Annotated in this window: 39 protein-coding genes and 2 tRNA genes; 16 read left to right on the forward strand and 25 right to left on the reverse strand. The window is 63.1% G+C overall.

From position 1 onward, the window contains the following. Positions 1-65 precede the first annotated feature (65 nt). From TVC13_RS10230 to TVC13_RS10240, 3 genes are read right to left on the reverse strand one after another with little or no spacing between them, the layout of a single operon-like run. Entirely contained in the window at positions 66-710 is a 645-nt protein-coding gene (locus tag TVC13_RS10230; protein ID WP_422401108.1) for an aminodeoxychorismate/anthranilate synthase component II, read from the reverse strand. Next, positions 707-886 (reverse strand): hypothetical protein, encoded by a 180-nt coding sequence (locus tag TVC13_RS10235; RefSeq protein ID WP_422401109.1) that lies wholly within the window; start codon positions 884-886, stop codon positions 707-709. The genes TVC13_RS10230 and TVC13_RS10235 overlap by 4 nt, the downstream gene beginning before the upstream one ends. A gap of 1 nt (position 887) precedes the next feature. Next, entirely contained in the window at positions 888-1,727 is an 840-nt protein-coding gene (locus TVC13_RS10240) for a class E sortase (protein WP_422401110.1), read from the reverse strand. A gap of 197 nt (positions 1,728-1,924) precedes the next feature. On the opposite strand from TVC13_RS10240, the gene TVC13_RS10245 reads away from it, so the two are divergent. Beyond that, positions 1,925-2,182, forward strand: a complete 258-nt coding sequence (locus TVC13_RS10245) for a cell division protein CrgA (RefSeq protein ID WP_422401111.1) — start codon at positions 1,925-1,927, stop codon at positions 2,180-2,182. A 711-nt stretch (positions 2,183-2,893) separates the two neighbouring features. On the opposite strand, the gene TVC13_RS10250 is transcribed toward TVC13_RS10245, so the two are convergent. Beyond that, positions 2,894-3,586, reverse strand: coding sequence for a rhomboid family intramembrane serine protease (locus TVC13_RS10250; protein ID WP_422401112.1), 693 nt, complete (start codon positions 3,584-3,586; stop codon positions 2,894-2,896). A 225-nt stretch (positions 3,587-3,811) separates the two neighbouring features. Beyond that, complete coding sequence (locus tag TVC13_RS10255; protein ID WP_422401113.1) at positions 3,812-4,354, reverse strand: peptidylprolyl isomerase; 543 nt, start codon at positions 4,352-4,354, stop codon at positions 3,812-3,814. A gap of 152 nt (positions 4,355-4,506) precedes the next feature. Here TVC13_RS10255 and TVC13_RS10260 point away from each other — a divergent pair, with 152 nt between their 5' ends. Continuing rightward, entirely contained in the window at positions 4,507-5,442 is a 936-nt protein-coding gene (locus TVC13_RS10260) for a hypothetical protein (protein WP_422401114.1), read from the forward strand. A 74-nt stretch (positions 5,443-5,516) separates the two neighbouring features. Here the strand turns inward: TVC13_RS10260 and TVC13_RS10265 are convergent, their stop codons facing one another. The 12 genes from TVC13_RS10265 to dnaA form a co-directional block, all read right to left on the reverse strand. Continuing rightward, complete coding sequence (locus TVC13_RS10265) at positions 5,517-6,449, reverse strand: DMT family transporter (RefSeq protein WP_422401115.1); 933 nt, start codon at positions 6,447-6,449, stop codon at positions 5,517-5,519. Between the two features lie 148 nt (positions 6,450-6,597). Beyond that, positions 6,598-6,670, reverse strand: a tRNA-Ala gene (locus TVC13_RS10270). A gap of 67 nt (positions 6,671-6,737) precedes the next feature. Continuing rightward, a complete protein-coding gene (locus TVC13_RS10275; RefSeq protein WP_211372315.1) occupies positions 6,738-6,857 on the reverse strand; it encodes a DLW-39 family protein in 120 nt (39 codons plus the stop codon). 44 nt (positions 6,858-6,901) lie between these two features. Continuing rightward, positions 6,902-6,975, reverse strand: a tRNA-Ile gene (locus TVC13_RS10280). A gap of 155 nt (positions 6,976-7,130) precedes the next feature. Then, positions 7,131-7,637 (reverse strand): DUF3566 domain-containing protein, encoded by a 507-nt coding sequence (locus TVC13_RS10285; RefSeq protein ID WP_422401116.1) that lies wholly within the window; start codon positions 7,635-7,637, stop codon positions 7,131-7,133. Beyond that, positions 7,634-10,267 (reverse strand): DNA gyrase subunit A, encoded by a 2,634-nt coding sequence (gene gyrA / locus TVC13_RS10290; RefSeq protein ID WP_422401117.1) that lies wholly within the window; start codon positions 10,265-10,267, stop codon positions 7,634-7,636. Before gyrA ends, TVC13_RS10285 begins: the two co-directional genes overlap by 4 nt. Before the next feature lie 48 nt (positions 10,268-10,315). Next, the gene (gyrB, locus tag TVC13_RS10295; protein ID WP_422401141.1) at positions 10,316-12,352 is read right to left on the reverse strand and encodes a DNA topoisomerase (ATP-hydrolyzing) subunit B; all 2,037 of its coding nucleotides are present in this window, start codon (positions 12,350-12,352) and stop codon (positions 10,316-10,318) included. Between the two features lie 348 nt (positions 12,353-12,700). Further along, entirely contained in the window at positions 12,701-13,246 is a 546-nt protein-coding gene (locus TVC13_RS10300) for a DUF721 domain-containing protein (RefSeq protein WP_422401118.1), read from the reverse strand. Further along, positions 13,230-14,414: a DNA replication/repair protein RecF gene (gene recF, locus TVC13_RS10305; RefSeq protein WP_422401119.1), complete on the reverse strand. Its 1,185-nt coding sequence runs from the start codon at positions 14,412-14,414 to the stop codon at positions 13,230-13,232. The genes TVC13_RS10300 and recF overlap by 17 nt, the downstream gene beginning before the upstream one ends. A gap of 88 nt (positions 14,415-14,502) precedes the next feature. Continuing rightward, positions 14,503-15,465, reverse strand: coding sequence for a phosphogluconate dehydrogenase (NAD(+)-dependent, decarboxylating) (gnd, locus tag TVC13_RS10310; protein ID WP_422401120.1), 963 nt, complete (start codon positions 15,463-15,465; stop codon positions 14,503-14,505). A 67-nt stretch (positions 15,466-15,532) separates the two neighbouring features. Then, the gene (gene dnaN / locus TVC13_RS10315) at positions 15,533-16,657 is read right to left on the reverse strand and encodes a DNA polymerase III subunit beta (RefSeq protein WP_422401121.1); all 1,125 of its coding nucleotides are present in this window, start codon (positions 16,655-16,657) and stop codon (positions 15,533-15,535) included. Between the two features lie 559 nt (positions 16,658-17,216). Then, positions 17,217-18,635 carry a chromosomal replication initiator protein DnaA gene (gene dnaA / locus TVC13_RS10320; RefSeq protein WP_422401122.1) on the reverse strand — a complete coding sequence of 473 codons (1,419 nt, stop codon included), beginning with the start codon at positions 18,633-18,635 and terminating at the stop codon, positions 17,217-17,219. Between the two features lie 462 nt (positions 18,636-19,097). On the opposite strand from dnaA, the gene rpmH reads away from it, so the two are divergent. The 9 genes from rpmH to TVC13_RS10365 all read left to right on the forward strand — a co-directional run bounded on the left by rpmH (position 19,098) and on the right by TVC13_RS10365 (position 29,725). Further along, positions 19,098-19,235, forward strand: coding sequence for a 50S ribosomal protein L34 (gene rpmH / locus TVC13_RS10325; RefSeq protein ID WP_055854070.1), 138 nt, complete (start codon positions 19,098-19,100; stop codon positions 19,233-19,235). A 60-nt stretch (positions 19,236-19,295) separates the two neighbouring features. Further along, the gene (gene rnpA, locus TVC13_RS10330; protein WP_422401123.1) at positions 19,296-19,655 is read left to right on the forward strand and encodes a ribonuclease P protein component; all 360 of its coding nucleotides are present in this window, start codon (positions 19,296-19,298) and stop codon (positions 19,653-19,655) included. A 14-nt stretch (positions 19,656-19,669) separates the two neighbouring features. Further along, a complete protein-coding gene (gene yidD / locus TVC13_RS10335) occupies positions 19,670-20,056 on the forward strand; it encodes a membrane protein insertion efficiency factor YidD (RefSeq protein ID WP_422401124.1) in 387 nt (128 codons plus the stop codon). 9 nt (positions 20,057-20,065) lie between these two features. Then, positions 20,066-21,028, forward strand: a complete 963-nt coding sequence (gene yidC / locus TVC13_RS10340; RefSeq protein WP_152225176.1) for a membrane protein insertase YidC — start codon at positions 20,066-20,068, stop codon at positions 21,026-21,028. After that, complete coding sequence (locus TVC13_RS10345; protein ID WP_422401125.1) at positions 21,025-21,564, forward strand: protein jag; 540 nt, start codon at positions 21,025-21,027, stop codon at positions 21,562-21,564. Before yidC ends, TVC13_RS10345 begins: the two co-directional genes overlap by 4 nt. A 28-nt stretch (positions 21,565-21,592) precedes the next feature. Beyond that, positions 21,593-22,222, forward strand: coding sequence for a 16S rRNA (guanine(527)-N(7))-methyltransferase RsmG (rsmG, locus tag TVC13_RS10350; protein WP_422401126.1), 630 nt, complete (start codon positions 21,593-21,595; stop codon positions 22,220-22,222). A 114-nt stretch (positions 22,223-22,336) separates the two neighbouring features. After that, positions 22,337-23,476, forward strand: a complete 1,140-nt coding sequence (locus TVC13_RS10355) for a ParA family protein (RefSeq protein ID WP_422401127.1) — start codon at positions 22,337-22,339, stop codon at positions 23,474-23,476. A gap of 101 nt (positions 23,477-23,577) precedes the next feature. Further along, positions 23,578-24,954 (forward strand): ParB/RepB/Spo0J family partition protein, encoded by a 1,377-nt coding sequence (locus TVC13_RS10360; protein ID WP_422401128.1) that lies wholly within the window; start codon positions 23,578-23,580, stop codon positions 24,952-24,954. 3,877 nt (positions 24,955-28,831) lie between these two features. Further along, positions 28,832-29,725, forward strand: coding sequence for a hypothetical protein (locus tag TVC13_RS10365; protein WP_422401129.1), 894 nt, complete (start codon positions 28,832-28,834; stop codon positions 29,723-29,725). A 57-nt stretch (positions 29,726-29,782) separates the two neighbouring features. Here the strand turns inward: TVC13_RS10365 and TVC13_RS10370 are convergent, their stop codons facing one another. From TVC13_RS10370 to TVC13_RS10405, 8 genes are all read right to left on the reverse strand, one after another. Further along, the gene (locus TVC13_RS10370) at positions 29,783-30,082 is read right to left on the reverse strand and encodes a transcriptional regulator (RefSeq protein WP_422401130.1); all 300 of its coding nucleotides are present in this window, start codon (positions 30,080-30,082) and stop codon (positions 29,783-29,785) included. After that, complete coding sequence (locus tag TVC13_RS10375; RefSeq protein WP_422401131.1) at positions 30,079-30,507, reverse strand: hypothetical protein; 429 nt, start codon at positions 30,505-30,507, stop codon at positions 30,079-30,081. The genes TVC13_RS10370 and TVC13_RS10375 overlap by 4 nt, the downstream gene beginning before the upstream one ends. A 67-nt stretch (positions 30,508-30,574) precedes the next feature. Next, positions 30,575-31,762 (reverse strand): peptidoglycan-binding protein, encoded by a 1,188-nt coding sequence (locus TVC13_RS10380; protein WP_422401132.1) that lies wholly within the window; start codon positions 31,760-31,762, stop codon positions 30,575-30,577. Between the two features lie 8 nt (positions 31,763-31,770). Continuing rightward, positions 31,771-32,097: a thioredoxin gene (trxA, locus tag TVC13_RS10385; RefSeq protein WP_055242830.1), complete on the reverse strand. Its 327-nt coding sequence runs from the start codon at positions 32,095-32,097 to the stop codon at positions 31,771-31,773. 22 nt (positions 32,098-32,119) lie between these two features. Then, positions 32,120-33,109, reverse strand: a complete 990-nt coding sequence (gene trxB / locus TVC13_RS10390) for a thioredoxin-disulfide reductase (RefSeq protein ID WP_422401142.1) — start codon at positions 33,107-33,109, stop codon at positions 32,120-32,122. A gap of 238 nt (positions 33,110-33,347) precedes the next feature. Beyond that, positions 33,348-34,859, reverse strand: a complete 1,512-nt coding sequence (locus TVC13_RS10395; protein ID WP_422401133.1) for an ABC transporter substrate-binding protein — start codon at positions 34,857-34,859, stop codon at positions 33,348-33,350. Positions 34,860-35,026: 167 nt separating this feature from the next. Beyond that, complete coding sequence (gene murJ / locus TVC13_RS10400; protein ID WP_422401134.1) at positions 35,027-36,694, reverse strand: murein biosynthesis integral membrane protein MurJ; 1,668 nt, start codon at positions 36,692-36,694, stop codon at positions 35,027-35,029. A 66-nt stretch (positions 36,695-36,760) separates the two neighbouring features. Further along, complete coding sequence (locus TVC13_RS10405) at positions 36,761-37,291, reverse strand: NUDIX hydrolase (protein WP_422401135.1); 531 nt, start codon at positions 37,289-37,291, stop codon at positions 36,761-36,763. Positions 37,292-37,434: 143 nt separating this feature from the next. On the opposite strand from TVC13_RS10405, the gene TVC13_RS10410 reads away from it, so the two are divergent. The 5 genes from TVC13_RS10410 to TVC13_RS10430 all read left to right on the forward strand — a co-directional run bounded on the left by TVC13_RS10410 (position 37,435) and on the right by TVC13_RS10430 (position 43,544). Continuing rightward, the gene (locus TVC13_RS10410) at positions 37,435-38,877 is read left to right on the forward strand and encodes a CCA tRNA nucleotidyltransferase (RefSeq protein WP_422401136.1); all 1,443 of its coding nucleotides are present in this window, start codon (positions 37,435-37,437) and stop codon (positions 38,875-38,877) included. A 57-nt stretch (positions 38,878-38,934) separates the two neighbouring features. After that, positions 38,935-39,588, forward strand: coding sequence for a histidine phosphatase family protein (locus tag TVC13_RS10415; protein ID WP_422401137.1), 654 nt, complete (start codon positions 38,935-38,937; stop codon positions 39,586-39,588). Positions 39,589-40,184: 596 nt separating this feature from the next. Continuing rightward, on the forward strand, positions 40,185-40,460 hold the full coding sequence (locus tag TVC13_RS10420) for a hypothetical protein (protein ID WP_422401138.1): 276 nt from the start codon (positions 40,185-40,187) through the stop codon (positions 40,458-40,460). A 102-nt stretch (positions 40,461-40,562) separates the two neighbouring features. Continuing rightward, a complete protein-coding gene (mshA, locus tag TVC13_RS10425) occupies positions 40,563-41,807 on the forward strand; it encodes a D-inositol-3-phosphate glycosyltransferase (protein WP_422401139.1) in 1,245 nt (414 codons plus the stop codon). Between the two features lie 69 nt (positions 41,808-41,876). Further along, the gene (locus TVC13_RS10430) at positions 41,877-43,544 is read left to right on the forward strand and encodes a formate--tetrahydrofolate ligase (RefSeq protein ID WP_422401140.1); all 1,668 of its coding nucleotides are present in this window, start codon (positions 41,877-41,879) and stop codon (positions 43,542-43,544) included. Positions 43,545-43,615 lie beyond the last annotated feature (71 nt).

Below are 43,615 nucleotides of genomic sequence, written 5' to 3' on the forward strand. Positions count from 1 at the left end.
CCCCGCGCCCGCCGGCCCCCCCCCCCCCCCCCCCCCCGCGGCGATGACTGACTGCGGGCTCCCGCCTACGCCCTGGAACTGATGAGCGGGCTCAGCGTCGCGGCGGGGGCCGCGGCGCCGCTGAGCCCCAGGGTTTCCAGCCAGTTTCCGAGCATCTGGTAGCCGCCCTCTGTGAGCACGGATTCGGGATGGAACTGGACTCCGGACAGGGGAGCGGTACGGTGCCGCAGGCCCATGATGATGCCGCTGTGGGTCCTGGCCGTTACTTCCAGTTCTTCCGGCACCGTGTCTGCCACCGCCGCCAGGGAGTGGTACCGGGTGGCGGTCAGCGGGCTTGGCAGGCCGGTGAATACGTCTGTTGCCTCGTGCTCTACCTCTGAGGTCTTGCCGTGCATCAGTTCGGGAGCATGGGTGACGGTCCCGCCGAATGCCTCAGCCAGCGCCTGGTGCCCGAGGCAGATGCCCAGCATGGGTTTTCCGTTGTCCCGGCACCAGCGGATGAGATCGATGCAGATGCCTGCCTCTGCGGGTGCGCCCGGTCCCGGGGAGACAAGGACGCCGTCACGGGCTGCTGCCAGCTCCATGGCTTCTTCCACACTGACGTCGTCATTGCGGATGACCGTAGTCTCGGCCCCAAGTTCCTGGAGATAGCCGACCAGGGTGTAAACGAAGCTGTCGTAGTTGTCGACCACAAGGATGCGGGTGCTCATTGCGTTTCAGAACCGCCAATCGTTGAATCCGTGAGGGGTGCAAGGAAGCTGAATTCCGAGAACCACGGGAAGACGTAGGTCATCAGGACCAGGACCACGCCGGCTGCCAGCACCAGGGCAGTGATAATCCGAACCCAGAGTGGTCCCGGCAGATGCCGGAAGATCCAAGCGTACATTTTATCCCTGTCCTTGCGTGCGGGTTACGAGTGCGGCAATCTCTTCGGGCGGTCCGGCAGAGGCCGGCTGCCAGGAGTCGAGGACCGCATAGGAAATGAATCTCTCCTCCGAACCAAACCGCGGATTGCAGGTGGTCAGGGTCAGAATCCGCTCCTGGGGTTCCGCGCCCGGCTGGGTGGGGACCGGTGCCAGGACATCCACCCGGTCCGGGAGCACTATCTGGCTGTTGCGGTACACGTAGGTGTAATACCCCTGCGCGGTCTGCACGTAGATGCGGTCCCCGGGAACCAGGGTGTCGACGGCGTCGAGCACCTGGCCGTGTGTCTGCCGGTGGCCTGCAAGGGCGAAGTTCCCGACTTCTCCCGGCATAGCGGTCTCCGGATAGTGGCCCAGGCCCAGGCTGTCCAGCACTGCTGTGCCGACTCCCTGGGTGACAGGGCGGGCGTGCTCAGCTCCGAAGCGGGGGATGTAGATAGCGGCGAATGTGGTTCCCTCGGCCTCCGGAACGGGAAGCACCGCCGGGTCACCGTAGCCTCCCGGCTCTGCGCCGGCAGCGGGTGCCCCCGGTACCGGTTCGAATTCGGCGAAGAGCTGTTCCATGGCCGCTTCCTGCTTGCGGTCGGCCTCGATGTTTGTCCACCACAGCTCCCAGACCACAAAAAGGACCAGCACCAGTCCCAGGGTGATGAGCAGCTCTCCCATCACCTGGACGGCGAAGGCGCCTCTGCTTTGTTTCCGCTGCCGCTTGGGCCTGCGCTTCGCTGAGCGGGACGGCGCCGGCGCCGGACTGTCCCCCACTTCACTTGCCGTGCTTTCCACGCGGTCCCCGGTCCTCTCCATGGCTTGCTGACTATCCGGGAACACCCGGGCCCCTCATTCGCTACGATTGGATGAGAGGAGACCTTCCACAACCGCCCGGCCTACCGCAGATACCCCGTCAGGATATAGCCCGCGGACCGGCCGAGGCGAGCTGTGCAGTGATCCCGCAGACCATATCCGTGCCGGCATCCTGTGAGCCGGTTCCGCTAGGAGGATCCGTGCCCGAGTCAAAGTCCCGCAAGAAGCCCACGGCAGCACCCGAGACCGCTCCTGCCAAGAGCAAATCAGAGCCTAAGCCAAATCCTGTCTGGTACAAGCCCGTGATGTTTGGCCTGATGCTCATTGGCCTCATCTGGATCATCGTCTTCTACATCTCGGAAGGCGTCTACCCCGTTCCGGCCCTTGGCGCCGGAAACATCCTGGTGGGCTTCGGCGTCGCCATTGTGGGGTTCCTGATGACCACCCGCTGGCGGTAACCCGCCGCCGCGGCAGCCCGCTCTTTCAGGAACTCCCGGATGCCACAGCATCCGGGAGTTCCTTTTTTGTCTGCTCGAGGCGGGCACGGGATTGGCGCCCGTGGGTTTTAAACAGGGATACCCACAGTCGGGGCAGTTCTCCACACATAGTTATCCACAGGCGTGGATAACTATGTGTGCGATGCTTTGCTCACTGGCACCACACCATCCACATTGGTTTCATAGTTATCCACAGGTGGACGTGGATAAGCTGGGGATAACCTGGACCGGAAGCCTACATAGTTATACCCACCATGTGCAGATAGTTATCCACAACTGTGGGTAAAGTTGTGGCTACTCTGCAGTAGATCCTTGTAAACAAAGGCATCCAAGTTATCCACAGCTGTGGAATTACATGTGTGTAACTCAGGCGCGGCACTGGATAACTCTGGAGAATAGTTACCCACTGGCTGTGCACAACTCCTGTCGCAGGGTGTGGACAGGACTGAGTCCAGGAGCCCCTCACACCTGGCCGAGGCTGTGAGAGCTACCCCGGAGGGTGAGTTACATGCCTGTAAGTTATTAACAATGTGGGTATCTCTGTGGATAAGACCCCTGCGGGCTGTGGAAAGCCGGTGAGCGGTACCGGGAACAACACCGGCTGAATGAACCTGCCCGGCAAGAAAAAGGCCCCCGCCAGTGCGGCGGGGGCCTTGAAAAGTCAGTGCCGGGTCAGAAGCTGGGCGCCCAGAACATGCTCAGCGCAACCAGGACCAGCGTGACTGCTGCCAGCCCGCCGAACTGGACCAGGGAACGCCGGGGCCCCTGGGGCGCATACGCCAGGATGGCGCCGCAGGCGGCTCCGGTGAGCAGGCCGCCCAGATGGGCCTGCCAGGAGATGCTCGGGTATACGAAGCCCAGAACCAGGTTGATGGCTATCAGGATCAGCAGGGCCTTGACCTCGCCGCCGCGCTGCCGCTGGATGACAAAGAGTGCACCGAACAGACCGAAGATCGCTCCGGACGCACCTACAACCGCCTGGAAGGCGGGCGCAAACACCAGCACGCCAATCGATCCGCCCAGTGCGGAGATCAGATACAGCAGGGTAAAGCGCAGCCGTCCCAGCATCGGTTCCAATGACCTGCCCAGGAGCCACAGTGCGTAGAGATTGAAGGCGATGTGGAAGATAAACCCGGGGGAGTGCAGGAAGGCTGCGGTCAGCATGCGCCACGGTTCGGCCTGCGCGTAGACCGGGGCGAACCAGAGCAGTTCCATAAACCCGGGAACCAGCCACTGGAGGGCGTATGCGGCTCCGCAGAGCACCATCAGAGTGATGGTTACTACCGGCTTGCCGGCCCGGACAGCGCCGCCGTACTGCGTCCGGTATGCCGGCGACTGCCGGCGGCTTTCCCGGAAGCAATCCACGCACTGGATCCCCACCGGCGCGGTGTGCTGGCATTCCGGGCATGCCGCCCGGCCGCACCGCTGGCACCTTATGTAACTGACTCGGTCGGGATGACGCGGGCAGACAGGAACTTCGTGCGCCGGGGTTTCGGCAGGTACTCCATAGGACATGGTGTGTTTGCTCCAGGGAAGTTCTAGAGAGGCAGCCCCCCGGCGGGCGTAACGGCCGGGGGACCGGCGAAGCGGCTAGAGCTGTTCGACGGTGATGCTGTTGATGACAACATCTTCGGTCGGCTTGTCCCGCATATCGGTCTGAACTGCGTTGAGTGCGTCCACGACAGCCTTGGACTCGTCATCGGCAACTTCACCGAAGATGGTGTGCTTGCCCTGCAGCCAGGTGGTGGGGACGGACGTGATGAAGAACTGCGAGCCGTTGGTTCCGCGGCCCATCTGGATTCCGGCGTTGGCCATGGCCAGCTTGTACGGCTCCGTGAAGTCCAGGTCCGGGCTGATCTCGTCGTCGAACTGGTAGCCCGGTCCGCCGGTGCCGCGGCCCAGGGGATCGCCGCCCTGGATCATGAAGTCCTTGATGATGCGGTGGAAGATGGTTCCGTCGTAGAGCGGACGGCTGGTCTTCTCACCGGTGGCCGGGTCAGTCCATTCAATTTCTCCCGTTGCCAGGCCGACGAAGTTGCGGACAGTCTTCGGCGCGTGGTTGCCGAAGAGGTTGATCCGGATGTCGCCCTTGGTCGTGTGGACGGTTGCTTTTGCGGTAGGAATAGCAGTCATGATCCTCATTCTTCCACGGCGGCCTTACAGGCGGCTGGAAAAAGGCCTGTTCAGCGCACAGTGAAAATCCGGCGGCCAGCGGGGCTCTGATAGCACAGAACCGGCATTGCACGTAGGCTAAGGCTGAACCGTCACTATCCTGGGAGGTAGTTTTGAACAAGAAGGACCGCATTGCCCGTGACTTCGAAGCGAATGTCACCGCAGGCGTGGAAACGGCGCGTGACTGGGCAACCCCCAAAGTAGAGGCCGCCGTCGGGTGGGCAGTTCCCCGTATCGAAAAGGGAATTGAAACCGCTTCTCCGAAGATCCAGGACGGACTCAAGCGCGCAGCTGATGAGATCGCGCAGGGCGTTGCAGTCGTGACGCCGCGGCTTCAGGACGGTCTGCAGAAGGTCGGCCCCAGGATCAGCCAGGTTGTTGATGACGCGGCACCGAAGATCCAGACCACCCTAGACAAGGCAACTCCGGCCCTGACCCACGCCAAGGACAAGGTTGTGGACAGCTACATTCCCAGCCTGTCCACCCGCATCGGTGACGCGGCGGATTCCGTCTCCCGCGGACTGGGCACCGCCACTGTTCCGGTGCAGACTGCCGTTGCCAAGGCAACCGGCAACAAGAAGGCGCTGAAGCGTGCCCAGAAGGCTGCTGCCAAGGCCGCCAAGGAAGCCCGCAAGAGCAAGAGCGGCGGGAAGGGCTGGCTCGTGTTCGGCATCGTTGCCTCCGCTGTGGTGGCAGCCGTAGCCGCCTGGCGGGCCTCACGTCCGGTCGAGGATCCGTGGAAGACCCCGGCCCCCGCACAGACTCAGCCTTCCGTCCCGGTCCCCGCACCGGCACCGGCAGCTCCGGCAGCCGATGCCAAGCCTGCCGCGAAGGCAGCGGAAACCCCTGCAGAGCAGGCCAAGGACACGGCAGCCACTGCCGCGCAGAAGGCCAAGGACGCCGCACAGAACGTGAAGGAAGCTGCTGCTTCCAGCACCGCCAAGGCAGCCGACAAGGCTACTGAATCCGTGAAGAAGACGCAGGACGCAGCGGCAGCCAAGACCGGCGGCGCCCATGCAGACACCAAGGCTGAGAAGCCGCAGAAGTAACCTGCTCCGGCTCATCGCCGGGCAAGCACCATAAGGGCCGGATGCCGTGTGCATCCGGCCCTTATGGCGTTAAATCAGCGTTCCACGTCTCCGCCCAGCGCCGGGGGCGCCGGCGGAAGCGGGTCTTCATCAGACGACGGCGGCAGGGACTCCTTCTTCCTCGCCTGGCCCAGCAGTACGACGGCGAGCCCTCCCAGGATGACCGCGAGCCCGATGTATGTGCCGCCCGGCAGTTCCTCGCCCAGGAAGATCGCCGCCAGGATTGCCGCGCCGGGGATTTCCAGCAGGATGATCATTGAGACCACCAGCGGGCTGATGACAGCCAGCAGATGGTTGAAGACGGTGTGTCCCAGCAGCTGGGCCATGACGGTAACCCCCAGGATGCCCGCCCACGCCGCGGGCGGGAAGCCGATCACGGGCTGCTGGAACGCCAGGCACAGTACGGCCAGGATCACGGCGCAGGAGCCGTAGCACAGGGTGGTGTAAGTGCCCGTGGACATGCTCCGGCGGGCCTTGCCGCCGGCAATCGTGTACAGGCCGGCCAGGGCGCCGCCAGCCACGGCCAGGGCGTCGCCGATCAGCGCTTCGGGGGACAAGCCCAGATCGAACCCAGTGATCACCAGAACGCCGGCAAACGCGATGACCAGTCCCGCCAGTGTCTTCGGCGCAACGCGGCGTCCCCGCAGAATGTCGAACAGCGCGATCCAGCCCGCCTGCAGGCACACCAGGGCGGTTGCCACCGCCACGGAGGTCAGCTGAAGCGCGGTGATGAAGCAGGCAAAGTGAAGTGCCAGCGCCAGCGATGCCAGTGCGGTCCAGCGCAGTTCGGTGCGGCTGAGGTTCCGGAACTGGTCCCTGCCGCGAAGCCCTGCCGGAACGCCCATGATGACGGCGCCCAAAGCGTTGCGCCAGAAAGCAATTGCCAGGGCCGGTGCCGCTGTGGCTGCCATGATGGGCCCGGAGGCAGAGACGCCCAGCACGCCGATAACGGCGAGGAAAAAGGTCATTACCTGAGGTTATTCCCTGGGTTCCTCCGCCGGGCGCACCGTGCCCTGCAGCGGGTTTGTGTCGGAGGCAGCGGCGTCGTCCGTACCGGTGGAGACAGTGATCTTAACGCAGAAAGTCCCGGCCGCTGTGGCCGGGACTTTCTTTCGGTGGAGGCACGGGGACTCGAACCCCGAACCCCCTGCTTGCAAAGCAGGTGCGCTACCAATTGCGCCATGCCCCCGAATTTGGAACTTCACCAGTATATCCCACCTGTGAGGGTGGTCAAACCGGGCCGTTCCTAAGTGGAGCTACTCAACCTTGTCGGTCGAGGCCTTCCAGACGGATTTCTCCGCAGCAGTTTCCTGCCATTTCTTGAAGGCGAAGACTCCCGCTGCCGTTGCTGCTGCAATTGCAATCAGCTTCTTCACAGTGTCTCCTTGCCGTTGTGGTCAACCATTTTCATGGTCTTCCGTGGGCGTACCAGGACTTGAACCTGGGACCTCTTCGTTATCAGCGAAGCGCTCTAACCGCCTGAGCTATACGCCCCGATACCTCACCGGGCCGAGATAAGACTCTACCGTACCCTCGGCCACTTCAACAAATCCGGGTTCCTGTTCCGGGGCGGGGGGGGGGGGCCCGCCCGGGGGGAAACCGTTTTTTTCGGGGGGGGGGGGGGGCCCCGCCCCGGAGGGAAACCGTTTTTAGTCGTCGGTGAGGGTCACACCGATGCCGCCCACCAGGGTGGAGGCAATGTTGTAGAGCACGGCCGAGAGCATCGACAGTGCCGTCAGAAGCAGGACATTGACGACGGCGATGATGGTCGCGAAGGAGACCACCTGTCCCAGCGAGGCGAACTCACGCAGGTCGAATCCACCGGATTCGGAGCCGGCGATCTCACCCAGGAGACGGTTCACCTGGTCGAAGATCCCGGTGAGGTCCAGGACGGTCCACAGCACGATTGCTGCTACGACCGTAACGACGCCCAGCGCGACGGAGAGCAGGAAGGACATCTTCAGAACCGACCACGGGTCGATCTTGCTTACCAGCAGGCGGGCCTTGCGGGCCTTTGCCTTGGGTGCCGGCTTGACCAGCGGCTGCCGGTTGCTGCCCGGCGCGCTCTGACCCGTTCCAGGCCGCTGGGCGGGCCGTGCCGGGGTTTTCACCCGCGGACCGCCGCCGGACCTGGCGTTAGAGTTGGTCGAGCTCACTCGCTACCTCCATCTTCAGCAGACTGCGCGTCGCGCCCAGCCGTTTCGTCTGTAGACAACGGTACTTCATCCACAGATGCCTCCACAGACTCGCCGTCGGCTGCTGCCTCGTCCTCGTCTGCATCGACTGCGAGGTCGCGCTCGGAGTTCCGGGCAACCGCTATGATGCGGTCGTTCTTGTCCGGCTTGGCGAAGATGACGCCCATCGTGTCGCGGCCCTTCGCGGGAACGCCGGCGACCGCCGATCGGACAACCTTGCCGCCCTGCATAACGACCAGGACTTCATCTTCTTCCTGGACGATCATGGCGCCGACCAGGTGTCCCCGGTCCTCGTTGTACTTGCCAACCTTGATGCCCAGTCCGCCGCGGCCCTGGACCCGGTACTCATCCACGGATGTGCGCTTGGCGTAGCCGCCCTCGGTGACGATAAACACGTAGGAATCCTCCGTGACGACGTCGGCTGCCAGCAGCTCGTCATCCTCGCGGAACTTCATGCCGGTCACGCCGGAAGTGGCGCGGCCCATGGGACGCAGTGCTTCGTCGGTGGCGGTGAAGCGCAGGGACTGGCCCTTGCGGGAAACGAGCATCAGGTCATCGGTTTCGCTGACCAGCTGGGCCGACACGACTTCGTCGCCTTCGCGCAAGTTGATGGCGATGACGCCTGCCGAGCGGTTGGTGTCGTAATCGGACAGCTGGGTCTTCTTGACCAGGCCGCGCTTGGTGGCCAGCACCAGGTACGGAGCAGCGTCATAGTCGGGCAGGTCCAGGACCTGGGCGATATGTTCGTCCGGTTGGAACGCCAGCAGGTTCGCAACGTGCTGGCCCTTGGCATCGCGTCCGGCTTCGGCCAGCTCATAGGCCTTGGCGCGGTAGACCCGGCCCAGGTTGGTGAAGAAGAGCAGCCAGTGGTGCGTGGTGGTGACGAAGAAGTGCTCAACAACGTCGTCTCCGCGCAGCTGGGCACCGCGGATGCCCTTGCCGCCGCGGTGCTGCGCCCGGTAGTTGTCGCTCCGGGTGCGCTTGACGTAGCCGCCGCGGGTGATGGTGACGACCATTTCCTCTTCGGGGATCAGGTCTTCCATGCTCATGTCGCCGTCGTAGCCCATCAGGACCTTGGTGCGGCGTTCATCCCCGTGCTTGTCCACGATCTCGGCCAGCTCTTCGCTGACAATGCTGCGCTGGCGTTCCTCGGAGGCGAGGATGGCGTTGTACTCGGCGATTTCAAGTTCGAGCTTGGCGTGCTGGTCCTGGATCTTCTGCCGTTCCAGGGCTGCCAGGCGGCGCAGCTGCATGTCCAGGATGGCCTGGGACTGCAGTTCGTCGATGTCCAGCAGCTGCATCAGGCCGGTGCGGGCTTCGTCCACGGTGCTGGAGCGGCGGATCAGGGCAATGACCTCATCCAGTGCATCCAGTGCCTTGAGCAGGCCGCGCAGGATGTGCGCGACTTCCTCGGCCTTGCGCAGCCGGTAACGCGTACGCCGGACGATGACCTCGAGCTGGTGGGTGACCCAGTGCCGGATGAACGCATCCAGGCTCAGCGTGCGGGGCACACCGTCAACGATCGCCAGCATGTTGGCACCGAAGTTGTCCTGCAGCTGCGTGTGCTTGTACAGGTTGTTCAGCACAACCTTGGCGACGGCGTCGCGCTTGAGCACGATCACCAGCCGCTGGCCGGTGCGGCCGGAGGTTTCATCGCGCATGTCCGCGATGCCGGTGATCTTGCCGTCCTTGACCAGTTCGGCAATCTTGATGGCCAGGTTGTCCGGGTTGGCCATGTAGGGCAGCTCGGTGACAACCAGGCAGGTGCGCCCCTGAATTTCCTCCACGTTGACCACGGCCCGCATGGTGATGGAGCCGCGGCCGGTGCGGTAGGCGTCCTCGATGCCCTTGTGGCCCAGAATCGTGGCGCCGGTGGGGAAGTCGGGTCCCTTGACGCGCTTGATCAGTTCCTCGAGCAGCTCCTCGTTGGAAGCCTCCGGGTGCTCCAGGTACCACTGCACACCGTCAGCCACCTCGCGCAGGTTGTGCGGGGGAATGTTGGTGGCCATGCCGACGGCGATGCCGGAGGAACCGTTGACCAGCAGGTTTGGGAAGCGGGCCGGCAGGATGGTGGGTTCCTGGTTGCGGCCGTCGTAGTTGTCCATAAAATCGACGGTTTCCTCGTCGATGTCACGGACCATTTCCATGGCCAGCGGGGCCATCTTGGTTTCGGTGTAACGCGGTGCTGCAGCGCCGTCGTTGCCCGGTGAACCGAAGTTGCCCTGTCCAAGGGCCAGCGGTGCGCGCATGACCCAGTCCTGGATCAGGCGGACCAGTGCATCGTAGATCGCCGAGTCACCGTGCGGGTGGTACTGGCCCATGACTTCGCCGACCACGCGGGCACACTTGTTGAAGGAGCGGTCGGGGCGGTAGCCGCCGTCGTACATCGCATAGATGACGCGGCGGTGCACGGGCTTCAGGCCGTCGCGCACGTCCGGCAGGGCGCGCCCGACGATGACCGCCATGGCGTAGTCCAGGTAGGAGCGCTGCATTTCAGTCTGCAGGTCGATCTGCTCCACGCGGTCGGAGATGACGTTCCCGCTGACGGGTTCGAGCTCGCCTCCGGGGACCTCCGGGGTCTCATCACTCATTGGTTGTGTTCCGTTCTAAGTTCTTGAAAAGTCCGGGTAGCTGCTGCACTAGATGTCCAGGAACCGGACATCCTTGGCGTTCTGCTGGATGAAGTTGCGGCGGGACTCGACGTCCTCACCCATGAGCACCGAGAAGACCTGGTCCGCGGAGGCGGCGTCGTCCATGGTGACCTGCAGCAGGGTGCGGTGGTCGGGGTCCATGGTGGTGTCCCAGAGCTCGGTGTAGTCCATTTCACCCAGGCCCTTGTAGCGCTGAATGCCGTTGTCCTTGGGCAGGCGCTGGTTGTTGGCCAGGCCGCGTGCCACGACTTCGTCGCGTTCGCGGTCGCTGTAAACGTAGTCGTGCGGGTGGTTGGACCACTTGATGCGGTACAGCGGGGGCTGCGCCAGGTAGACGTAGCCCTGCTCGATCAGCGGGCGCATGTAGCGGAAAAGCAGCGTCAGCAGCAGCGTGGTGATGTGCTGGCCGTCGACGTCGGCATCGGCCATCAGCACGATCTTGTGGTAGCGGGCCTTCTCTACGTCGAAGTCTTCGCCGATGCCGGCACCGAATGCCGTGATCATGGACTGGACTTCAGCGTTGGAGAGCGCCCGGTCCAGCCGGGCACGCTCCACGTTCAGGATCTTGCCGCGCAGCGGCAGGATGGCCTGGGTTTCGGGGTTGCGGCCGCGGACGGCGGAGCCGCCTGCCGAGTCACCCTCCACGATGTAGATTTCGGACTTGGAGGGGTCCTTGGAGGAGCAGTCCTTCAGCTTGCCCGGCATGCCGCCGGATTCCAGCAGACCCTTGCGGCGGGTGGATTCGCGGGCCTTGCGGGCAGCCAGCCGGGCCTGGGAGGCCTGGATCGACTTGCGGATGACGTCGCGGGCCGGGCCGGGGTTGCGTTCGAGCCAGTCACCGAGCTGGTCGGTGACTACGCGCTGGACGAAGCCCTTCACCTCGGAGTTGCCGAGTTTGGTCTTCGTCTGGCCTTCGAACTGCGGTTCGGCGATCTTGACGGAAATGACGGCGGTGAGGCCCTCACGGATGTCGTCGCCCGTAAGGTTGTCGTCCTTTTCCTTGATGATGTTCTTCTCGCGTGCGTACCGGTTGATCAGCGAGGTCATCGCAGCACGGAAACCCTCTTCGTGCGTGCCGCCCTCGTGGGTGTTGATCGTGTTCGCGTAGGTGTGGACGCTTTCGGAGTACGCGGTGGTCCACTGCAGGGCCATTTCCACGGCCATCTTCTTGTCATTGTCTTCGGTTTCGAAGGCAATGATGTCGTCGTGGATGACCTCCACCTTTTTGGAGCTGTTCAGGTGGTGGACGTAGTCCAGCAGGCCGTTGGCGTACATGTAGTCGACCATGCGGTGCTTCGGGGCGTCCTCGGCCTCGGTGGCGTCGTCGGCGATTTCCTCGGCCGTCTCGTCCGGTGCACGCTCATCGGTAAGGACAATGCGCAGGCCCTTGTTCAGGAACGCCATCTGCTGGAAGCGGGCGCGGAGGGTCTCGAAGTCGAACTCGGTGGTCTCGAAGATTTCCGGGTCCGGGTAGAACGTCTGGGTGGTTCCGGTCTCGTCAGTTTCCTCGCCCTTGCGGAGGCCGCCAACCGGGTGGCCGCCGTTCTCAAAGGTCTGCCGCCAGACGAATCCCTGGCGCTTGACCTCCGTCTCGACGCGGGCGGACAGAGCGTTGACCACGGAGATGCCGACGCCGTGGAGGCCGCCGGAAACGGCGTAGCCGCCTCCGCCGAACTTGCCGCCGGCGTGCAGGATGGTCATGACAACCTGGACCGTGGGCATGTTTTCCGTCGGATGCATGTCCACGGGGATGCCGCGCCCGTTATCCGTTACCCGGACCCCGCCGTCGGCCTGGAGCGTCACATCGATGCGGTCGCAGTACCCGGCCAGGGCTTCATCCACCGAGTTGTCCACCACTTCATAAACCAGGTGGTGCAGGCCGCGGGGACCGGTGGAACCGATGTACATACCCGGGCGCTTGCGCACGGCTTCCAGGCCTTCGAGGACAGTGATCTCATTGGCGCCGTATTCGTGCGGCGCCACGGCCTCGCTGTCTTCCTGGGGGACGGGCTCCGCATTGTTCAGCTCTTTGCCAAGCTCATTGCCCAGTTCGTTGCCGAGTTCGTTGTCACGCTCATTGTCGTTAGCCACAGGTGCTGTCGACTCCTCTTGTGTCGGTCAGAATTGGCACCCCGTCCAGCTGCGGACAGAGCACCTCTATTACCAATTCTACCGTGCTAAGGGGACCTTTGCTGGCCAAAACACCCCTCCAGAGGCCACCAAAGCGGGCTTTGAGCGATTTTCAAGCTGCTGTACGGCTCCGGATACCTCCTGCGGGGTTTGCAGCCCGCAAACCCGCACGCAGGGCGTGTGAACGCGAGCACAAACAAAGCGATTTTTCAACAACTTTTTTCGCGTGCACCCCACCGGTAACTAGCCGTATGTGTCCCGCGGCCCTCTGCCCTTCACGCTGCGCAGTCCTTTGCGCCAGTTCGGTGCTGCCGGACCAATCACTTCGATCCGGGTGACGACACCGGGACCGAGTTCTGCGTCGAAGCGTTCAATGAGCGTCTGGCGCAGCAGCCGCAGCTGGGTGGCCCAGGCCGTGGAATCACAGCGAACCTGGACTGTGGTGTCGGAAAAGGACTCCGGTTTGCAGTGCGCGCTGACATCCGGACCCACCAGTTCCTCCCAGCGGGAGATGACCGATCCCACGGCAACCGGCGAATTCCAGCCCCGCTCGTTGACGAACCGGGTGAAAACCTTGCCCAGTCCCTGCGGATCCCTCCCGGTGTACTCCCCCGGAATGAACGGTGCTGCCTTGCGCGGCTGTTTGCGGCGGCTGGCCGGCACCCGCTGGTTGCCGCGGGCCTGCGCAGCCTGGCGCATCCGGTTCAGCTGCTCGCGCGCCGCGTCGGGGCGGTCGTTCTCTTCCTGCCCGGAGCCGTTCGAGCCCGGGGCATCAGCTGGCGGCTGCACGGATTCCTCCGGGGATGACCGGTATCTGTTCCCCTGCCAGGGTCTCCGGAATATCCTCTGCGACGGCGGCGGTGACCAGCACCTGTTCGGCTCCTGCCACGATCGAGGCAAGGCGCCCGCGGCGGCCGGCGTCGAGCTCGGCAAAAACGTCGTCCAGAACCAGGATGGGACCGGAGCCCGGTGCCGGGTCGTCATCACGAAGCAGGTAGTAGGACGCCAGTCGCATGGACAGTGCCAGGGACCAGGTCTCGCCGTGGGAAGCGTATCCCTTCGCCGGAGCCTGGCCGAGGGACAGCTCGACGTCGTCGCGGTGAGGTCCCACCAGCGAGATCCCGCGGTCGATTTCCCGTTTCCGGTTGGCGGCGAATGCCTGCAGGAACCTTTCCCGCAGTTCTTCCTGAGTCAGCCCCAGCAGTTCCGCCGGGTCGGCACCGCCGGGTGAGGCGCCGTCGTCGTCCACTTCACCCAACAGCGTGGAACGGTAGAGCCCGCGGGCTTCCTTCGAACCGTCTGTGAGGTCCTGGTAGGCACCCTGCAGATGAGGGGTAAGCCGGTCCAGTGCCTGCAGCCGTGCGGCGACCAGCTGTGCCCCCGCCTGGGCCATGTGGTGGTCCCAGACTTCAAGGGTCGCCTCGTGTGCCGAGGTGAACCGGCCGCTGATCCGGGCGGATTTCAGCAGGGCGTTGCGCTGTTTGAGGACCCGCTCGTAGTCGGCCCGGGTGGCGGCGTGCCGGGGAACGAGGGAAACGATGAGGTCGTCCAGGAACCGGCGGCGCGCAGAGGGGTCGCCCTTGACCAGGGCGAGGTCTTCGGGGGCAAACAAAACGGTGCGGCAGATGCCCAGGATGTCCCGTGCCCGTACCGGATTGGCCCGGTTGATGCGGGCACGGTTGGCCCGCCCGGGATTGATCTCGACTTCCAGTGCTGTGGCCTGGGTGGCGCGGACGATGCGTGCACGGACCAGTGCCTGCTCGGCGTCGAACGCGACCAGCGGTGCGTCGGAGCTGACCCGGTGCGAAGAGAGCGAGGCCAGGTAGCCAATCGATTCAACGATGTTCGTCTTGCCTGTGCCGTTGGGCCCCACAAAAACACTGACTCCGGGCTTCAGGCTGAGGTCCAGCTGCTTGTAGCTGCGAAAACCGGTCAGGGAAAGGTAATCAACGTACACGCTGCTCCACCTGCGCCTGCCTTCCTGTCCTTGCGTTTTTCTCTGCTGCGGGCCGCAGCAGGCGGCCCTTCATCCAGCCTACCGCCGGTTACTCCGGTGCTCCGGTTTCACCGATTGCCTGCTCAGCCGGGGACTGGGGGCGCTGTGCCGGTGGCCGCCCATCCAGTCCTTCAGCCTGCTTCACGGCATGACCCCCGAACTGTCCACGGAGCGCTGCCACCAGTTTCATGGCGGGGGAATCGTCTTGTCGGGAGGTGAACCGGGCAAACACGGCGGCTGAGATGACCGGAGCCGGAACCTCAGCGGCCAGCGCTTCCTCAACGCTCCAGCGTCCCTCTCCGGAATCCTCGACGAAACCGGCTATGCTGCCAAGCCCGGGGTCGTCCCGAACTGCACGCACTGCCAGTTCCAGCAGCCACGAGCGGATGACGGTACCGCTTTGCCAGGCGCGGAGGATTCCCGCTACGTCTCCGATGATTTCCTGGGATTCAAGCAGCTCGTAGCCTTCGGCGTAGGCCTGCATGAGCCCGTATTCGATTCCGTTGTGCACCATCTTGGCGTAGTGCCCGGCACCGGTGGCGCCGGCATGCACAAATCCGTCGGCGCGTTCCCCGTCTGGACGGAGCGCATCGAAAACCGGCATCGCTTCACTGACGTCGGCGGCATCGCCGCCCACCATCAGTCCGTAGCCGCTCTCCCTGCCCCAGATGCCGCCGGAAACACCGCAGTCCAGGTACCGGATGCCCTTGGCCGCAAGCATTCCAGCGTGCTCCCGGTCTTCGGTGTACCGGGAGTTGCCCCCCTCAATGACCAGGTCTCCCTCATCGAGGACCTCGGCAAGATCGGTGATCACTGCCGAAGTGGCTCCGCCGCTGGGAACCATGACCCACACGATCCTGGGCACGGTGAGCTGGGCTGCCAGTTCTGTGAGTGAACCGGCGTCGGAAAGCACCGGGTTCCGGTCGAAGCCGGATACCTGGATGCCCTTGGACCGCAGCCGGTCCCTCATGGGCAGGCCCATTTTTCCAAGTCCGATCAGGCCAATGTGCATTTCGGTTCCTTCCTGCTCAGGTCCAGCGGCGTGGACTGAAAAGGCTCTCGAAATGCGGCTGAAAGCCTTACTGGTTGGGCAGCCGGACCGGCATCAGCAGGTACCGGTAATCTTCCTGGTCGTCTCCGGTGAGTTCTTCCTGGGCTGAAATCACAGCTGGCTTCGGCGGGGTGGTGAAGGAGAAGCGCACGTACTTGCTCGGGAAAGCGCCAAGGCCTTCGCTGAGGTAGTGCGGGTTGAAGGCAACGGTGATTTCGTCACCCACCAGGGACGCTTCCAGTGCTTCCGATGCCTGCGCGTCCTCGCCTGTCCCGGCGTCGAGGGTTACCTGTCCGTCGGTGAAGGCAAGGCGGACCGGGGTATTCCGTTCGGCCACGAGGGATACACGGCGGACTGCTTCGACCAGCGCATGGGTTTCAACGGTTGCGTGGATCGGGGTGTTCTCGGGGAAGAGCGAGCGGATCTTCGGGTAGTCGCCGTCTACCAGCAGGGACGTTGTGCGGCGTCCGCCGCTTTCGAACCCGATTAGTTCGCTGTCTGAGGACAGGGCGATGTTCAGGTCTCCGCCGCCGCCAAGGGTCTTGGCGACTTCGTTCAGGGTCTTGGCCTTGACCAGGGCGGAAGTGGAGATGCCCGGGGTAGCCGGCTTCCACTGCAGCTCACGCAGTGCGAGCCGGTAGCGGTCGGTGGCGAGGAACGTGATGAGGTCGTCTTCGATCTCCATGCGCACACCGGTAAGGATCGGCAGGGTGTCATCACGGCTGGCAGCGATGATTACCTGGGAAACAGCCTGGGCAAAGGCATCGCCGTCAACGACGCCGCTGACGTCGGGAAGTGCGGGAAGTTCAGGGTATTCCGAGACCGGCATGGTCGCGAGGTTGAAGCGGCTGTTCCGGCAGGTCAGCGTGACCTTCGTTCCATCCGTTTCGACCTCGACGGGAGCTGAGGGCAGGCTGCGGCAGATCTCAGCCAGGAGCCGGCCGGAAACCAGAATGGTTCCTTCTTCGGAGATGTCAGCAGGGATCTGCAGCCGTGCGGAGATCTCGTAGTCGAAGCTGGCGATGCTCAGCGAGCCGGACTCGGCTTTGATCAGCAGGCCCGAAAGCACCGGAACCGGCGGGCGGGGGGAGAGGGACCGTGCTGTCCACGTGACCGCCTCAGCCAAGACATCCCGCTCAACTCTGAACTTCACTGCAGGGTGCCGCCTTTCACAACGTACTTATCAGTACTACTGAACTTTCATGAACACGTGAGGGAGCAAATCGTGCGGCGGAGCCGCCGGGCTGTCCGCCTGGGAATCACAACACTACTCTGTGCCAGCTTACCGCCAGCCGGGTTTTCCCTGCACGACGCCGCAGATCCGGAACCGTTGTGCGTTTGCCCAACGATAGCCGGAGACCACCTTCGGAGCATCCGGTGGACGATACCGGGAAGGTCGGATGTTTGTCGCAGAAGGTCAGATGTTATTTGGTGGAACCCAAATTCTTAAGATTCGTAGTGTTAATAACTCCTGTGGATACTGTGGACAACTCGCCCCAGCGGCCCGGATCTGCGTTTTAAGCCTGTTGATAACTTGTGGATGGTCAGCCTACGCGCTGAGGCCGGGTGTTGGGAACTTTTTTGGCATTCCGCGTATCCACAGGGAAGTGCACGTAGATCCGGGTTGTCCACCGAGTTATCCACACCCTTGTCCACATCTGTTAATTTCGAGCCCCTTCGGGGCCCTTACATCCCTGCACTGGCGCGGATTTCTAGGCTTCGCGCTGCTGCTGCTTGATCCGGTTGGTCAGCTCCGTGACCTGGTTGTAGATAGCACGGCGTTCGGCCATCAGTTCCCGGATCTTCCGGTCTGCATGGATCACTGTGGTGTGGTCGCGTCCGCCGAGTTCCTGCCCGATCTTCGGAAGGGACATGTCGGTAAGTTCCCGGCACAGGTACATGGCGATCTGCCTCGCCGTCACCAGCGTGCGGGTCCGGGACTTACTGCACAGCTCCTCAAGGCTGATCTGGAAATAGGCTGCGGTCTGCCCCAGGATCGATGCCGCCGTGATCTCCTGGGCGCCGTCGTCGGTAATCAGGTCCTTGAGCACGATCTCGGCCAGCCCCACATCAACCTGCTGCCGGTTGAGGCTGGCGAAGGCCGTCACGCGGATCAGGGCGCCTTCAAGTTCGCGGATATTGGTGGAGATCTTGGAAGCGATGTATTCCAGGACGTCATCCGGGGCGCTCAGCGAATCTCCAATGGCCTTCTTGCGGAGAATCGCGATGCGGGTTTCAAGTTCCGGCGGCTGGACGTCAGTCAGCAGGCCCCATTCGAACCGGGACCGCATGCGTTCCTCGAAGCCTGAAAGCTGCTTGGGCGGCAGATCGGAGGTGATAACCACCTGTTTGTTGTGGTTGTGCAGCGCATTGAAGGTGTGGAAGAACTCTTCCTGCGTTGCATCCTTGTTGGCCAGGAACTGGATGTCATCAATGAGCAGGATGTCCACGTTCCGGTAGAGCTGCTTGAAGCTGGCTCCCTCGTCATACCGGATGGAGTTGATGAAGTCATTGGTGAACTCTTCGGAGTTCACGTACCGGACGCGGATGCCGGTATAGAGGTGACGGGCATAGTGCCCGATCGCGTGCAGCAGGTGTGTCTTGCCCAGGCCGGAGTCACCGTAGATAAACAGCGGGTTGTACGCCTTGGCCGGAGCTTCCGCCACGGCAACAGCTGCAGCATGGGCGAAGCGGTTGGATGAACCGATAACGAATGTCTCGAAGACGTACTTGGGATTCAGCCGGCCGAACTCCTGGGAAGTGCTCGGCGGGGTGGGCGAGGGGGCGCTCTCCCCTGACGGGACCGGAGAAGGAGTGTTTTCTTCCGGTTCGGGATCGGGCTCTGCCGGCACAACCGGCGTTAGATCGGCGTCGATCACAAAAGCGCACTGGATATCGGCCTGGAAGACCGTCTTGAGGACTTCGTCGAGGATGTTCTTCAGCTGGGTCTGGAGGACTTCGCGGGTGAGTTCGTTGGGAACAGCTACCAGCAGGGTGGTGCCGATTAGGCCTTGTGCCTGGGCCAGCACCACAAATCCGCGCTGCCGGGGCGAGACCCTGTCATCGGTCTCCAGCGTTCGGATGACCTTGCGCCAGGAGCTGCCGACATCGTTGATTTCGTCCGTACCCACAGAAACCTCTCGTGACGCCCACAGGGGCGGTCTAAGAAACCGGGATCCAGGCCTGGATTCCGGAGGGCTCATCCACAGAGTTATGCACAGCCGTGGATAAAACGCCCCGCGCCAAGCCTAGATCAAGATTTCCCTTGCCGGTAGCTGGATTCCCGCGGCCCCGCGCCACTTGGGACGTCACTCACAATGCCATGTATTGCAGTACCCGGATCCACTTGTCCACAGGTGTTGATGTCCGGCCCCCCACAGGGCGTGGAAGCCCGGTTTGACTGGAAAGTGCCTCTCACCTAACGTTGAGTAGTCCTTTGTGTCTGCTATCTGCACTCATTCATGCCCATCAGGGTTCTGGGAATCAGGGTCCAGGTCCGGGTTGAGCGTAGTCAGTCACATGAAAACTTAGCGCCGCTTGTGCTTCCCCCTTGATGCAGCAGGCGCAGCGCATACTGTCTTGGAGTAACCACCGTGAGCAAGCGGACTTTTCAGCCGAATAACCGCCGTCGTGCCAAGAAGCACGGCTTCCGCCTTCGCATGCGTACCCGTGCCGGCCGTGCCATCCTTTCCGCACGCCGTTCCAAGGGCCGCACCGAACTGTCGGCGTAAACAGCCTTAGGTTTGCCGATGCTGCACCAGCAGCTCAGTCCCTCTACCTTGGCGTCCTGAATGCTGGCCGCGAGGAACCGGGTACGGTCGTCGGCGGATTTTTCCCATACCGTACGTTCCGGTGCCCGAAGCGGGCGCCGGAACGTAGTCTTATATGCAGTGCCAAACCCGGCAGCGCCAACGCGCGTCGGGTTCATTGTGTCGAAGGCTGTTGGGAACGCCGTGACACGCAACCTCGTTAAGAGAAGACTGAGAGAAGCAGCAGCGCAGAGCCTGGTGGATAACCCCACCGGGTTGGACATAGTCGTTAGAGCGCTGCCGCCGGCGGCGTCAGCGTCGTGGGCGCAGATAAGCGCCGACTACGCGGGTGCCCTCTCTGCATGTTTGAACAAGCTTTCCCGGCAAGATCCGCGCAAGTGAGGGAGGGACAGAACATGGGCCGCACCGGTGATCCGGCGAGGGCCTCTGTTGGTGTTCCCTTTTTTCGGCGGGTACTTCTGTTCATCTGGCACCTGCCCCGAAACCTTCTCATCGGTTTCCTCATCGCCTACCGCAAGGTAGTCTCCCCGCTCTACGGACCGGTATGCCGTTTCTTTCCCTCCTGCTCCGCATATGCCCTTGAGGCCATAACTGTGCACGGCGCAGTGAAGGGAACATGGCTGGCCGCCCGAAGACTGGTGCGGTGCCACCCGTGGAACGACGGCGGCGTGGACCACGTGCCCGAAGGACACCGGACCTGGCCCCAGGACTCAGTCCCCAAGATTATTGTGCTGAATCATCCCGTGATTCCGGCAGACGAAGACAGCCGCTCGGCGGCTTGAGGAGTGTAAATGGGTTTCTTCGACACGATACTGTTCCCCTTCAAGTGGGTGGTGTCATGGATCATGTGGATCTTCCACGAGGGATTCGTCTTCCTCGGAATGGATGCCGCATCCGGCTGGACCTGGACACTGTCCATCATCGGCCTGGTGATCGTGATCCGGGCTGCGCTGATTCCCGTCTTCGTCAAGCAGATCAAGGCCCAGCGCGGCATGCAGTCGCTTCAGCCGGACCTGCGCAAGCTCCAGCAGAAGTACAAGGGCAAGACCGATCAGCTCTCCCGTCAGGCAATGACGCAGGAGCAGATGGCGCTGTACAAGAAGCACGGCACCAACCCGTTCGCGGCCTGCCTGCCGATGCTGATCCAGATGCCGTTCTTCTTCGCACTGTTCCAGGTGCTAAACGGCGTATCCAACGCCAGCGCCGGCGGTGAGGGCATTGGCGCCCTAACCCCCGCAGCAATCACCCAGTTCGATGAGGCGACCATCCTGGGAGCACCGCTCTCATCGTCGCTGCTGCACGGATTTGGCACCGAGGGGCACACTTCGGTGATCGTCCTCTCGGTCATCATGATCATCGCCATGACGGCTTCGCAGTTCATTACGCAGAAGCAGATCATGTCCAAGAACATGTCTGAAGAAGCCCTGCAGAGCCCGTTCATGCGCCAGCAGAAGATGATGCTCTACGTACTGCCGCTGGTATTCGGCGTCGGCGGTATCAACTTCCCCATCGGTGTCCTGATCTACTGGACCACCACCAACCTGTGGACCATGGCCCAGCAGTTCTTCGTGATCCGCCGCATGCCGACCCCCGGATCCCCCGCCGCTAAGGCACTGGCCGAGCGCCGTGCGCGCAAGGGCCTGCCCATGGTCCCGCTGCTGGGTGAGAAGAAGGCCGAGCCGGCTGAAGAAGTACCCGTCCCCGCCAAGGGCCAGCGCCAGCAGCCCCAGCGCAAGAACAGGAAGAAAAGATGAGCACTGAGCACGTCGACGAGACCGTGGAAGAACTGTCTGAACCTGCCGGGAACGGTGCTGTGAACCGCCTGGAAGAAGAAGGCGACGTCGCGGCGGACTACCTGGAGGAACTGCTCGACATTGCCGATATCGACGGTGATATCGACATCGAGGTGCGCAGCGGCCGAACCTACATCTCCGTAGTCTCCGAAGAGGGAGACGACTCGGGGCTGCAGGCTCTGGTGGGGCACGACGGCGAGGTGCTGGAAGCACTGCAGGAACTCACGCGTCTCTCCGTGCTGACCGCTACGGACAGCCGCTCACGACTGGTCCTCGACATCTCCGGCTACCGCAAGGAGCGCAGCGAGGAACTGCACCGGATCGCTGAAGACGCAGTGTCCCGCGCCAAGACGTCAGGCAAGGACATTGCTCTGGCACCGATGAGCGCCTACGAGCGCAAGATCGTGCACGACGCCGTTGCGGATCTCGGACTCGTCAGCGAATCCGAGGGTGAAGGCGCAGGCCGGCACATCGTAGTATCCCTGCCGGACGCCTAGGCTCTTTTTAGACAAGGACAGTTTTTACGTGGTTGAGATTACGCCGGCCGAGCATTCGGCGGCGGTTCAGGTTTTCGGTGCCCGCCTGCCGCTGGCAGAGCGTTACGTGGAGCACCTGGCTACATCCGGCATGGAGCGGGGACTTCTTGGTCCGCGTGAAGTTCCCCGGCTGTGGAGCCGCCATGTGCTCAACTGTGCCGTCGTAGCTGACCTCATTCCCGAGTCCAGCAAGGTCGCCGACGTCGGTTCGGGAGCAGGCCTGCCCGGCCTGTGCCTGGCGATAGCGCGCCCCGACCTGTCCATGACCCTGATCGAACCACTGGAGCGGCGCGTGACGTGGCTCAATGAGGTGATTGAGGACCTCGGGCTGGACAACGTGAACGTGATCCGCGGCCGCGCTGAGCAGGTAGTGGGCAAGGTCAGCGTAGATGTGGTGACGGCGCGTGCCGTGTCGGCCCTGTCCGGGTTGGTTGGACTGACTATTCCGCTGCTTGGCGGTTCCGGTGAGGTGCTTGCCATCAAGGGCAGGAGCGCCGCAGAAGAGATCGAAAAGGCCGCCAAGCAGATCAAGCGGCTGGGCGGTAAGGAGACCTCGGTGGTAACCGCCGGGGAGAACCTCCTGGAGGAACACACCACAGTCGTACGCATTGTGGTTTAGTGCCGGACAGCGGTCATCCGCTGTCCACACACCCGGACCGGTCCCTGAATTTGGCGGGGCAGCCGATAGGCTAGTGGCAGTAATGCCTTATGTTGTGAAAGTGAGCATGTCCCGGTGAGTGTGCGCGATTCTGCCGCAAAACGTATTCCCCCCTTTGCTGCGCTCGGTTCTGCCTTCTCGTCGCCTTTTTCCAGGTCACAACCTGAACCGGTTGAGGAGCCAGGAAGCCACTTGCCTGTTTCACGTGAAACAGGACATGCTGTTGCAACACAGTCTGCCGGCGCATTCCATGTGCCTGATCCCGAGACCAGCGAAGGTGGTGTAGCCGGCCAGGCGGTCCTCCCGTCCGAGTCGGTAGACGTTATGGACCTGATGGACGAAAGCACACCCCTGGCCCGCGAACTTGCCAGCGAAACCCGCCGGCGGGAGAAGCTGCGCGGCCGCGTACTGCCGCGCCCGGCCGAGACCCGGATCATGACGGTGAGTAACCAGAAGGGCGGCGTCGGCAAGACGACCACAACGGTGAACCTGGCCGCGGCCCTGGCTACGGCAGGACTCAACGTCATGGTGATCGACATTGATCCACAGGGCAATGCTTCCACCGCGCTGGGGATCGACCACCGGGCAGACGTCGAGAGTATCTATGACGTCCTGATCGATGATCTTCCGCTCGGCAAAGTTGTGGCGCAGTGCCCGGACATCCAGAACCTCATCTGTGCCCCCGCCACGATTCACCTGGCCGGCGCTGAAATCGAGCTGGTCTCCCTCGTTGCAAGGGAGCAGCGCCTGCGGCGGGCCATTGACGTGTATGCCGCGGAGCGAAAGGCTGCGGGCGAAGAGCGCCTGGACTACATCTTTATCGACTGCCCGCCCAGCCTGGGCCTGCTTACCGTGAATGCCTTTGTTGCAGCACGCGAGGTACTCATCCCGATTCAGTGTGAGTACTACGCACTGGAGGGCCTGAGCCAGCTGCTGAAGAACATCGAGATGATCCAGAAGCACCTCAACGCTGATCTGGTAGTTTCAACCATTCTGCTGACCATGTACGACGGCCGCACCAACCTCGCAGCGCAGGTAGCCGCGGAAGTCCGGGAGCATTTCCCCCAGCAGGTGCTTGCCGCGGTGGTTCCGCGTTCCGTCCGTATCTCGGAAGCACCCAGCTACCAGCAGACGGTCATGACGTATGACCCGTCCTCCACAGGTGCATTGTCCTATCTGGAAGCAGCTGCAGAGATCGCACAGCGTTCCGTCTAGACACTCCCTCCGGGATCCCGGCCGTTCGCAGGGACGAACCGTAGAATACTCTCACAATCAATCCATGCCGCTTGCTGTGTGCATAAGGGAAGGACTTACCCATGACCGAAAAGCGTCGTGGTTTGGGCCGTGGTCTGGGTGCGTTGATTCCCAGTACTGCTGAGTCTGTTGAAGCTACCGAAGGCGGACAGCCTGCGCGTGCAGGCCGTCCTGTTGATTTGTTTTTTACGTCCGTAAGCGACGAGGCAGCGCCTGGCCGCACCAGCGGTCCCCGCCGCGGAGCCGGAATCAACAAGGATGCGTTGAGGGCTCCTGCAAAGAAGAAGCCGGCAACCCGTACCGCTTCCTCCCGCACCATGAAGACCGGCGAGAAGGCTCCTGCCGCCAAGACTGCACAGCCTGACGTAATCTCTGTGGAGGAGTCTGAATCTCCCCGTGAGGCCGCCGTGAAGGCCGAGAAAGCAGTAGCCAAGCCCCGAACCCGGAAGGCCGCCCCAAAGACCGCCAGCAGCCCCTCCAAGGCCGCTGAAGACGGATCCAAACTGTCGCCCGGGCCCGCAGATGATGTTCAGGAAGTGGAAGCGGCAGCTCAGCCGGCAGTAGCGTCAGAACCCGGGGCGGATGGCGTTTCACGTGAAACGCTGATGGAAGTTCCGGGTGCACGTTTCGCCGAACTGCCCATCGATTCCATCCATCCGAACCGTAAACAGCCCCGCAGTGTCTTCGATGAAGATGACATGTCTGAGCTCGTGCACTCGATCCGTGAGATCGGTGTCCTGCAACCCATCGTGGTTCGTCCTTCGGCTGAAGGGGATGCCGAGCATCCATACGAGCTCGTTATGGGTGAGCGCCGCTGGCGGGCGAGCCGGGAAGCGGGGCTATCCGTAGTCCCTGCGATTATCCGGTCCACCCAGGATGTTGACCTTCTACGCGACGCCCTCCTCGAGAACCTCCACCGTAGCCAGCTGAACCCGCTTGAGGAAGCAGCTGCCTACCAGCAGCTTCTGGACGACTTCGAGTGCTCCCACGAGGAACTGGCCGAGCGGATTGGCCGTTCCCGGCCGCAGATTTCCAACACCCTGCGGTTGATGAAGCTGCCTCCTCTCGTCCAGCGTCGCCTGGCAGCCGGTGTGCTTTCTGCAGGGCACGCGCGGGCCCTGCTCGGTCTGAACGATCCGGCTGAGATGGAGAAGCTGGCACAGAAGATTGTTGCCGAGGGAATGTCAGTACGCGCCACCGAAGAGGTTGTGGCACTGTCTGATGGAATTCGCCGGCCGGCAAAGGAAGCGAAGCCCAAGGTTGGTGCACGCCACGAACGGCTCGATTACCTGGCCAACTCGCTTTCTGACCGTCTTGATACCAATGTCAAGATCACTCTGGGCGCCCGCAAGGGTAAGGTCAGCATTGAGTTCGCAAGTGTAGATGACTTGAACCGGATTATGACGGTCCTGAACCCTGTGGACGGACAGGCCTCCTAGGTCCTAGTCAGCGAGGGCTCCTGTTTCACGTGAAACAGGAGCCCTTTCTTTTTCTGGGATGTACTCGTTTTCTTCGAGTACATCACGTCCAACCCGTCCGCTCTTCGCATACTGCCTCGGACGGTGGCACACATCGCTCGCGGATCACGCTGCCCCGTTATCGGAACGGTGTGTTTCACGTGAAACGACACGAAAGGGCTCTGCACGGGCTGTTGGTGCTGAGCTGGAAGGTTCAGTTGCTTCAGGATACGAAACAGCTCCATGACGGTTGTAATGGTGGCTCTCAGGAAGCAACCGGGACGGAAAAGATGCTCCGGTAGAGCGGCCGTGCCAGGGGCCAATCGTCAAGTGAGGCGGTCAGGAAAGCCCGCCGTCGTTTGATACAGCATGTACGGAGCTGTTTCACGTGAAACGTGCGCGAGCAGGGAAGTCCGGTGTAGGGATGTCAAAGGTGTGCAAAAGAACAGCAAAGCCAGTCAGATCGCGGCGTTTGTAGCGAAGGCGTTTGTAGCGAAACAGTACAGGTCGAAGTTCGTTTCGACCCGCATCGGGTTCAGTGTCAGTAATATGCCTTTTTCGGTAGTGGCGGGCGTTGTGGTGCGGTTCAAACTCATCCGATAAAACTCTCTGCACTCGCCATGTCGGTGCTGACGCCTGGTTCCGGATGACCAAAGCCATCAATGCACGCGTTATCAGACTGTATAAGTTGATCCCGCCATGTGCTTCGTACAACTAGGTGGACTACCTGATGATGGAGTGCAGGTATGGCTGGCTGGTTTAACTCGCTGATGCTAAGAGCGCGGGGTGCAACTCAGTTGTTACTGAGGTCATTACGCGGCCGCTGCTATAGCTGCAGCTGCAGCTGCACCGTACCACGGGCTGACGCGCCCTATTGGGGGGTCTAGGTTCTAGGCGTGCAGGAACCCCCGGACAACTGGGAGCCTATGCGCTGGTCAGGAACCGAAGGCCCACCCTCAGTTTGTTTGGTTCATGTACTTCGGATCTTGTTTCACGTGAAACAAGAAAGACCGCCTCTACGGCGCTCCCCTAATGGGCCTTCGCTTTCATCCCGGTTTCGAAGTCCTGGTATCAGCTGCGGGCGTCTGGGGGACTCACTTTCTTCTGCTACGCGCCCCACCTGTAGAACGTTGATGGCATCTGAGAACGCCACCGAAGCTGGCACCGGTCGACAACCGGATACAGATTCCCGGCCGTTGTGGAGAACCCTACCCCCGTGAGGACTGGTGTTATTTCACGTGAAACAACATCGGTGAGGAGGCAGGCGTAGGCACGCGACGCCACGGCGTGTTCAAATGACACGGCCTGGGAATGCGCAAATGTAGTAGCCAAGGGGTGTTGTGCCAGCTCGCAGGTTGGTTGTCGCGTCCGCTGTGTTCACTCTAGACCTGCAGCCAGCTGCACCTTGAGGCTGCGGTCAGCCAACATAGACGAGTCTATGCACCTTAATCGTTCGCTCCAACGCCCGAGATTGACGGGGCCTGGAGTAGGGACACCGAGTAGTAAAGCAGGGTGATGACCCAGGCCCAGACTCAGATCACGGGCCAGCCAGAGAGCCACGGCCACCTTGAGGAGGGATGGAATCCGATGTAAAGAAACTGACCCCCGGCCTGATGCAATCACCGTAGCCCGAAATGGCAGGGACTCGCGTGGGCGTGGCTGGCGTGGGCTCACGCGAAACAGAGGCTTCCCTGGACACTCCGGATGAAGCCTGTATTGCCGAAAGGCAGTTCCATGCACTTGCAGGTCCATATAAGCGTTCACCCCTACGGCGGCGCGCGGCGGCCACGTCTTAACTGGTGTTCGACATGCCCCACTTTCGTACTGCGAACGCGTGCCTGCATCCACTTCTGCCGTTACTCCAGAGGGGAGATAGGTTTTTTGCAGAGCACCGGCGGCTTTCCTGCCCTGAAGTTTCACGTGAAACATCACAGCTCCGGAGTAATGGCCGGTGCCCGAGGCGCTACACATACTCGGAGAATTTGGGCCCCGCACCCGGCTGTAATCATGATGCGATGATCTGGCGGGCGGTGGCGGGAGGTCACCCGACCCCTTTGTGATGACAACATACGTCTGGTTAGCACGACGGTAATAAGGCCTGCTGAGCTGGGCCGGCTGTTTCCTCGCCATAACTACCACCGAGGGAAGGCGCCGGGCCGGGGCGCCCAGTCAGAATGATCTCTTCCCTCCGGCTTCTGTGGACCGTGGCTGCTACAACGACCTCTTGGGCTCATTTTCAAGTACCGGAGTTGGCCAGGTGGTTGCACAGATTGGTTTCCAGTTCGGCTAAAGCCTTAGGCGGTTTCACGTGAAACGTTACTGGTCTGCTGTCGTCTACCTATCTGGACCTCGATTCCCTACGTCGTGCCGGTCGCCACCGAAGATCCACGTCCGGCCTGCCCAGTCGCCCACACCCTTTACCGGTGAACTGATCCGAGCAACTCGGCCGAAGGTCGACTTTATGGTTGGATAGTCCCCTGGCCTTTGAAGCTACAGATGGCCTGGGTTCCGGGCGGTGATGCCGCTGCCAGAACGCGGTGGAACGTGCCAGCTGAGTTGGTGTGGTTGGCGAGGTACAGGATGCCCAGACTGAAGAGTTAGCCACTGGCTGCTGTGGTGTACGTCTGAACCGGGGGGGGGTAGCTCGCTAACTTGCGCGACGGCTACTCGCCTTGAAAACCCCAAGACAATGGCCGGAATATGGAACGTCATTTGTATCGTAAGCCCGGCTGTATCGATCCGGTTATGCGCTGAACCGTGGGCGCGTGATGCATCCTCCATTCACGTTTCACGTGAAACAGATTCCTATTCGCTGACCTTTGAGGATGATGACGCACCGACCGCTTGGCGATGCCGGGATCCGTACGAGTTAGTTCTTTCGTAACGATGGGTCCAGCAGGACCTCCGAACCGCCGAGACGCCTATGTCGCATACATCCAGGATGAATAGAGCCGGAAGATGAGGCCACTTAGTACGGCAGAGAAACCGGTACGGCGGCGTCACCTCGCACTTATTAGGATGAGACCGGACCCACCGGCGAGTATTTACGCGGTTGGATGAGGTAGAAAGCCGCCGAGGTCTAAGTAGGGGAGGGGATTCCACTGGGTAATGTCCGGCCGGTGGTTTTCGACGCCCGTGGGGTGGAATGCCGGGTGTGTAAGTTTGCCACCGCCGGATGGTCCAGTTGGGGGGGGCCTGTGACCCCGTCCAACGCCGGCTGTATCGGGTGAGCAGCCCCGCGGCTCCGGTCGGACGCGACGGTCATCTGACCGGCGAGGTCCAAATCGAACCTGCTGAGGACTTTAATCTCGGTGAGGGTTTCATCCTCCAACTCCACCCAGCCTATGCGGCGTGGACCGTGTGTCTTCAGCCTGACAGCGACGTCCCGGGCATCAACTTCCGCCAGTGCGGGTGCAGGTCTGCGGTGCTGTGCATCGCCAGGCCCGCTAGGCAGCCCACTGTTGCGGCGGACCGAGCTCGACCGCGACGGGCACACGGAACGCCACGCCCACCGTCCTCGGCCTGGACGCCTCTGTGTCTGTGAAGCGGAATCGGGTGCTGGTGTGGACCAGATCAGAGACTTTCCTGGCCGCGAGCTTCGCTCTCCTCCGTTGTTTTGGCTGCTGGCGGAACTGTGGCCGACCGAGGCATGTCTACCCGCAGGGCAAGGGGGCGGGAAAATCCCGAAGGACATCAGCGACGAAAGAGAGCGCCGCAGGGCTCACGATGCAGGCTTTGAGGACCTGACTAAACGAATCATCACGCGGGGAACGTCGTACACCACTGGGCACTTGACCGCTATCGGATCCACCGGCAGAGTCCTCTGCATGATCATCAATGGGGTCGTAGCGGGTGCTCCGTGATAATCGACCTTCGCCAGGTGGCCGCACCACCGTGGGAAGAGAACCTGCTGGTCACCGCACGGCCCAAGGGAGTCGTTGACGTGTGGTCACTGATGCGCGGTGCGCGCTGCGCCACGTTCGAAACGATTTGGGACTCCGGCGGCTGGCGAGGGGCACTGGTGCCCGGTGAGCACCCCGTGGTGGTGGCCGGCGCATGGGAGCGCCACGGCGTATGCGGGTACGACCTGACGGGACAGCAGCTGTGGCAGGACCGCAGCCGCACGAACATAGAAGCCGTGACTGCCCTCACTGGAGGTCGTGTAGTCATCACTCACCTCCGCAGGGCCACCCGCGTGCTGGAGGCAACGACCGGGGAGGAAGTGCGTACCCTGCGCGGGGCGTTGAGACTGATCGCACTGCGCCCCGAGCTCTCGCTTGCAGTAGGTGGCGGTTGGTGCCGTCTGCTGGATCGTTCGCTGGATCCGCTGGGGTCCCGAATTTCGACCGGACTGAATATGGTTTGGAGCGCGGCCAGCGACGGGGAGAACCTGGCGATCAACGAGATAGGCGGACCCTTACGCATTCTCGACTCCGACGGGCAAGAACGAGCGAGGATAGCTGAACACTTCAGCCACATCCTCCACGACCCGGTGACGAACACCTGGGTCGCGGTCCACGAGCCCTCCGATGGGAAGAACTCCCTGTTCCGGTTCAGTAACGACGGGGAGCTTCTGGAGCGACGTCCCTGGGACCTCCGCGTCGGCAGTACGGCGACAATGCGCGGAGGCAGAACGTTGATCCTGATCACGGATGAAGGCGGGCAGGTCGTGAACTCCGCAGACTGGAGCGTGCAAGGACTTGAAGCGACGTCAGCCTGGGCGCCGAGTAGCCCTGGCATCACCACGGGCTGACGGGAGCGCGCCTGCCATCACCATCGGCCAGCTCACCACCCGGCTTAGGTGTTTCTGCTAAGCGCCGGGAATGAATCTCCCGGACACGATTTCCTCCAGTGCATCGACATGGCTCCGGTATGCCTTGGCACCGGCGCTGGTGAGACTGAGCCAGGTTTTCCTTGAATCCAGCGTTCCGCGCTCCTGACTGACATAGCCCGCATCTGTCAGTGCAGAAACCTGCTTGCTGAACGCAGAAGGGGAGAGGCCCAGGGCCTGGCGAAGGACGGATGTTTCCACCGATGTTCCCGCAGCCAGCATGGAACAGAGCTGCAGCCGTGCTGTGGGGTGGATAACGGGATCGAGCTTCGCCTTCACTGACGGGTTCCCCGGTAATGAATTAGGGACCCGACGGCGTAGCTAACCACGGTTCCGCCGGCGCAGATCCAAACGAGACCGGTCTGGCCAACCCCCGCGGTGGCAATTGAGCCAGTCAGGAACAATCCGGAAACTGAGACGGCAGCCAGGAAAGCCCGGTTCCGCGGAACGGCATACGGTGCTCCCATGCGGGACCCGGCCCAGTAGTTGAAAACGCAGAGCGCCAGCATCAGGACTATAAGGAGGCCGGAACCCAGGGGCGAGCCCAGCAGCGGCGCCAGGGCTGCCGCACCCAGAAGGATTCCGTTGCCGGTGTACAGCCACCAGGGCCAGGGGAGACTGCGGATAGTGTCCTCTGCATGCCTGGCGGCGGCAAGTTCGGCTGCAGCCTGAGTCCGGTCAGGGGCGGGTCCGGTAGTTTCCATGCCGGAAACAATACGAGATAGTTTCCGGCATGGAAAGGGTTTCGGCAAAGAATAAAAGCCGGGTCTGCTACAGCCCGGAGACCCGCTGCCGGTCTTCCATCGGGTTGAACCGGCTGACATCGTCGAGGGCAAGAGTGCCCGTGGGCTGGTCTTCCTCCTCCAGCAGGTACAGCCGCTGGATGGCGATGACGATCGAGTCGGCAACGGTCTGCCGGAACACCGGATCAGCGAGCCTGTGGGCGTCGTGGAAGTTGCTCAGGTAACCGAGATCAATGCCAACAGAAGGGATGCCCGGCAGCTTCAGGGTGTCCCAGGTGCGGGCGTGGGTTCCCAAGCTGGCCATATCGGTGCGGGCAGCAAGTTCCTTGATCATCAGGATGGCTGCACGCTGGCCGATAGGGGACCGCGGTTCGCCGGTGACCGGAAGGCCCCAGTAGTAGGCGGCGATGCCCGAGGCTGCCGGCTGGTCCAGCCAGTCGCAGTGGATATTTACGTTAAGGCTCGGCGCCCGTCCCGGAGCGGGATCATTGGCGGCAGCGGCGTCGTACTCCACTACCTCAGCACCGAACTCGCGCAGGATCCGCTCCACCCGCGCACGGACGTCGGAGGCTACAAGCCGTTCCGTCAGGGGCGCACCCGTGAGCCGCTCGGCAGCGTGCTCAGACGGGGTCTCGGAACGCCCGGTGTTGAGGGTGATCGTGCGGCCGCGCAGCGCGGCTGTTGAACGGTCCAGCCGCTCGTAGTCGCGCAGCGCGTAGGCCTGGCTCGGCGAAATCGCCCGGTTGACGCGTGACATGGCAGTCATCGTGTCTCCGTCACACACGCCCGTGCCCGGGATGCCCAGGTTCTCCTGCAGTTCAGCCACGGCATAGCGCGTGCGGACACCAAACTCGCCGTCGATGTGCCCGTAATAGAAACCCAGATGGGAGAGGTGGCGCTGCAGTTCGGCGACGTCGTCCCCGCGCACAGCCGGCTGCCCTTCGAGGTAGGCCAGCACGCGGTCGCCAAAGCGGAACTGGGCCTCGGCGAGGGCGCGCTGGGTGTCGGGGCCTGCCACGCCGTCGACAATCAGCCCGCGGCTCTGCTGAAAGGCCCGGACCGCCGCATCGACGTGGTCGTCGAAAACGGCGGGATTATTGACCGAGTCGGGGGCGAGGTAGGACATGGAAATGCCGGCACGCAGCAGCGCTTCGCGAAGCGCCACCACGCGCCGGCTGGAGTCCAGCCTCCGCAGACTCTCGTCCGTCGGATGCATAGTGTGACCTACTTCAGGTAGGCCGCGAATTCCTGCTCAAGGACCTGCTTCGGCTTCGCGCCGATAGACGTCGCCGCAACCTCACCGCCCTTGAAAACGTAGACAGCGGGAATGGAAGTGATGCCGTACTTGGCAGCGATGGCGGGGTTGTCGTCAACGTTGACCTTTACGACGTCCACCTTGTCCGAGTACTCGGCAGCGATGTCGTCCAGGATCGGGGAGAGCATGCGGCACGGACCGCACCACTCGGCCCAGAAGTCCACAATGACGGGCTTGTCCGCTGCCAGCACGTCGGTGCTGAACGAGGAATCCGTTACGTCTTTGGCGTTGCTCATGGTTCTTGCTCCTTGTGGATCTCTAGACGGAAGCGTTTTCGGAAACGGTTTCCGACGCCGGGGTGGGAACGGTGGCAGCGGTCGCGGCGGACGCAACGTCCGCCAGGTAATGCTCGACATCGAGCGCGGCTACGCAGCCGGATCCGGCGGCGGTGATGGCCTGGCGGTAGGTCGGGTCAATGACGTCGCCGGCGGCGAAGACGCCCGGCAGGGAGGTCTTCGAGGTGCGGCCCTGGACAGCGATGGTGCCGGCTTCGGTGAGCTCGAGCTGGTCGCGGACCAGGTCCACGCGCGGATCGTTGCCGATTGCCACGAAAATGCCCGTGACAGCCAGCTCGGATTCGGCGCCGTCGACCGTGCTGCGCAGACGGATGCCGGTGACCTTGTCCTCGCCGTGGATGCCAACAACCTCGGAGTCCCAGACGAAGCGGATCTTCTCATTGGCCAGTGCGCGGTCCTGCATGATCTTGGAAGCACGCAGGGTGTTGCGGCGGTGCACAATCGTCACCGAGGCCGCGAACTTGGTCAGGAACAGGGCTTCTTCCAGCGCGGAGTCGCCGCCGCCAATGACGGCGATGTCCTGGCCCTTGAAGAAGAAGCCGTCGCAGGTGGCGCACCAGCTGACGCCGCGGCCGGAGAGCCGCTTCTCGTCCTCGAGTCCCAGCTCGCGGTAGGCGGAGCCGGTAGAGATGATCACGGAGCGGGCCAGGAAGGTTTCCCCGGTGCCGATGGTGACCTTCTTGATCTCACCGCCCAGGTCCACGGAGGTGACGTCCTCGAAGAGGATCTCGGTCCCGAAGCGTTCGGCCTGCTTCTCCAGGCCTGCCATCAGGTCCGGGCCCATGATGCCTTCGGGGAAGCCCGGGAAGTTCTCTACGTCAGTGGTGTTCATCAGTTCGCCGCCGGCGGTGACCGAGCTGGCGATCAGCAGCGGCTTGAGGTTCGCCCGGGCCGTGTAGATGGCTGACGTGTAGCCGGAGGGGCCGGAACCGACGATGATCACATCGCGGATTTCCTGGCCGGAGCCTGCGGCATCGGGACGAATGTCTGTGCTCACGTGCTGTGAACCTCTTTCCTGGGGTTTCCTTGGGTTTCCTTGAAGTTCCGGGGAGAACAAGTGCTTCGCTTCAGCGGAACACTTCGAACCGCTAACTACACCTCACAACACTGACACGGAACAGCTTATTCCGAATGGCATCCGCGTCACATGATGGGCCGCCGGCCCGGTTTCCTGCAGCCCAAATGGGCTGTTAGGAGACACTGATTTCGGCGATGCGCAGTCCCCAGGGGTATTCGGCCTGCACTCCGCTGAGGCGCGGAAGCTGCGTGAAGTTGATGATCACGTAGCTGGCAGACGCAGGTTCCCCGTCTGCGCCGTTGGGCACATTGATCGAGGTGGTGGGTCCGGTGAAGCCGCTCTGCGCAACGGTGGTTGCCCCGTCCAGTGACGGGGAATCGTTGAGCATCACGGAGAAGTTGCCGCCGCTTCCGTTGAGCTGGGTGATGTCCACCTTGCTGATCGCGGATTCTTCTTCCAGTTCAACGACGAGAGCCAGGCTCGGAGCCAGACCGCCGAAGGTGTCGGAGGCGTAGACGTAGCTGGACCAGTAGCTGGCGTCGTTTCCGTCGATGATCTGCGGCAGGGCGGCGTCGTTCACTGAGTCGAGTTCCTGGTTGCCCGGCACCAGGCGGGTAATGCCCGCTGTGGCAGGTACCGGCAGGGAGGCCCCTGCCTCCTCGGCCGGGTCCTCGGAAACCGCTGGGGACTCGGCTACCGGGCTGGTGGCCTCATCGCCGGCAAACATGTCCACGTTTCGGCCCAAGTTGGTGAACGCGAGAACCACGGCAACCAGCAGGACGACGCTGAGGATTGCCCCCACCAGCACACGGCCGAACTTGCGGTCGCTTCCACGGCTGGGCTGATCGTCGTCACCGCTGTCGTATTCTTCTTCGGTTTCGTAGTCCGCGCCCAGGGCGGTACGCGGGAAGTTCGATGCCTTGCGGTCTCCGGGACCGGGGCCGGCGGCCGCGTAGCCTTCGGCGGGGAAATCATCTTCGTCTTCCCAGCGGCTCACCTTGGGGGACTGGATGGGAGTGTCCCGGGTGGGTGCCGAATAGCCGGCGGGCCGGGGGCTTTGGCTGGGAGGGGGAGGTACGACGCCGGCACCAGTAACCGCCTCTGCCGGTGCTTCCTGCGCTCCGCCGAATTCCAGGTCCCGCTCGGCTTCAGCCGCGGACGCTGCACCCGCTGCCGTGCCCGCCGCAGCGCCGGCGCCGCGGCCAAACCGCGGAAGGTGGGGCTTGGGCAGGTTGGAGAGCAGAGGTTTGCGGTCCCGGGGTTCGTATTCCTCGACGTAACGGTCTTCTTCGACGTTCTCCGGCTCGCGGGACCGGGGCATGCCAAAGATCTCGGATCCGAGCGTGTCCGTGAAAAACGGCTCCACGTAGGGGGCGTCGCGCTCTATGACCAGGTCAAGAAGGTCGGCGGCATTGGCGTTGGAGGTGACCAGATAGGTGCAGCCGTCGCTGACGCCCAGATCCAGGATCTGCACGGCGGAATGGCGTTCACCAATGGCGATCTCCCGCGCGCTGGCGCTGACCTGGCTGGCGTTCTGGGGCGCTGCGACGAGGATGCTAACGGCACGGTTGAGTACCTGGTCCACGCCGTCGAGGACGAGGTCATTCTCTGCTGAGGCCAGAACCTGGGCGGTGACCTTGTATCGGCCGCCCAGCACTGAACCAGCATTTACCGGCTGTGGCACGTGTTCCTCCCGTGGAAACGGCTATGACTGCAAGCTGGATGTTGCCACCGGCGCCGGTAGGGCGGCCGGTGCGGTTCGTGCAGTACCAAGGGGCCAAAACCCGCCCGGTACTGCCCACTTTGTACCCATGCTACCCGCGGCGGCGGTCAAAACCTGAGTTGGTCGTCTTAGCCCCGGCGCCGGATCTTCGCCAGAGCCGGTTTCAGCAGATCATCCAGTTCCCGGACTTTCAGCAGCCGCAGCATCCCGAGATACGCGGCAGCCATCAGTCCACCGCAGATAATCAGGACGATGGTGGCGCTGATGAGGGAGCGCCACGCAAAGCCGTCTGCACTGTAACCGCCCAGCAGGGCCAGGGCAGCTGCCCCGACGACCGCCGAGCCCAGCGCCGCCACGGTGAGCCGGACGTGAACGTCGAAGATCCGTCCCGCTCCGTAATCGCCCAGCTTCCGGGTCAGGAATATGTGGCTGAGCACGACGGCGGCAATGTTGCCTACTGAGTAGGCGACGGCCAGGCCGAAGATGATCCTGTCGGCCGGCAGGGCGGCGGCAGCCATGGCAAGGCCGATACCAAGGGCAGCGAGGATGATCTGCATGATCATGGGGGTCTTGGCGTCTTCACTGGCATAGAACGCCCGGTTCATCAGGAACGTAGCGCTGAGGAAGGGCGCGCTCACGGCCAGCAGAACCAGGACCTGTCCCTGGATCGCTGCTGTGGCGTTGGATCCGCCGCCGAACCACATGCCGATGGGGCCGGCCAGGACAACCATTACCGCTGAGCAGAAGACGGTGGCTACACCAATGACACGGAGCCCGCGTGAGATGGTTTCCCGCACGCCGTCGAGGTCCTTTTCCACAAAGGCGTGGGACATGCGGTTGAACAGGACTGTGGCCAGGGAGAGTGTAATGACGGAGTGCGGAATGATGTACAGCATCGCCCCGGTTTCCAGATTGAACTGGCCGGCGATCAGCCGCGGAGGGTCCATGGCCAGGAAGGACTTCCTGGCTTCCGAGGCGATGGACGCCACGTTCGTATAGACGAGGTAGGCGCCGTTGCCCACCAGCATGGTGATGATGGTCCATTTGGCCACCCGGGCGGTCTCGCCGAGTCCGACTCCGCGGATTCCGAAAATTGGCCGCAGGCCCAGTCCCAGCTTCTTCAGGGGAATCAGCAGGACCAGTGCCTGAAGGGCCACGCCGAGGGTGGTGCTTCCGGCCAGGATCAGGGTCGCTGAAGACGTCCAGTTCTCCGGTGTGAACTGTTCGGTGGTCTGCCGGCCGATCACGTTGATGAAGAGAATCAGTCCGGTGATAGCAACCACATTATTGACCACCGGTGCCCACATATATGCCCCGAACCGGCCGTTGGCGTTCAGGACCTGGCCGATCACGGCGTAGGCACCGTAGAAGAGAATCTGAGGGAACAACCAGTACGCGAACACCGTGGCGAGAGCCAGCTGGTCACCTGTGAGCTCAATGACGACCGAAAGTATCAAGGGCGCTGCGAGCGTAACGACCAGGGCCACCGCCCCCAGGAACAGCAGGCTGAGCGTCATGATCCGTGAGACGTATTCGGCGCCCCGGTCCTCGCGCTTGCTCGCCTTGATGATCTGCGGAACCAGGACGGCGTTGAAAACGCCGCCCGCTACCAGGAGGTAGATGAAGTTCGGCAGGACGTTGGCGATGGAGAAAAGGTCGGTAACGCCGCCGGCACCGCCAATCGCGACTGCGAGCAGCGAAGTGCGGACCAGCCCGAGTACACGGGAGACCATGGTTCCCGCGGCCATAACGGCACTTGAGCGGGCGGTACTGGGAGCAGGATTCTGTACGGCCATTATGTCCTTATGCTCTCACCCGGATGGCGCTTTTCCTGAAAACCGGGGTGCGGGGACCGCGCGGCGTCAGCGGTATTTGGGGAGGACTTCCCGGGCCAGGTCAGCGATACGGCGCTCATTGGGGAAGGAAAGGCGCCTGCCCAGTACCGCCAGCGGAACCCAGGCGACGTCGACAGCTTCGTGGTCCGGGTCGTTTTCGATGGTCAGTTCCCCGCCCACGGCTTCGAGCAGGTAGTGGTGGACTGTCTTGTGCACCCGGTGGCCGCTGACCGTGAACCAGTAGTCAATGCTGCCCAGCGGAGTGAGGATCCGTCCGTCGATCCCGGTTTCCTCGGCGATCTCCCGGACGGCTGCCTGTTCGTTGTTTTCGGCGTCTTCGGGGTGGCCCTTGGGCAGGCACCATTCGAGCCGGCCGCCGCGGTTCAGCCGGGCGATGATCGCTACGGGCAGTTCGGGGTCCGTGCAGTTGACCACAATTCCGCCGGCTGACACTTCTTCCACCGTGGGCAGGGCCGCATGTGCCGGATGCGCAATTGAGCTCCCCATTGACGCTGTCAATGGGGTCCGCTTGGGCGCACTCGGGACGGGATGGGCCATACCCCCACTGTAACTATCTTTGCCTGCCGATGATGACCGTTCATTGCTGTACCCCTTGGCGCCGCGGCAACCCCGGCGTGTCCGGCCCGCGGAGCGGACGCATTGTCCGCGGGGGCTGGATTATCTGGCACGCTTAAAGCACTATGGCGCACCTTTCCGACAGTTCCTTTCCCATCACCGAGCTCCCCGGCGTGATCGAGCAGCTCGGGGAGCTCTTCCAGGCCGCCGGGTTTGAACTTTCCCTGGTGGGCGGGCCGGTACGCGACCTGTTCCTGGGCAGGGTCTCCCCGGACCTGGATTTCACCACCAACGCCCGTCCTGACGACATCATCGCGGTGACCCGGCGCTGGTGTGACACGTACTGGGAAATGGGCCGCGAGTTCGGCACGATCGGAATGCGCAAGGACGGGTTCCAGATCGAAATCACCACGTACCGTTCCGAGGCCTACGACCCGGAGTCGCGCAAGCCGGTCGTAGCGTTCGGGGAACGTCTCGAGGACGACCTGTACCGCCGGGACTTCACCATGAATGCCATGGCGCTGCGGCTGCCGCAGATGGAGCTGGTGGATCCCTACGGCGGCGTGCGGGACCTCCACGAGGGAATCGTGCGGACCCCCGGAGCGCCGTCGTCCTCTTTCTCCGATGACCCGCTGCGCATGATGCGTGCGGCCCGTTTCGCCTCCCAGCTGGGCGTCACGGTGGCACCGGAGGTTTTCGCAGCAATGAAGGACATGGCCGGGCGCATTGAGATCATTTCCGCGGAGCGGGTCCGGGACGAACTGGTGAAGCTCATTAACGGCAAAACACCGGCGGACGGCGTGGACCTGCTGGTGGAGAGCGGCCTGGCGGACTACGTGCTGCCGGAGGTCGCCGCACTTCGCCTGGAAATTGATGAGCACCACCGCCACAAGGACGTCTACCAGCACTCCCTTACCGTGCTGCGGCAGGCCTGTGACCTGGAGACCGGCCCGGACGGGGCCGTTCCGTCCCCGGACTTTGTGCTCCGCTTCGCGGCGCTGATGCACGACGTCGGCAAGCCGGCTACCCGGCGCTTCGAAGGAACAGGGGCGGTCAGCTTCCTGCACCATGACGTGGTGGGGGCCAAACTCACGGCCAAGCGCATGAAGGCCCTTCGGTTCGACAATGACACCATCAAGGCCGTGTCCAGGCTCGTGGAGCTGCACATGCGCTTCTACGGCTACGGGGATGCCGGCTGGAGCGACTCCGCCGTGCGCCGCTACGTCACGGACGCCGGGCCCCTGCTGCAGCGCCTGCACCGCCTGACGCGTTCTGACGTGACCACCCGCAACCGGCGCAAGGCCGAGCGCCTGGCCTTTGCCTATGATGACCTCGAAGCCCGGATCGAGAAACTGGCGGAGCAGGAAGAACTGGCCTCCATCCGCCCGGACCTGGACGGCAGCCAGATCATGGAACTGCTGGGCATCCGTCCCGGCCCGGTGGTGGGCCGTGCCTACCGGTTCCTGCTCGAAGAACGCATGGAAAACGGCCCGGGTACACCAGGGGAGGCCGAAGCCAAGCTGCGGGAATGGTGGCAGCAGCAGCCTGAGAGCCGGGAAACCGACTAGACCGGCCGGCCCTAAGGGGCTTCCAGCGCCGCCCGAACCGCATCAGAAAGGGACCCCATGACCGCAGGCAACCTAGGACCGGCAGTTCCTGATTTGACCCCCGCAGGGACCAGGCTGCCCACCCTTTGGCTGGTCCGCCACGGAGAAACGGAGTGGTCCAGACAGGGCAACTACACCGGGCTCACCGACATCCCGTTGACTGAAGAGGGCGAAGCCCAGGCCGTGGCGGCCCGGGAGAAGATCGCCGGCTTCGACTTCGACCGTGTATTCAGTTCCCCGCTCATCCGCGCCCGGCGCACCGCAGAGCTGCTGGGGTACCCCAGCCCCGAAGTGCTTCCGCACGCGCATGAATGGGATTACGGCGAGAACGAGGGCCGCCGGAACACGGTAGTCCGTGAGGAGAATCCGGGCTACATCATCTGGAACGACGGCGTTCCGGGCGGTGAAACCCTCGCCGAGGTTGCTGCCCGGGCGGACCGGATCATTTCCACAGTTCAGGCAGGCTGCGGGACAGCGATGGACCGGAACCCCGAAGCAGCTCCGATCGAGCGCGCGATGCTGGTGGCACACGGCCATTTCCTTCGTATTCTCGCGGCCAGGTGGCTCGGAATGGCGCCCGACGCCGGCAGGCACCTGGTACTGGGCACGGCCGCGGTCTGTGTTCTCGGGTGGGACAAGCACACCCCGGCAATCCTGAAATGGAATTTGTAGAAACTTTTAAAGTTTCTTTTAGAAAGGGCTTGGCAGCGGAGTGTCCGGCGGGTTATATTTTTTGAGCCCGCAAAGAATGCGGCGCTCTCAGCCCGTGAGGATACGGCCCGGCCGAGTCCTCGAGGACAACGCGAAACAGGAGGTGGAGTGTGGTGTTTGATTACACGGATATGTTCCGGCGGACCCTGGTCCCCGCAGCCATCTCCTTTTGGCGCCGCCCGGGCACAGGCTGCTCCCAGCCCTAGGCTGCATCTGCGCCGCCGTTCAGCAGGCTCGTTTGATCACCCGGTGAACGGCAGCTGAACTCAGCTGCAGTCCAACTCAGCCGCCGTCCAACGTTGCCCCTCCAACGGAGCCGGCTGCGCTGAGTCCGGCCCGGCAGATGGCCTTGCTCCCGGTGTGTGCTGCGCTGATCATTCCCGGGTCTCCGGCACACCCCGGCAATTCCAAATGCCTCTCTGCGGATCTTCTTCGCAGGCATAAATCAGCGGCTGTAATTGTCCGGGCGTCTCTTCCGTTTTTATTGCCTTTTTATAGGCAACTCCCACTTTCGCTTATTGCTGTGCTTTTGTGCACCCATTTTCTGGAGAATTGTCATGCCCTTTTACAAGTTGCCCGCAGCCGGTCTTGCTCAGCAGCAGGCCCCGCCTGCCGCCGGCCGTCCGGTCCCCAACCAGGACCCTTCCCGGCCCGCCGGGCCGGATCGCCGTCCCGCACTTTCCCGGGTCCAGTATGTGCTGGGCCTGCTCCGCCTGCTGAGGCGGGCGGCGGCAGTCCGTGTGACCGCCAGCGGCCGCTTGGTGGATGAGCAGGAGGAGCGCCAGCTGCGCCTGCTCCGGATCAGCTCCCCGTCCTCCGCCTCCGGGCGGTGAGAGACTGCACACCCCAGCCCGGGTGTAAGGAAACAAAGCGGGACCTGTTCGCGTTGTATGGTCGATAGGTAGGGAACACAGGCCAGCGACGAAGGGAGTGCTGTGCCCCAGGTCAACCGGGTGGCCATGCTCTCGCTGCATACCTCGCCGCTCGAACAGCCTGGTTCCGGCGATGCGGGCGGGATGAACGTCTACGTTCGTTCCGTGGCCGTCGAGATGGCGAAAATGGGCGTGGAAGTGGATATCTTCACGCGCGCCTGTGCGCCGGACCAGCCCTCCGCCGTCGAACTGGCGCCAGGGGTGACGGTGCACCATGTCACTGCCGGACCCCGCCGCAAGGTACCCAAGGAAATGCTCCCCAGGCTCGCGGGCGAACTTGCCGAAGGCGTGGCCCGTTCCGTGCTCCGCGGTCCGCGCTATGACGTGCTGCATTCGCACTACTGGGTTTCCGGCGTCGCAGGCATCAGCCTCGCGAGGCACTGGGATGTTCCGCTGGTCCACACCATGCACACCATGGCCCGCGTGAAGAACCTCCGGCTCCAGCCCGGGGAAATGCCCGAACCCCAGGTCCGGATCCAGGGCGAGCAGGACATCGTGGACTCCGCTGCCCGGCTGATTGCCAATACCACCACTGAGGCCGAGGAACTGGCCGCCTGGTACGGGGCGGACCCACAGGTCATTGACGTGGTCGCCCCGGGGGTGGACCTGGACGTGTTTTCCCCCGCCGGCCGGCTTGAGGCCCGTGCCCGGCACATTATCCGCCGCGGAGAGTTCCACGTGGTCTTTGCCGGGCGCATCCAGCGGATGAAGGGCCCCCAGGTCCTGGTCGAAGCCGCTGCCCGGCTGCGGGAGTCCCGCCCGGACATTCCGCTGCGCGTGAGCATCCTCGGGGCCCCCAGCGGATCAGAAGTCCTGGATCTGGAGGCTGCCATCTGCGCCCTGGGGCTGCAGGGAACCGTCCAGCTGCACCCGCCGGTGGCGGCGAAGGGGCTGGCCGGATGGTTCCGGTCTGCCGACGTCGTTGCCGTTCCGTCCTTCTCCGAGTCCTTTGGCCTGGTGGCGCTGGAGGCCCAGGCGTGCGGCACTCCGGTCCTTGCTGCGGACGTCGGCGGGCTGCCGAAGGCAGTCAGCTCCGGGCAGACCGGCGTCCTGGTCCAGGGACACGATCCGTCCCGGTGGGCAGCGGAACTCGAGACGCTTTATGACCATCGCTCCTGGCGCGGGGAACTCGGCCGCGGGGCCGCGGCACATGCCAGGTCCTTTGGCTGGCGGCGCACCGCCAGCCACACTATGCAGTCCTACCTGCACGCGGCCGAGCAGACCGCAGCGCACGCCGTGGGCAACTAAACCCTGCCGGGATCAGTGCCGCCAGTGTGCCGGATTGACGGGCGCCGGGGCTGGTGCAAGCGTTGAGCTATGGCCAACGACCTTGATATTTCCCGGGCTGCGACGCTGCAGCCCATCACCGACATCGCCCGTTCCGCAGGCATCCCTGAGGACGCGCTTGAACTGTACGGACGCCACAAGGCGAAGGTAAACCCGGCCCTGGTGCCCAAGCGGACGGAACCGGGCAAGGTGGTGCTGGTTACCGCCATGAGCCCCACACCCGCGGGCGAGGGTAAATCCACGGTGACGGTAGGTCTTGGGGACGCACTGGCGCGCTCCGGGCAGAAAACTGTTATTGCGCTCCGGGAGCCGTCGCTGGGACCGGTGCTTGGGATGAAGGGCGGCGCCACCGGAGGCGGCTACTCGCAGGTGATCCCCATGGAGGAGATCAACCTCCACTTCACCGGTGACTTCCATGCGATCACCAGCGCCAACAACGCCCTTGCCGCGCTGGTGGACAACCACATCTTCCAGGGCAACGAGCTGGGAATCGACCCGCGGCGCATCACCTTCCGCCGGGTCATGGACATGAACGACCGCTCGCTGCGCCACATTGTGGTGGGCCTGGGCGGTCCGGGGCAGGGCACGGTGCGTGAAGACGGATTCGACATCACCGTCGCCTCGGAGATCATGGCAATCTTGTGTCTGGCCACGGACATTGAGGATCTCACCGCCCGGCTGGCCCGGATCACCGTTGGTTACACCTGGGACCGGCAGCCGGTCACGGTGGCCGACCTCAAGGTGCAGGGCGCCCTGGCGCTGCTGCTGAAGGACGCCCTCAAACCGAATTTGGTGCAGACCATCGCCGGTACGCCGGCGCTGGTCCATGGGGGACCCTTCGCGAACATCGCGCACGGCTGCAACTCGGTAATAGCAACAACGCTGGGACGGAACCTGGCCGACGTCGTTGTTACCGAGGCTGGATTCGGCGCCGACCTCGGCGCGGAGAAGTACCTGGACATCAAGTCGCGGGTGGCAGATGTGGCCCCGGACGCCGTCGTGGTGGTCGCAACCGTCCGTGCGCTGAAAATGCACGGCGGGGTGCCCCGGGAGCGGCTGGATGAACCAAACCTGACCGGGCTGGAAGCCGGCACTGCGAACCTTCAACGGCACGTGCGGAACCTGGGCAAGTTCGGCCTCTCACCCGTCGTCGCGATCAACCGCTTCACCACGGACACGGCAGAGGAAATCGACTGGCTGCTGCAGTGGTGTGCCCGCGAAGGAGTGGAGGCCGCTGTAGCGGACGTCTGGGCACAGGGCGGCGGAGGCCCCGGCGGCGATGACCTGGCAGCCAAGGTGCTCTCGGCGTTGAAGAAGCCCGTGGACGTCCGGCCGCTGTACCCGCTGCAAATGAGTGTGGAGGACAAGATCCGTACCGTGGTCCGCGAGATCTACGGAGCCGACGACGTCGAGTTCTCAGTGCCCGCGCTGCGCAGGCTGGAGGAAATCAAGGCAAACGGGTGGGAGAACTTCCCTGTCTGTATGGCCAAGACCCAGTACTCCTTTTCCGACGACGCCGCGAAACTGGGGGCACCGGAAGGGTTCACCGTCCATGTGCGGGACCTCGTGCCCAAGACAGGTGCCGGCTTCATCGTGGCGCTGACCGGTGCGGTCATGACGATGCCCGGACTGCCGAAGCACCCCGCTGCGCTCCGCATGGGAGTCGCCGCTGACGGAACGCCGTCGGGCCTGTTCTAGCCCGCCCACCCGAACGAGATAGCAGAAAGTGCACGTCCCAGCGCTGGGCCGGGGGCGTTTACACCACAGAC

The sequence above is a fragment of the Arthrobacter sp. 3Tela_A genome (assembly GCF_049311025.1).
GTDB lineage: Bacteria > Actinomycetota > Actinomycetes > Actinomycetales > Micrococcaceae > Arthrobacter_B.

Excerpts from the sequence above, each read along its gene's own strand:
- TVC13_RS10230 (WP_422401108.1), bottom strand. The coding sequence starts at position 710 with ATGAGCACCCGCATCCTTGTGGTCGACAACTACGACAGCTTCGTTTAC.
- TVC13_RS10235 (WP_422401109.1), bottom strand. The coding sequence starts at position 886 with ATGTACGCTTGGATCTTCCGGCATCTGCCGGGACCACTCTGGGTTCGG.
- TVC13_RS10240 (WP_422401110.1), bottom strand. The coding sequence starts at position 1,727 with ATGGAGAGGACCGGGGACCGCGTGGAAAGCACGGCAAGTGAAGTGGGG.
- TVC13_RS10255 (WP_422401113.1), bottom strand. The coding sequence starts at position 4,354 with ATGACTGCTATTCCTACCGCAAAAGCAACCGTCCACACGACCAAGGGC.
- TVC13_RS10265 (WP_422401115.1), bottom strand. The coding sequence starts at position 6,449 with ATGACCTTTTTCCTCGCCGTTATCGGCGTGCTGGGCGTCTCTGCCTCC.
- gyrA (WP_422401117.1), bottom strand. The coding sequence starts at position 10,267 with ATGAGTGATGAGACCCCGGAGGTCCCCGGAGGCGAGCTCGAACCCGTC.
- gnd (WP_422401120.1), bottom strand. The coding sequence starts at position 15,465 with ATGCACATTGGCCTGATCGGACTTGGAAAAATGGGCCTGCCCATGAGG.
- rnpA (WP_422401123.1), top strand. The coding sequence starts at position 19,296 with ATGCTGGCCGCGAGGAACCGGGTACGGTCGTCGGCGGATTTTTCCCAT.
- yidD (WP_422401124.1), top strand. The coding sequence starts at position 19,670 with ATGGGCCGCACCGGTGATCCGGCGAGGGCCTCTGTTGGTGTTCCCTTT.
- yidC (WP_152225176.1), top strand. The coding sequence starts at position 20,066 with ATGGGTTTCTTCGACACGATACTGTTCCCCTTCAAGTGGGTGGTGTCA.
- TVC13_RS10345 (WP_422401125.1), top strand. The coding sequence starts at position 21,025 with ATGAGCACTGAGCACGTCGACGAGACCGTGGAAGAACTGTCTGAACCT.
- TVC13_RS10360 (WP_422401128.1), top strand. The coding sequence starts at position 23,578 with ATGACCGAAAAGCGTCGTGGTTTGGGCCGTGGTCTGGGTGCGTTGATT.
- TVC13_RS10375 (WP_422401131.1), bottom strand. The coding sequence starts at position 30,507 with ATGGAAACTACCGGACCCGCCCCTGACCGGACTCAGGCTGCAGCCGAA.
- TVC13_RS10380 (WP_422401132.1), bottom strand. The coding sequence starts at position 31,762 with ATGCATCCGACGGACGAGAGTCTGCGGAGGCTGGACTCCAGCCGGCGC.
- trxA (WP_055242830.1), bottom strand. The coding sequence starts at position 32,097 with ATGAGCAACGCCAAAGACGTAACGGATTCCTCGTTCAGCACCGACGTG.
- murJ (WP_422401134.1), bottom strand. The coding sequence starts at position 36,694 with ATGGCCGTACAGAATCCTGCTCCCAGTACCGCCCGCTCAAGTGCCGTT.
- TVC13_RS10405 (WP_422401135.1), bottom strand. The coding sequence starts at position 37,291 with ATGGCCCATCCCGTCCCGAGTGCGCCCAAGCGGACCCCATTGACAGCG.
- TVC13_RS10410 (WP_422401136.1), top strand. The coding sequence starts at position 37,435 with ATGGCGCACCTTTCCGACAGTTCCTTTCCCATCACCGAGCTCCCCGGC.
- TVC13_RS10415 (WP_422401137.1), top strand. The coding sequence starts at position 38,935 with ATGACCGCAGGCAACCTAGGACCGGCAGTTCCTGATTTGACCCCCGCA.
- TVC13_RS10420 (WP_422401138.1), top strand. The coding sequence starts at position 40,185 with ATGCCCTTTTACAAGTTGCCCGCAGCCGGTCTTGCTCAGCAGCAGGCC.
- TVC13_RS10430 (WP_422401140.1), top strand. The coding sequence starts at position 41,877 with ATGGCCAACGACCTTGATATTTCCCGGGCTGCGACGCTGCAGCCCATC.